This window comes from Faecousia intestinalis (assembly GCF_040096185.1).
In the GTDB taxonomy this organism is placed as follows: Bacteria; Bacillota; Clostridia; order Oscillospirales; family Oscillospiraceae; genus JAZOXB01.
In genome coordinates this window covers 57,672-104,276 of sequence record NZ_JBBMFF010000270.1, presented here as the reverse complement: position 1 = coordinate 104,276, position 46,605 = coordinate 57,672, and the positions used below count along the sequence as shown (strand labels likewise).

Below are 46,605 nucleotides of genomic sequence, written 5' to 3'. Positions count from 1 at the left end.
TCTATAAGATGACATGCAGCGTTTGGGAAGATACCAAATATGACCGGGAAACGAAGCAAAGCGTCCCGGTTGCCTGGTATGTGACATGGGATGTGTATGTGAATTCCCCGAAGGAGGGATATGGGGAAAAGATCGCCGGGCAGAACCAGAAACGCTATACCGACAAAGCCGCCGCTATGAAATACCTGGATGGGCGCAAGAAAGCCTACTCCCACCTGTTTACAGAAATCTCTCCGCAGATTCCAAAAGAATATGAGCACCACTTTACCGTTCACGGTACCCTCCTTCCCGGTTATACCGTGGAGGGCCAGGAACCGGTCAAGGCAGAGCACACCGCCGCCGAGGTTTCGGAGGGCGATATTTCTTTGCCCGAAAAGGCGGAAAAGCCTTCCGTGCTGGGGAAACTGGCGGCGGCGAAGCTGGACGCAAAAGAATCCGGGCAGCCGGTCCGACAGGGAGAAAAATATCAGTCAGAAGAAAGGAGCAGCTTATGAATGAGTGGGAAAAGAACCGCCGCATGGCAGAATCTTACCGGCAGTCATACCCTCCCGGTACAAGGCTGGAACTGATTGGGATGGATGATCCGTTTGCACCGATTCCGGCAGGAATGAGGGGAACGGTTAACTATGTGGATGACCAGTCTCAGATTCATGTGAAATGGGACAATGGCAGCGGGCTTGCCCTTATCCCGGACACAGACAGTTTTCGCAGGCTGTCCGCAAAAGAGATTGAGGCGGAGAATGCGGCGAAGGGTTCTGTCGTAAGCAGGCTTACCGCTTCCAAAACGCAGCCAGGGAAAGAACGGGAAGAAGGCAGGCGGCAGGCAAAGCCGAATAAAAAGAAGGAGGATATGCAGTTATGAAAGTTTTAATGGTGGAGCCTGGGAAAGTCCCCTATGCGGCAGAAATTGGCGAAGGTCTGGAGCCATTGCAGGCCGCTGTCGGCGGGGACATTCAGGCTGTTTACCCTTACGATGACCCGGTTGCCTTGATCTGTAACGAGGAAGGCAAATACATGGGGCTTCCCCTGAACCGTGCTCTCCATGATGACGAGGGCAATATCTATGACATTGTTGCAGGGAATTTCTTTCTCTGCGGGCTTGGCGAGGAAGATTTTACAGACCTTCCAGCAGACCTTATGGAGAAATACCGGCAGCAGTTTGAGCACCCGGAGCAGTTTGTCCGCATTGCCGGGAAAATCCTGGCAGTCAAGCAGCCGGTCCCTTCCCCTGAAGAACAGGAGGCACAGCGGGCGCAGATGGCCGCACAGGAGGCACAGCGGGAAGAAATGCGGCTGGACGAGTCCACGGACCTGGCCTTTGACCTGGATGTGTTCCTGCGGCAGTACAGTGACGCTTATGCGGATATGCACCCCGTTTTCCATGAGGAAAAAGAACGCATGGCGGACGAACTCCTTTCCGGGCAGACCGGAAAGATACGCATGAGGATGGCAACTGTCATTCAGGAGGAACACCTGAACGGCGAGGCCGGGCCGCTGCTGGATCGCATTGCCGCCTATGAAAAAGAATACGGGATCAGCGCCTACTCCATTTACCAGCTTGACTTATCGGACAGCACCGATGACCTGCGCTTTATGTCCCTTGATTGGCTGGAAAAGAAAGGGCTCCCGGTAGACAGGGACAATTACCAGATGGTCTATGCGGCGGAGCTTTCGCCCGGCGAAACACTGGAAGATATTTATACCCGCTTTAACATCGACCACCCGGAGGATTTTAAGGGGCATTCCCTTTCTGTCTCTGATGTAGTAGTGCTCCACGAAAAAGGCAGCGACACCGCCTACTATGTGGACAGCATTGGGTTTAAGGAAGTGCCGGATTTTTTGGGCGGCGCCCGGCAGCCGGAGGCAAAGCGGGATGTGTCGCTGCGGGAGCTGCTTGACGACGCTAAGAAACAGGCGGCAAAGGCAGAACCTAAGACGCCGGAGAAAAAGAAAGAACCGGAAAGGAGCTGATGGCTTATGCTGATGGCAGAACAGGAACCCTATGCCTTAATGGTGCAGCCGGACGATATGCTGATCAGCCCTCGTGAAGTTAATGACAACTTCGGGACAATGGTATGCTTCCACCCCCGCTATGCCCTGGGCGACCACCACAACTATATTGACAAGGACGATTTTCTGCGGGAAATGTACTTAAACACCGTTGGCAACAATGAGCGCGGCACGGAACGCTATGAGCGCATGGTAAATATGGTCTGGAGCCGGAAAATGACTGGCGACCACCCCGACCCCCGTGCCGTGGATGATGCCATGCTCCGGGTGATCTCTGAAAAATACGTTGTGATGCCCCTGTACCTTCTGGACCACAGCGGCCTTGCCATGCAGACAGAGAGTTTCCACGATCCCTGGGACAGCGGGCAGGTAGGTTGGGTGTATGTTTCCAAAGAGGATGTGCTGAAAGAGTTCGGCGGGGAGAAAATGACCGGCGCCCTCCGAAAAAAAGCCGAGGATTTGCTTAGGGGCGAGGTTGCTGAGTATGACGCCTATCTCCGGGGTGAGTGTTATGGCTTTGAGCTGTATAAAAACGGCGAGCTGTCGGATAGCTGCTGGGGATTCATCGGAAGTCTGGAAGATGCCTGTAAAGCAATGGCGGATTATCTGCCAGACGAGTGCAAAGGCATGACGGAGCACCTTTCGGAAGTGAAAGAACCGGCTTCCATGATTAAGACGCTCCTTCGGCACGCCCGGATTCAGATCGAACAGGCGGAAAAAGCCCACGAACACGCCCCGCGCCAGCAGGTACTAAGTGAGGCACGGTAATGAACAGACTATATTTTTTCAGGAAGGAGGATGTAGGTGCAGGAAGATATTGAACAAAGAACCATGTCGGTCACGGTCCAGGCGGCAAAGCTGTCCGGGCGGGTGCTGAAAGCGGCCATTGCCGCCGCGCTTCAAAAGATGGAGCATAGCCGCAATACCCCGAAAGTTGGCCGCAACAGCATGAAGCGGCTGACCGCCAGGGACCCCGGCGCCAGTACCATTGAAGTGACCGGACGGATTCGCTCTTTTGAACGGATCGCCAAAAAGCATGAGGTCCGCTATCACATTGAAAAAGACCCCGGCACGGATCCGCCCAAATGGACGGTGTATTTCAAGGCAAACCAGGCGGACGCCCTGACCGCGGCATTTAAGGAATATACAAGAAAAGACCTTGCCCGTAGCACCAGGCCGTCGCTGCTTTCCCAGCTTGCCAAATTCAAAGAGCTGGCACAGGCGCTTGGCCGTGACAAGGTAAAGAATAAGGAGCATGGAGGGCCGGAGCGTTGAAGATAGATACGGTCACCCTGAAAAAGCAGGTGATCCTCCACCTGCCTTACCTTCTGTTCCTTTTGGTATTCGCAAAGCTGGGCCAGACGGTACGGCTGGCTCCCGGAGCGGATGCTTCGCAAAAACTGCTGGGGCTAAGTGAAGGCTTCACTTTGGCCTTTCAGAGCATGTGGCCCGGTGCGGCGCTGGATTGGCTGGTGGGGCTCTGCGGTGCGGTCATTATGAGGCTGGCGGTGTATCTCAAAGGAAAGGACGCAAAAAAGTACCGTAAAAATGTGGAATACGGTTCTGCCCGCTGGGGCAGCAAAACGGATATTGCACCGTTTATGGACCAAAAACCGGAAAACAACATCATTCTGACGCAGAGCGAGGGGCTTATGATGTCCGGCAGGCCGAAGAACCCGGCCAACGCCCGGAATAAAAATGTGCTGGTGGTCGGCGGTTCCGGCTCCGGCAAAACGAGGTTTTTTATCAAGCCCAATCTCATGCAGATGCACAGCTCCTATGTCGTTACCGATCCGAAGGGCACGGTCTTGATTGAGGTTGGAAAGCTGTTAAGCCGGGGCACACCGAAGCTGGATAAGGACGGAAAGCCGGTCCGTGGCAAGAATGGTAAGATCGTGTATGAGCCGTATAAAATCAAGGTATTCAACACCATCAATTTCTCAAAGAGTATGCACTATAACCCTTTTGCGTATATCCACAATGAGAAGGACATTCTCAAACTGGTAACGGTGCTGATCGCCAACACGAAAGGCGAAGGGAAATCGGGAGACGATTTCTGGGTCAAGGCCGAAACACTGCTCTATACGGCGCTGATCGGCTACATCTATTATGAAGCGCCCTCCAATGAGCAGAACTTTTCCACGCTGGTGGAAATGATAAACGCTATGGAGGTCCGGGAGGATGACGAGACTTTCAAGAACGCGGTAGATTTGCTGTTTGACGCACTGGAGCAGAAAGACCCGGATCACTTTGCCCTCCGGCAGTATAAAAAATACAAGCTGGCCGCAGGCAAGACGGCTAAGTCGATCTTAATTAGCTGCGGCGCCAGGCTTGCCCCGTTTGACATTAAGGAAGTCCGGGAGATCACCATGTATGACGAGCTGGAACTTGACCTGGTGGGCGACAGGAAAACGGCGCTGTTCTTTATTATCAGTGATACGGACGCGACCTTTAATTTCCTTGTCAGTATGGCTTATACCCAGCTATTCAACCTGCTCTGTGAGCGGGCGGATGATAAATTTGGTGGCAGGCTCCCGGTCCATGTGCGGTGCCTGATCGACGAGGCGGCCAATATAGGCCAAATCCCGAACCTGGAAAAGCTGATGGCAACGATCCGTTCCAGGGAAATATCCGCCTGCCTGGTATTGCAGGCCCAGAGTCAGCTCAAAGCGCTTTATAAGGACAACATGGACACGATCATCGGCAACTGTGATTCTTCTCTTTTCCTGGGAGGTAAGGAGGAAACCACCTTGAAAAGCTGGAACTCCCTGCTGGGGAAAGAAACCATTGATCTATATAACACCAGCGTCACGAAGGGCACCCAGGAATCCCACGGGCAGAACTTTCAAAAGCTGGGAAAAGATTTGATGTCCGTTGACGAGCTTGCGGTGATGGACGGCGGAAAATGCCTCCTGCAGATCAGGGGCGTGCGTCCCTTCCTGTCCCGGAAGTATGACATTACCAAACACCCGAATTACAAATATCTTTCGGATTTTGACGAAAAGAACGCCTTTGACATAGAGAAATACCTGTCTACAAGACTGCCTGTACGTCCCAGAGAGCTGTACCCCAACTATGAGATCACGCCGGAAGAACTGGCAGCGCAGACAAGCGCGTAAAACCCGCCGTATCATTTCCTTATTGTATGGCGGGTTTTTCTATACCCTTTGGAAAGGAGGCGCCTATTGCGGATTCGTGATTCTCCCTGACAACTGAATATCCCCCGCAGGTCTTGTCCTGCCCCTTATGCTGCCGTCATGTTTTTGTAGGTTTTCTATTTGAACATGGCGGCGGCTTTTTTCGTTTCCGGCCCAATGCGGCCACAACAATAAATTCTATGAACATTAAGGAGGATTAACTTTATGGCTTTTTTTACAAGCGCGATTGACACGCTGAAAATTCTCGTGATCGCCCTGGGCGCGGGTCTCGGCGCATGGGGTGTCATCAACCTTTTGGAAGGTTACGGCAACGACAACCCCGGTGCAAAATCCCAGGGGATCAAGCAGCTTATGGCTAAGTAGATGTAATCAAGAAAAGAAAGGAAAAGCACAATCCAGACGGAACCGGCGATTGTGTCAAGAAATGTTTGTGGAATAGCAAGAACTTTGTTATAATGGGAACAGGAACCCCGGAACCGGGAGGAAGGCAGGAGGATAAATGCACATAAGCTATAAACCCCTCTGGCATACGTTGGTTGAGCGCAATATGAGGAAAGAGGACTTGCGGATTGCCGCAGGTCTTACCACAAATATGATAGCCAATATGGGTAAAGGCAAAAACATCAGCATGGAAACGCTGGTTCGTATCTGCGAAGCCCTGAATTGTGGTATCTTAGATGTAATCGAATTAGAGAAGGACGATGAATAATAGCTATTGCTATCTTTCACAAAACACCATAAGAAAAGTTTTCTTTTAATGCCGGGAGTGAAACTACCTACTTCGCCCCGGCATTTTACCTGTAAAAAAATTTTTTGAAAAAAGTGAACCGCATACAAAGTCATGGCGAATATAGGGTGAACGGGCAATGGAGGTGAAACATTGGACGCAAGAGAAATCGAGAAATGTATTGATGAGTTCGGTACAGATATATATAGATTTTGCCTGAAACTCTGTATGGACAAATCAGAAGCAGAGGACTTGTATCAACAGACTTTTCTAAAAGCGTTAGAAATGGAATGGACACTTGACTGGGGGCAAAATCCCAAAGCACTGTTTTTTTCCTTGACGCACAATCTTTGGAAAAGCGATAGACGAAAGCAGGCCCGCCGAAATATGATTGCTCCATGTAGTAATTTGGATGATGAAGCAGAAGCAGTCTTACATTCCGACGAAAGTATTGAAGAAAGCTACTTGCAGAAAGAATTGATTTCAGAAGTTAATCGGATTATTGAAACCCTACCAGAAAAAATCCGAATACCGCTGACACTGTTTTATCTTTCTAATTGTTCCGTAGAGCAAATATCAACAATCATTAAGAAACCGCCCGGAACGGTAAAAAGCCGATTGTTTAAGGGAAGAAGTCTGATTAAGAAAAGATTGGAGGAAGCGGGATATGAAAAATGACCTTTTCAATACAGAAATTGATGAAATCATCCGGGCTTCTATGAAACTGGCTGACGAACCAGACCCGGAGTTGAACAACAAACTGAAAGCGACATTGTATCAAAAGGAAACGGCAATGCGAAAGCAACCCGCCACACGCGGTTTTTCTCTTTGGTATTTGCCGATGATTTTGAACTTAGTTACATTTATTATGCTGGCAGGTGTAGCACTAATAGTAATCAGCAACACTTATTTATCTTACTTTGCTGCTGGTATCTGTTTCTACATTGGACTGGCAGGCGTTTTGCTTACCATCGTTGGTGTTAAAAGGACAAATATGAAAGAGGATATAACAATCCGTGTTGAGAAAAGAGGTGCATTAGCGTGAATCATACAAAAAAGAACAAACTTCCGCTTTATATCGGCATTCCAGTTATTCTACTGTTAATTTTCCTGCGGTTTGGACTGTATTTTCTGAAAAGCGATGGCTTTAGCGGCCTTTCCATGCTGCTTCCCATTCTGCTTCTTTGCTTTATTCTTTTCGCCCTATGTACTTGTGGCTTCTTTGCAGCATGGGTATATCAGGATTGTAAAAAGCGGGGCGACGACCCGGTATTGTGGGCGATTGTAGTTTTTATCGCAACTCCTTTTATTGGCTTGCTGATTTATTTTCTGCGCCGTTCAGAGATAAAAGCAACGTGTCCTGCCTGCGGGCATCGAATTTCATTGAAAGCAGAATATTGTGAAGAATGCGGAACGCATATTGAAAACAAGGAGAATAATGGCGTTATGGTTAAACAGGAAACCCACCACTTAAAATTTATTGTTGCCGGTATTATCAGTATGGTGCTTATGTTGGTCTGCCTGACAGGGTTTATTGTCAGTGCTGCTACCGGAAATGGTGTAAATACGGATGTTACATCGAACGACCGAGTTTGGAATTTGGGAACAATCAGCATGAATTATGACACTTATCTGAATGGTGTTTGGAAGTTGGATTTTAGAAGTGCCAGTGATGGATTTGTGAAAGAACAAAACATGATGGTAGATGACGCAGAAACTCAAATGCTTCACGCTGATATTTCTTGCGAAACGGTGCCTGATGGAGCATCACTTACTTTGTGGCTGGTGCAGGGTGATGTATCAAAATCCTTTGATGTCACAAATCTTTCCGACCCCTTAGAGTATTCTTTGAGTGAATTTGAAAACGGGAAAATCCATGTAAGATTGCAGATCAATGGTGTGGAAGATACCATTTCAGAAATCTATGTGAAATAATAAGTTTGACCGATAAGCTGAAAAACTGAATAAAGAAAGCCAAAGCTGCCGTTGCAGGAACACCCATTCCCACAACGGCAGTTTTCATTTTCTCTTGCGCCGGAAGTTGAAGGGGCTGTTTTTAATGTTCGGCGCTTTTGACAATATCTTTTTCAATATCTTCTGTTCATCCGGCGGCAGCTTGTAGAAATCAACGCCGAGCATATTGAAAATGACCGCCCACACCTTTCCGAGATAATCCCCGGAGGATTGAATGGCTTTCCGAATATCCATCGCCACTTTCTTTGCGGCAGAGTAATCCGGCGTACTGTCAATGTCATGCTCATGGGCTTTCCGTATGTCATGGAGAATGGCGTCCCATGTTTTGTGCGTCACATGACAGAAGAAATCTTCTTCCTTTACCTCTGCGGCAAGGATAGTCTTTGAATAGAAATCATCTTCCGCCTGCTTGTATTTCTGGATGATGGTCTGCCGCTGTTCTTCCAAAGACTCATAAAGGGTGCGAAAGGTGGAGGTTGCATGGCCGTCTATGTATATCTCCGTGTCGGTCATAAGCTGCTCAAATTTATCATTGGTAGCAATCTCACACAGGAGCCGGTTATTGATACGGCCACTCTTTAGCAGCGCCACCATTTCATCATTCAGGTGCAGTTCCATCAGGGGCGTGTTTATCTGCTCCCGGTTTTCTGTCCGGCAGAACAGGTAATCAAGAGATACCTCATAGAAGTCGGCCAGCGTGATAAGATTGCCGTGGTTGATTTCCTTATTGTCGTTGGCTTCATAGCTGGCGAGGGCTGACTTTGAAATGCCGGTTTGCTGCGCCAGTTCTTCCAGATTTAAGCCCTTATCTTTGCGTAACTCCCAAAGGCGTTCCTGTATGGTAGTCGCTTTCAGCATAGGGCGCTCACTCCTTTCCGGCGGCTGTTTTCCTGCCGCTAACTGGATTATACCATACTTTCCATAATCGTGGAAATTTCCGTTTTTCGCCCCGAAATCCTACTTTGTGGATATACGGCACAGGGAACAAAAATGTTCTATGATACAGGTAGTTCATCGATGGATTATTCCAATCGAATGACCGGCCTGTATGGGATATGCTCCCCGGCGATGTAGCGCAACGACTTGCGGCAGGGAAATGGAGGAACCCTGACCGCAACGAGCGTACCAAAGGGAGCGAAACGCCGTTGTGAGAGCCAGGGGCAGGAACGACATCAGGGAGAACCGGCGAAAATGAACACCGAATTGATACCGAAACACAACAATCCGATAGGGCGTAGTCTACCCTATCCGTAATACTACAGGGGATTTCCGGGCGGTTCTATGGCCGCTTTTTCCCTGAAAATCGCCCCGAAACACGACACTAAAATCTGCTATCCGTCTATTGCGGCTGTTACGGCTGAAATGGGCGGATTTTTGTTTAAGGAGGCACCATGCCGAGAATGCCGAAAAAGAGGAAGCTGGAACTGTCCTTCTTCCTCAATGAACGGGGGCGGGTAACGTACAACGACCTTTGCCGGAAATGTCAGCGTACTTGCAAGCAGAGTTTCCGGGCGGTCATTGTGGACTGCCCCCATTATCTTTCCAAACGCTCAAAACGAAAAGTAAAGGAGGACACCGATTGAATGAAAGTTGAATTTATGACCGCAGACACCACCCTGCCGCCCTGTATGCCGCTGCCGAGAGCCATGCTGCGGCTCCCGATCAGCAGCACCGCCAAGGTCATGTACGCCCGGATGTTGGATATTGTTTTCCTGTCCGGCATAGAGGACACCAACGGGATTTTATTTATCCATTTCCCCATCGTGGAACTGGCGGCGGCACTTGCCCGCAGCACCATGACCGTGAAGCGTTCCCTGAATGAATTGGAGGACGCCGGACTGATACTGCGGGTGCGTCAGGGCTTCGGGGAACCCAACAAGATATATGTACTCATTCCCAAGAAGGAGGACAGCCGCTTATGAATGAAAAGCTGGAAGCACTCAATCAGGAGATAGAGAAAACGGAAAAGAAGCTGCGCTGGGCGCAACAGGAGGAAAAGCGTCTGACCCATCAGGCCAAGGCGCTGACCCGGAAGGAACGGACGCACCGGCTTTGCACCAGAGCCGCCATGCTGGAAAGCTACCTTCCCCACCCAGAAGCCATCACGGATGAACAGGTCAGTCTATTCTTGAAGCTGCTGTTCCACAAAGACAGCACCCGTCAGCTTATGGAAAAAGTGTTTGCCGGAAACGGCACAGAGAAGGAGGGCGCAGAATGAAGATGAATTTTTCTAAAGACGAGTTGGCTATGGTCTATCAGTACGCCGCCGGTACAAAAGAGGACACCCTTGCGGGGCTGAAAGAAATCGTGCCGGTTATCCGTGACCGGCAGACAAGGGATATTGTGGAGAATACCATCCGAAAGCTGGACGCCATCCCGGAGCCGGAGTGCCGCCGCTTTATCGCTGATACGAAGCAGCGGTTTATCCAGAATCGGGACAATTCCATCCGGCGCAGGCTTGCCGAAGCCAAGGCACAGGCGAGGACGAAAAAGCCACATCCCAAGAGAAAAGAGCCAGACCGGGAACGGTCATAATCGCTTTCAGAGCCGCAACCCGTGGACTGCCCCTCTGAAAGAGGGCGCAATTATACACCACTCGGAGGATGGTGCATTGCGTTCTCCGAAGGCTCCTCGCCGGAGGGCTGTGATTTTCCGCAGTCATGGTCTGCTCCAAATCAAACAGGGGACGCTACACTTCCCCTGCGCTGGCTGCCGCCAGCTACCCTTTTGTGGACTTGCCATCTGGGAACACCTTGCCTTGCAAGCTGTTCCCAGCCGACAAGTTTAAACAATCTTAATAACATCACGCTATATTTCGATACGGTGTTGATGTATAATGAGATTATAAAACATTTATGATTTAGAAAAGAGGGCTAAGTATGCACAGAATATATAGTGCACTTATTGACATCGTAGCGGCTGCTATCTTTATTGTTCCACTACTGGCTTTATATGGGAAAATTTCTCTTCGCAGCTTGAAGCAAACGCTTATATATATTGTGTTTGCGTTTTATCTTGTGGCAGTTTTATCTCTTGTTGGTTTTCCAAGTGTGTTATCTTTGAATTTAGATTTTACAATCAATATCATTCCGTTAGTCGATATGATTTCTGATTTTGTAAATGCTTGTTTAAATGTTCTTTTGTTTGTGCCATTAGGCTTTTTATTGCCTATGTTATGGAAAAAATACAAGGCAATAAAAAACACAATGTTATTTGCAATGTGCATGACTATTGCAATAGAGATTTCACAAATCTTTACTTTTAGGACAACCGACATTAACGATATAATTACAAATATGGTAGGTACATTAGGTGGTTATTTCATTGCCAAGCGGATTACAAAAAATTTTACACAGTATCCAGAATTAAATGCAGAAAATAAAGACTTGTATATTATCTGCGGAACAGTAATGTTAATAATGTTTTTACTACAGCCATTCACTGCATCCTTACTATGGGAGCTGATTTTGTGATTTACAAGTTCGAAATGCTCCCTAAATTTCTTAATAACTAAATACCAGCCGCCCCCAGCGGCACACCAGGCAGGAAATCTGAAAAAGGTCTCCTGCTTTTTTTCTGCCCAAAATCGGAAAGGAGGAACACAAAATGCCCTGTCCACACAATCAAATCTCTATTGTACAGCGCAGCAATCGCCAGTCTGCTGTTGCCGCCGCTGCCTACCAAAGCGGCGAAAAGCTGTTCTGCGAATACGACCAAGAAATAAAGCACTACCCGGAAAAGCGTGGTATCGTCCACAACGAAATCATGCTTCCGGCAAACGCCCCGCAGGAGTACGCAGACCGCAACACTCTCTGGAACGCCGCCGAAGCGGTGGAAAAACAATGGAACTCCCAGCTTGCAAGGCGGTGGGTGCTTACCATCCCAAGAGAGATACCGCCTGACCAGTACGCTGTCCTTGTCCGGGAGTTTTGTCAGCAGCAGTTTGTTTCCAAAGGCATGATTGCTGATTTTGCAATCCATGACCCCCATCCGCCGGGACACAATCCCCACGCCCATGTCATGCTCACTATGAGGGCAATGGACGAACATGGAAAATGGCTTCCCAAGAGCCGCAAGGTTTATGACCTTGACGAAAACGGGGAACGGATAAAACTTCCGTCCGGCAGATGGAAAAGCCACAAGGAGGATACGGTGGATTGGAACGACCAGAAGTATTGCGAAATCTGGCGGCATGAATGGGAGGTCATCCAGAACCGCTATCTGGAAGCCAATGACCGTCCGGAGCGTGTGGACTTGCGTTCCTATGCCAGACAGGGGCTTGATATTGTCCCCACTGTCCATGAGGGGGCTGCTGTCCGGCAGATGGAAAAGCGTGGTATCCAGACGAATATCGGAAACCTGAACCGGGAAATCAGAGCCGCCAACAGTCTGATGAAGTCCATCCGGCAGCTTATCCAAAACCTCAAAGGCTGGATTACCGAGCTGGGAGAAAAACGGAAAGAGCTGCTTGCACAAAAAGCGGCGGAGGAAGCGACACTTCTTCCCAATCTGCTGATGAAGTACATGGAGATACGAAAGGAAGAACGGAAGGACTGGACGAGGGCTGGACAGAACCGGGGGACTTCACAGGACTTAAAGGCAGTCAGCGAAGCCCTGTCCTATCTCCGGCAAAAGGGGCTTTCCACTGTGGAGGACTTAGAAGCGTTTCTGGAATCTTCCGGGAAATCAGCCGCAGATTACCGCAATCAGATGAAGCTAAAGGAAGCCCGCAGCAAAGTGATTGACGGGATTCTTGCCAGCCGGACAGACTGCAAGGAATGTAAGCCTGTCTATGAGAAGTACCAGAAGATATTTTTCAAGAAAACAAAGGAGAAATTCAAACAGGAACACCCGGAGGTTACCCGGTATGCGAAAGCCGCCGCCTACCTTGCCAAGCACCCGGACGATAAGGACAGTACCCAAAAGGAGCTGCAAGAGGAGCAGGAAACGCTTCTGGAAGAAATTGCAGCCCTGAAAACACCGCTGACCGAGGTACAGGAGGATTTGAAGAAGCTGCGGGACATTCGCTACTGGGTACGGAAAGCCACCCCCGGCACAGAAGAAAGCAAAGAGCCGCCCAAGAAACAGCCTATCAAAGAAGTCTTGCAGGATAAGGCTGACGAGAAAAAAGCACAAAGAACTGTCCCGGCACAGACGAAGCACAAACAACAGGATATGGAACTTTAACAGGCACTTGCCATTTTCAAGCAGAGAATGTCAGGTGCTTTTCTTATTTTCAAGGAGGGATAGATTTGAATGTATTTGAAGCTGTGAAGCAGTCCGTCACAACAAGACAGGCTGCGGAGCATTATGGAATCCATGTAGGTCGCAACGGGATGGCTTGCTGCCCGTTCCATAACGATAAAACCCCAAGCATGAAGCTGGATCGGCGTTACCACTGCTTCGGCTGCGGTGCGGATGGGGATGTGATTGATTTTGCCGCCGCCCTGTATGGGCTGGGAAAGAAAGAAGCCGCCGTACAGCTGGCACAGGACTTCGGGCTTTCCTATGAGGACTGGAAACCGCCTGGAAAGGCAAAAAAGCCCAAGCCCCGGCAGAAATCCCCGGAGGAACAGTTTCAGGAAGCAAAAAACCGCTGCTTCCGTATTCTTGCCGATTATCTCCACCTGCTCCGAGTGTGGAGAAAGGAATATGCCCCGCACTCCCCGGAGGAAGTCTTTCATCCCCGGTTTGTGGAAGCCTTACAGAAGCAAGACCATGTGGAATATCTGCTGGATGTGCTGCTGTTCGGGGAAACAGAGGAAAAAGCGGCTTTGATTACGGAATACGGAAAGGATGTGATACAGCTTGAACAGCGAATGGCAGAGCTTGCAGCCGCAGACGCAGCAAGAACTAAAAAACACCATGAACGCCATGCAGCCGCCCCAGAGCGTTGAGGAAGTAAAGGCAACTCTGGAAACCACCGAGAAAGGCGGCGTCCGCCAGAGCATACGGAACTGCCTGACCGTATTCCAGCGTGACCCTGTGCTTGCCGGGGCAATCGCCTACAACATCCTGACCGACCGCAAGGACATCATAAAGCCCATCGGTTTTCACAGAGAAAGCACAGCCCTGACCGATACGGACATGAAGTATCTGCTTCTCTATCTGGAGGAAACCTACGGGCTTACCAGTGAGAAAAAGATTGAAACCGCCATCGGGATTGTGGCGAATGAGAATAAGTACCACCCCATCCGGGATTTTCTGAACAGCCTTGCATGGGACGGGACTGAGCGCATCCGCTTCTGTCTGCGGCACTTTCTGGGGGCTGATGTGGACGATTACACCTATGAAGCCTTGAAGCTGTTCATGCTGGGGGCGATTACAAGGGCATTTAAGCCCGGAAGCAAGTTTGAAATCATGCTGTGTCTGGTAGGCGGTCAGGGGGCTGGCAAATCCACCTTCTTCCGGCTGCTGGCAGTCCGGGACGAGTGGTTTTCCGATGATTTGCGGAAGCTGGACGATGACAATGTGTACCGCAAGCTGCAAGGTCACTGGATTATCGAAATGTCGGAAATGATGGCAACCGCAAACGCCAAGAGCATCGAAGAAATCAAGTCATTTTTAAGCCGGCAGAAGGAGGTCTACAAGATACCCTATGAAACCCACCCGGCAGACCGCCCCCGCCAGTGCGTGTTTGGCGGCACTTCCAATGCCCTTGACTTCCTGCCCCTTGACCGTTCCGGCAACCGCCGCTTTATCCCGGTCATGGTGTACCCGGAGCAAGCTGAGGTTCACATTTTGGAGGACGAAGCTGCTTCCAGAGCCTATATTGAGCAGATGTGGGCGGAAGCGATGGAGATTTACCGAAGCGGCAGGTTCAAGCTGGCTTTCAGCCCCGCCATGCAGCGGTATCTCAAAGAACACCAGCGGGATTTTATGCCGGAGGACACCAAAGCCGGGATGATACAGGCGTATCTTGATAAGTACACCGGGAGCATGGTCTGCTCCAAGCAGCTCTACAAGGAAGCCTTGAACCATGCCTTTGACGAGCCGAAGCAATGGGAAATCCGGGAAATCAACGAGATTATGAACCAGTGCATTGACCGCTGGCGGTACTTCCCGAACCCAAGAATGTTTTCCGAATATGGCAGACAAAAGGGCTGGGAGCGAGAAAACCCGGCAACGGACTCCGGCAACCCGTCTGAAAAAACGATGGACGGTTTTGTGGAGGTCACAGAACAGATGGAGCTTCCATTCTGAAAATGACCACCCGTTGCACCCCCTGTTGCTATCCCGTTGCCGAGCCGGTTGCCGGGGAAAACCCCTTATTTCCGGGCTTTTCTCCCTTATAACAACCAAAACAACAGAAAAATAAAAGAAAAGTATAAATAGTAACCACCGCCAGATTGAGATTGTTTGCAAGGTCTTTTGAAGCCCGTTGCCGGACTTCGTTGCCGACACCCTCTGTCTGGCTATTTTCATGTATGGAGGATAACTGCCTATGGCAAAAAACAAAACAGAGATTCATGTGACCACTGTATTTGACGGGGAGCTGGATGCAACCGATGTGTTCGTCAGCCTGATTTCCCAGAAATACGGAAAGACAAATACGAAAGAATATCTTGCTAAAAAGAAAGATATGAGCTATAATGAAGATGAGGTTCAAAAGAGCCAGATACCGTCTGGATTGTGTGGGTAAATGGCTATGATGAACGAAATGGAATACAGAACAATCGGTTCGGCACTTGCCGGGGGCTATCGTGCGGCGGTCTATTGCAGGCTGTCAAAGGACGATGACCTGCAAGGCGAAAGTGCCAGTATCGCAAACCAGCGTGATATGCTGGAAAAATACTGCGAAAAGCAGGGATGGGAGGTTGTGGCAGTCTATCAGGACGATGGTTTCACAGGTCTTAATATGGAGCGTCCTGATTTACAGAGAATGTTGAGAGCCATTGAGCGCAGGCAAATCAACCTTGTCATCACGAAAGACCTCAGCCGACTGGGGCGGAACTATCTGCAAACCGGGCATTTGATTGAGGACTTTTTCCCAAGAAACGGTGTCCGCTATATCGCCATGAATGACGGTATCGACACCCTGCGGGATAACAACGATATTGCCCCGTTCAAGAATATCCTGAACGAGATGTACAGCAAGGATATTTCCAAGAAAGTCCATTCCTCTTATCTTCTGAAAGCGCAGAAAGGACAGTTTACCGGGTGTCTTGCCCCGTTTGGGTATCGGAAAGACCCGGAGGACAAAAACCATCTGCTCATTGACGAGGAAACCGCCCCGATTGTGCGGCTGATTTTCGGGTATGCCCTAAACGGTCATGGTCCGAACTATATCCGCAGACGGCTGGAGGAAGAAAAAATCCCCTGCCCCACATGGTGGAACCGGGAACGGGGGCTTCGCAATACCCGCACCAAATGGGAAAAGAAAGACCCAGAAAAAGGACGGTATATGTGGGACTTCTCCGTTATCAAAGACCTTTTGATGAATCCCGTCTACACCGGGGCGATTGCTTCCCAGAAAAAGGACTACCGTTTCAAAATCGGCACGATTGGGGAAAAGAAGCCGGAGGACTGGATTGTGGTGGAGGGGCAGCATGAACCGCTGATTGACCGCATGAGCTTTGACATTGTGCAGAATAAGCTGAAATCCCGCCAGCGTCCGGGGCAGACCAATGAAATCAGCCTGTTTGCCGGACTGATAAAATGCGGCGAGTGTGGGAAGTCGCTGACGGTACGCTACACAAACGCAAAACATCCTCAGCAGATTTATTCCTGCAAGACCTACAATGCCTTTGGAAAGAACCACTGCACCCAGCATCGGATTGACTATGACACCCTTTACAGCCATGTGCTGCGGAAAATCCGGGAATGTGCCAGAGCTGCCCTGATGGACGGGGAAGCGGTTGCCGACCGCCTGACCAATACCTGTGAAGCCGAGCAGCGGGAACAGCGGGAAGCAATGGAACGCTCCCTTACAAGGGACGAGGAACGGATTGAGGTTCTGGACAAAATGGTAATGCGGCTTTATGAGGATATGATTGCAGGGCGTATCAGTGAGCAGAATTTCAACACCATACTGGAAAAGACACAGACCGAGCAGATGGAGCTTAAAGCAAAAGTGTCCGAGGGCAGAAAGCGGCTGTCCGATGAAGTCCAGCTTGCCAATGACGCAAAACAATGGGTGGAAGCCATTCAGGAATACGCCAACATCACAGAGCTGGACGCAGCCACCCTTAACCGCTTAATCAAAGAAATCGTCGTGCATGAGCGCATTGACGAAGATAAAACAAGACACATTTCTATCGAAATTCATTTTAATCTCAAACCCATCCCGGAGGTGGAACAGGTCACTGCCTGACCTGTCCCGCCGGGACGGTTCTCTTAAAAACACCATATAGATTTTTTGTACGCCGCCGCCCGCCATCGAGCAGAGTTTTACACCTAATTGGGGATAAAACAGCTTATGGCGGGCGGCGGTATCGCCCTGGTGGGTGCCACGCTGATTCCGCTCCTGTCCGGCCTGTTCAGTTAATAGCCGATGGGCAGTCTGTTTGATTGGATAACAGACTGGATCAAAGAGGGCCTGATCGAAGCGATCACCGGGCAGTACACCAGTATTTTTGAATCGGTAAACAGCCAGGTCGCGGATGTGGCCGGGCAGGTCGGACAGACCCCGCAGGGCTGGAATGGCGGCGTGTTCAGTATGATCCAGAATCTTTCTGAAACCGTCGTCATTCCCATTGCGGGCATGATCCTGACCTTTGTGCTGGTATATGAGCTGATTCAGATGATTTTGGAAAAGAACAACATGCACGATTTTGATACGTTCAACATCTTCAAGTGGATCTTCAAGACCTTTGTAGCCACCTACCTGCTTACCAACTGTTTTACGATTGTCATGGCGGTGTTTGATGTCGCCCAAAATGTGGTATCGCGGAGCGCCGGCGTGATAAACGGGAACCTGGATGTCACGGCGGCGCTGGCTGACCTGGAAACGCAGCTTGAAGCAATGGGGATGTGGGAGCTGATCGGCTTATGGCTGGAAACCAACATCATCAACCTGTGTATGTGGGTACTGTCTATTGTGATCTTTGTCATTGTCTATGGCCGCATGATTGAAATATATCTCACGGTCAGCCTGGCACCCATACCGTTTTCCACAATGGCAAACCGTGAATGGGGACAGATGGGGACGAATTACCTTCGTTCCCTGTTCGCTCTGGGATTCCAGGGGTTCTTAATTCTGGTATGCGTCGCGATCTACGCGGTGCTGGTCCAGTCGATCCCCTCGTCCGGCGATATTCACGGTGCGATCTGGGGCACGGCGGGATATACCGTACTGCTGGCCTTCGCCCTCTTTAAGACAGGCTCGTTATCTAAAAGTATATTCAACTCGCATTAGCGGGTAACAACTACATTTTAACAAGGAGGAACTTTCATTATGAGTAAAACCAATACCGAACCCATGCAGCCGGACACTCAGGCGTCCGAAAGCTTGAAGCTGGATGTAACCGTGCGCCCGATTGCCCCGATGGGGAACCTCTTGGCCTTTGCCAACGTGACGATTGGCGACTGTTTCAAGATCGACGGCTTCCGTATCTGCTCCGGCGAGAACGGCCTGTATGTCAACATGCCTTCCACCCAGGATAAGCAGGGAAAATGGAGGGATGTGTGCTGGCCGGTGACGGCGGACTTTCGCAGGCAGCTCAACGACGCCCTGATCGAAGGGTACGGCCAGGCGATTGAAAATTTGCAGGCCACCCTTGAAGCGACCAGGGACGCAGAAAAGCCTTCCCTGACCGGCGCCCTGAAAGAAAATGCCGGAAAGGTCAAGACGCAGCCGGCAAAGCCCGCGCCTGCCAAGAGTGAGCAGGCCCGCTGATGGCGGAGGCTAAGAAATATGGCATTGTGTACGCGGACCCGCCCTGGCGCTATGACATGAAGCGCGGCAAAGGCGTGGCAGAAAACCATTACCCCACCATGAGCATGGATGAAATATGCGCACTGCCGGTTGCAGACCTTGCGGCCAAAGACAGTGCGCTTTTTCTATGGGCCACCTTCCCGCAGCTTAATGAGGCGTTCCGGGTGATTGAGGCATGGGGCTTCCACTATAAGACCCTGGCGTTTCTGTGGCTGAAGCAGAACCGGAAAGCCGATAGCTGGTTTTATGGGATGGGCTTCTGGACCCGCTCCAACGCGGAGGTATGTCTGCTGGCAACACGCGGGCACCCGAAACGCCAGTGTGCGGGAATCCACCAGTTTGTGATCTCCCATATCGAGCAGCACAGCAAGAAACCCGATGAAGTGCGGGACAAGATCATAAAGCTCATGGGAGATCAGCCCAGGGTGGAGCTTTTTGCCAGGCAGCAGACCCCCGGCTGGGATGTATGGGGCAATGAAGTGGATTGCAGTATTACAATGCCGCAAAACGGATAAAAAAGATTCTCGCAGATCGGAGGTGACAACGAAATGCCTTATGTACCCGTACCCAAAGACTTAACCAAAGTCAAGACCAAAGTAGCCGCTGGCCTGACAAAGCGCCAGCTTATTTGTTTCAGTCTGGCCGCGCTGGTGGGGCTGCCGGTATATTTCCTTACCCGCGGCGCCATCGGCAATTCGGCGGCGGTGCTCCTTATGATCGGCCTGATGATGCCCTTTTTCTTCTTTGCCATGTATGAGAAGGACGGGCAGCCGGCGGAAAAGCTGTTAAGGAACCGGCTCCGCTATAAGCTCTGGCCGAAGGACCGCCCTTACCGGACAGAAAACTTCTACAAATCCATATCCAAAAAGGAGGTATCACAGATTGCCAAAAACCAGACAGCAGGAGGCGCAGGAAAAACGTCTGCAAAGAAACGTAAAGCAGGCAAAAAAGACCCGCACCGAAGCAAGAAAGGCAGGAAGTAAAACTGCCTCTCCTGCCGGGCCGAAGAAAAAGCCCGGCTTTTTTTCCGGGCTGAAAGCGGACGCCCCGCAGACGGTCCAGCAGAGTATTCCCTATAAGGAAATGTACCGGGACGGTATCTGCCGTGTGAGCGGCAATTATTACACCAAGACGGTGCAGTTCTTTGATATTAACTACCAGCTCGCGCAGGCGGACGACAAGGCGCAGATTTTTGAGGGCTACTGCGATTTTCTCAATTACTTTGACGCCTCGATCCATGTGCAGCTCACCTTCATCAACCAGCGGGCCAATATGCAGGACTTTGTTCACAGCATAGAGATTCCTGCCCGTGGCGACGAGTACGACGGAATCCGCAGGGAGTACGCGGATATGTTAAAGAACCAGCTCCAAAAGGGCAACAACGGCCTTACCAAGCGGAAATACATCACCTTCGGGATTGAAGCGGAGGACCTTCGCACGGCGAAAATGCGTCTGGAACGGATCGAAACGGACGTGCTGGGGAACTTCAAAGCCCTGGGCGTGCAGGCAAGGCCCTTAAACGGGCTGGAACGTCTGGAGCTTCTGCACAGCCAGCTCCACCCGGACGGCCAGGAGAAACTTCATTTTAACTGGTCGGATTTGCCGAAAACCGGGCTCTCCACAAAGGACTATATCGCCCCTTCCGGTCTCTCCTTCTCCCAGGACGGCAAGACCTTCCGGGTGGGCGACCATTCCGGCGCGGTGTCCTTCTTGCAGATTTTGGCCCCGGAGCTGACGGATCGGCTGCTGGCGGAACTGCTTGACCTGGATGACGCCGTGACAATCAACCTGCATATCCAGTCTATCGACCAGGCCCAGGCGATCAAGAACATCAAACGCAAGATGTCTGATTTGCAGAAGATGACGATTGAGGAACAGAAGAAAGCGGTCCGCTCCGGCTATGACATGGACATCATACCTACCGACCTTGCCACTTATGGGGAAGAAGCGAAAAATCTCCTGCAGGATTTGCAGAGCCGGAATGAAAGGATGTTCCTTGTGACGGTTCTGGTGGAGAATATCGCCCCGAAGCGCAAAAAGCTGTTTACGGATATTTTTTCCGCTTCCGGTGTGGCGCAGAAATACAACTGTGCCCTGAAACGCCTGGACTTCCAGCAGGAGCAGGGCCTTATGTCCTCTCTATGCCTGGGGCAGAACCAGATCGAGATCGAGCGGGGTCTTACCACCAGCAGCACGGCCATTTTCGTGCCGTTTACCACCTGCGAGCTGTTTCAGGAGGGCGAGGCTTTGTATTACGGTCTCAATGCCCTTAGCAACAACCTGATTATGGCGAACCGCAAGAACCTGAAAAACCCCAACGGCCTGTTCCTGGGTACGCCCGGCAGTGGCAAATCTTTCTCTGCCAAGCGTGAGATCGTCAATGTGTTCCTTCTGACGGAGGACGACATTATCATAGCAGACCCGGAAAATGAGTACGGGCCTTTGGTAAAGCAGTTTGGAGCTCAGGGGCAGGTCATTGACATTTCCCCTAACTCCACTAACTACATCAATCCGATGGATATAAACCTGGACTATTCGGATGATGAAAACCCGATCACCCTGAAAAGTGATTTTATCCTGTCTCTGTGTGACCTTATCATCGGCGGCAAGGAGGGGCTTTCCCCTATTGAAAAGACGATCATTGACCGCTGCACAAGGCTTGTGTACCGGGACTATTTGCAGGACCCGCGCCCGGAAAACATGCCAATCCTGGGGGATTTGTACGACCTCCTTCGCAAACAGAGCGAACCGGAGGCGCAGAATATCGCCACGGCGCTGGAAATCTACGTCAATGGTTCCTTGAATGTGTTTAACCACCGTTCCAATATCCAGATGGATCACCACCGGGTACTGTGCTTCCAGTTGAAGTCATTGGGAAAGGCCCTGAAAGAGATCGGCCTTCTTATCATGCAGGACGCGGTCTGGAACCGTGTTACGGCCAACCGCTCCAAGCATAAGACGACCTGGTTCTATATCGACGAATTCCACCTCCTGCTGAAAGGACAGACCGGAAGTTTCAGTGTAGAGATATGGAAACGGTTCAGAAAATGGGGCGGGATTCCCAGCGGTTTAACGCAGAATGTGAAGGACCTGCTGGCTTCCAGGGAGATCGAGAACATCTTTGAGAACTCGGATTTTATCTACATGCTCAACCAGGCCCAGGGAGACCGGCAGATTTTGGCGAAGCAGTTAGGCATTTCGCCCCACCAGCTTTCCTATGTGACCCATTCCGGCCCCGGCGAGGGTCTTTTGTTTTTCGGCAATGTGATTATTCCTTTCGTCGATCACTTCCCGAAGGACACCCTTCTGTATTCGGTCCTTACCACAAGGCCGGATGAAGTGGCAGGCGCATGAGCGCCGGCAGACCAGCAACGATAATTCAGACTGGAGGTGATGGATATGTCCCGTGATAAAGAGTTCAGACGGCCCAAAGACGCGGTGCGGCAGCCGGCGGGAAAAACAGAAACCGACGTCCGGACCGGCGAGATGCGCGGGCAGGATTTTGATCTGCGCCGGGCCCGTGACGCTCCTGTGCAGGAAGATAACCGCCATAGAGGGTGGAACCTGTATCAAGGGGCTTCGGAGGACGGCGCAGTTCCAGCAACGGATTCCAATACGTATGCTGCTGCTTCCCGGCAGCCAGTGGATGAAATGGCGGCTTATGAATCTGCGGACTATGGAACACATGCGGAGGCTTTTTCCCGGCAGTCGTCCGGGGATTCTGACAGCTTCATTCAGGACAGCCGCAGCGTTCCGCAGCAAAACGGGCCGGATTTTTCCGGGCGTGACAGCTTCCGCGAAAGCAGGCAGCAGGATTCCAGGCACAGTGATTCCGGCAGGCTCCAGCGCCGGGATGCAGACTTTTCCCGGCGCGGCGGCCAGGAGTTGCCCGGTTCCGGCAGTTCGGAGGCTTCCGCTGCTTCGGAGGCCGGCAGCACAAATGCCGGGGAAACATCGGGCAGACGCCGGATGCACCAGCATGGCAACAAGTACCAGCAGCGTTTCCAGGAGGCGGCAAAAGCCGAGGAACCCCAGGAGAAACAGCCGGGTTCAGCCGAGGGAGAACCGAAACGGCCTTCCAAGCTGGAATTTACCGCTGACGAGCTGCCACCGGAGGCGGCGGATAAAAAGCTGACCCAGGCGAGGCGCAGGGCCGAGCGTGTGGAAAAGAAGCTGGAGGACGCCGAGGCGCGTCTGCCTTCCCGGAAAAAACTGCGGATGGAGACGGCTTCCGACCCGGAGACCGGCAAAGCAAAAAAACGGCTGAAATTTGAGCAGGAAGTAAAATCCCAGCGGGCGCATGTAAAGGGCTCCCTTCCCATGCGCCCGGTAAAGGCGGCAGCGAATACGGCTGTCGGCTACGCCCATAAGAAAATCTACCAGGCGGAGGAAGAAAATGTCGGCGTGAAAGCCGCCCACCGCACCGAGCTTGTGGGTGAGGCCTGGGCGCGCACCCTGTACCACCGCCATAAAACAGCGCCATACCGCCGGGTGACAAAGTTACAGCAGAAATCAGCGAGGGCTAACGCGAAGCTTGCCTACCGGCAGACCCTTTCGGAACACCCGGAGCTAAAGAAAAATTTCCTTGCCCGGATGTGGCAGAAGCAAAAGCTGAAACGGCAGTATGCCAAAGCCGCAAGGGAGGCACAGAAAACCGGAAAGCGGGCAAAGAACGCAGCCGTTACAACGGAAAAGATCGCTGCTTCGGTGGTAAACACCGTCAAGCGTCACCCGGTTATCTGCAGCATTCTCGTCCTTCTGCTTTTGGTGGTATTTCTCATTTCTTCGCTGTTTTCCTCGTTTTCCAATATCGGGACCGGGGGCCTGGGAAGTATCGCCGCCTCTACCTATCTGGCGGAGGACCAGGACATCAACAACGCGGAGCTTATCTATACCGAGTGGGAAACAGACCTGCAAATGGAAATAGACCGTGTGGAGACAGACCGGCCCGGTTATGACGAGTACCGCTATAACATCGGCGCAATCGAGCATGACCCCTATATCCTGATGGGCTATCTCACTTCTGCCTATCAGAATTTCACCTATGAGCAGATCGAGGGCGTCCTGCGGCAGCTTTTTAATGAGCAGTATTCCCTTACCTTTACGGAGGAAACGGAAATCCGCTACCGGACAGAGACCCATGTTGACCCGGAGACCGGCGAGGAAACCGAGGAAGAAGTACCGTATGAGTGGCACATTCTGAATGTAAAGCTCACGGCCACGCCTCTTGCAAACCTGGTGGTGCAGCGCATGAGCACCGAGCAGAAAGAAATCTGTGAGATTCTATTGCAGACCAAGGGCAACCGGCAGTATGTGAAAAATGTCTTTGGGATAAACTGGCTGCCCTATGTCACCAGCTACTACGGCTACCGGGTACACCCCATCAGCGGGGAAAAGAACTACCATACCGGCGTTGACATCGGCATGGCCCAGGGCACGGAAATCTTAGCCGGCCATGACGGTACGGTTACGCTGGCAGGAAACGCGGGCGGCTACGGCCTGTGTGTCGCCATTGAAGGCGAGGCTTACGAGGGGCATACCCTTACCACGAAATACGGCCACTGTTCACAGCTTCTTGTGTCCGTGGGCCAGGAAGTAAAGGCCGGGGATGTAATCGCGAAGGTCGGCAGCACCGGCAATTCCACCGGGCCGCACCTGCACCTGGAGGTATTGGTGGACGGGCAGTATTTGAATCCGCTGTATTTTGCAGATACCGGTGACACCGGCAGTACCGGGCTGCCAGCCATTGGCGCAGGCGGAGGCGGCAGCTACTTTGATTACGATATTCCGCCGGAGGCCCTTGCGGATGAACAGTTCGCGGCCATGATCGCGGAGGCGGAGAAATACTTAGGCTATCCGTATGTGTGGGGCGGCGCAAGCCCTTCCACTTCCTTTGACTGTTCAGGCTTCGTTTCCTGGGTAGTCAACCATACCGGCTGGAACTTCGGGCGGCTTACCGCGGACGGGCTTTTAGGCGTGTGTACGCCTGTATCGAGTGCGGACGCAAGACCCGGCGACCTGATTTTCTTCCAGGGGACCTATAACACCAGCGGCGCAAGCCATGTGGGAATCTATGTGGGTAACGGAATGATGATCCACTGCGGGGACCCGATCTCTTACGCAAATATCAATACAAGTTACTGGCAGCAGCATTTTTACACCTTTGCGCGGCTGCCTTAACAGAATGGAGGTAACAACTTGAACCCTAAAATTGAAAAACTGGCAAAAGACATTGAAAAGACCAAGGCGAAGATCGCGGAGCAGCAGGCCAGGCTCCAGGATTTGGAGAAACAGAAAACGGAGCTGGAGAACACCGACTTTGTGGCGGTGGCCCGCAGCTACCACCTGACGCCCCAGGAACTGGCCGAATTCTTAAAAACGCGGCAGATGGCGTCCGCACAGGAGTCTTCGCCGCAGGAACAGGAGGAAGTGCATGAGGACTAAACGAATCTCTCTCCTTGTGGCGCTTGTCTTTCTCATAGGCGCCATGACCTTGCCCATGACGGCTTTTGCCGCCGGGGGCAAGGACACCACGCCGCCCACGCTTACGGCGGTGCTGGATGGGGAAACCGTAAAGATCGTAAGCAGCGACGACAATTCCGGCGTGGAGGCGGTCTATATCGACAAGACCCGTGTAAATTCCCTTGTGGACGGGAAAGCCTCTGTCGCGCTGAAGGATTATGCCGGCACAGATAAAAAAGTGAGCGTCTACGCGGTGGATTATGCCGGCAACCGTTCTGATGCCGTGCAATTTGACAACCCCTATTACAAGGAACCGGTGTCCACGGAAAAGCCGGCTGCCCCCACGCAGCCGAGCCAGAGCAGCACCCCGGCAACAAAACCGGTACAGACCCAGGCAGCTTCTTCCGGCAGCACGGGCACCCAAAGCAGCAGTTCCAATACGGGAACGGATTCGGGCGGCACAAGCTCCCAGGACGGCAGCTCCGGCAGTACAGGAAATTCCGGCACACCGGAGCCCACCACTTCCTCCGTCCCGGAGGGCGCTTTCACCCCGGAGGGGACCGGGACCGTGCTGGACAGCGCCACCGGCGAGGATGGGGATAAACAGTTTTACACCATTACCACCGAGGCCGGGAATGTGTTCTACCTTATCATTGACGGCAAGCGTGACGACAACAACGTTTACTTTCTGAATGGCGTCACCGAGGCGGACCTGATGGCCCTTGCGGAAAAGAATGATGGCAGCGTGAGCGTGATCCCCGCTGCGGATGTCTGCACCTGTAAGGAGAAATGCGAGGCCGGAAAAGTCAATACCGGCTGCCCGGTCTGCAAAAATGACTTAAACGGCTGCATCGGAAAGGAAAAGCCGGCAGAGCCGGAGGAACCGGCTGAATCGGAACAGCCAAAGAAAGATACCGGCAGCGTCGGCACGATCATCTTTATCATCGTCGCCCTGCTTGCAGTCGGAGGCGTCGGCTATTATGTGAAGATCGTGCGCCCGAAACAGCAGGCGGCGGACGAGGACGAATTTGACGAGGACGACGGCTACGGGGAGGGCTTTGACCCGGACGAGGCTTACGGCGAACCGGAATATCTCTCCGAGGATGACTTTGAGGATAGCACCCATGAGGACGGCGAGTAATGCGCCGTCCTTACCTATTTTATGAAAGTGAGGTCTTTCTATCGTGAATATGAAAACGAATACACACCGCCGCGGTCTGCACAGGATCGTGGCATTTTTACTCTGCGCGGTATGCGTCTTTAGCCTGCTTCCCGCCCAGGCGTTTGCGGCAGGCGTGGGCCAGAAAGCAAGCTCCTGGCTGGGCGACCAGTATGTAGGGTCTGACGGGCAGCATTATTATTCCCCGGTGCCTACCAATTTCCTTGCTTACAATTCAGACGGAACCACGGATAAACGTTCCGGCTCCGGCGGCAGCGCCTACCGGCACTACATGCTGACAGATTCGGACGGCGTGACCCATTCGGTCTACTGCGTGGAGAGCGGGATTCCCTACAACACTTCCGAAAATACCTATACTTCGGAGAACGGGACCAACAGCGATTACCTGAATATGCTCCCGTCCGCTGCCAGGCGCGGCATTACCCTGACTGCGATCTATGGCTGGAAACCCGGCGCCTCCCTTCCTGTTTCCGGAATCAATGAGGACGATTATAAAATGGCGACGCAGATCATCCTCTGGGAATACCAGCAGCAGCTTCGCAGCGACCCCTACAGCCGGCACAGCAACGGCCACGCTTCGGCGGACCAGTATTACAGCGTGGTTGCCGGGCGTCCTGCGGAAAAGGCATACAACTGGATTCTGGAACAGGTGGCGTCCCACTCCACCGTCCCTTCCTTTACCGCGGCGAATAAGGGGGATGCCCCTGTTCTGGAACTGAAATGGGACACCAGCAGAAAGGTCTATACCCTGACTGTTACCGACACCAACAACCTGAATATCGACCTGCAAATGCTTTCCGGCAGCGGCGTGACCGTGAGCAGGAACGGCAACCAGTACACCTTCACCAGCAAAAACATGATTATGGAGCCGGTGAGCTTTGAGTTCAGAAAAGACATTCCGGTTGCCAACGACATGCTGATCTGGGGCCGCCCTGGTTATCAGACCATGATGACCGGCGCCAGCGACCCGGTTTCCTTCTTTATGAACATCAAAACGGAGACCTACGGCACCGCGAAGATCGTCAAGACCAGTGAGGACGGCATTGTGTCCGGCATTTCCTTCCGCATTTCCGGCACGGATATTTTGGGAAATGAAGTCAATGAGACTGTTACTACCGGGGATAACGGCCAGGTGGAAAAGAAATTCCTGCCCGGCACTTACCTGGTGACGGAAATCCCGGTTGACCGCTATGTGACCCCTTCCGCACAGTACATCACTATTGAGAGCGGCCAGACTGCTTCCGTCCATTTCAGCAATATTTTGAAGAAATTCCGCGTGCATGTGGTAAAGAGCGACGCGGACACCGGGACCGCCCAGGGCGACGCCACCCTTGCCGGGGCGACCTATGGGATTTATAACAATGGCGAGCTGGTAGATACCTATACCACCGGGCCGGACGGCAGCTTTATGACCCGTTACTATGTCTGCGGCGATAGCTGGACGGTACGGGAAATCGAGCCCAGCACCGGTTATCTTCTGAATGATACGGTCTATGAGGTGGGCGCTTCCCCGGCGCTGTACGAGGTGGAGCTGAACACTACGGAGAACCAGGTCACGGAAACCGTGATCTATGGCAATATCCAGCTTGTCAAGCATACGGACGACCCGGACCCGGATGTGTCCGAAGATGAAAATACGGAAGAACCGAATGAGGGTGTGATCGAGCACCCGGAGGCCGGCGCCGTCTTTGAAATCTACTTGAAGGCGGCGGGTAGCTATGATGCGGCGAAGGAAAGCGAGCGCGACCTGCTCACCACGGACAGCGACGGCTTTACTTCCTCCAAAATGCTGCCTTACGGCCATTATACGGTCCACCAGACAGCCGGTGAGGAAGGCAAGGCGTTCATTCCTGATTTTACCGTCTTTATTTCCGCAGACGGCCAGACCTACAGCTATATTCTGAATAACCGCACCATTACCGCAAGGCTCAAGGTGGAGAAATGCGACGCCGAGACCGGGAGCATTATCCCGATGACCGGCACGGGCTTCCAGATCAAGGACCTTTCCACCGGGGAATTTGTCACCCAGGAAATCTTCTACCCAAACCCGGAGACCCTTGATACCTTCTATGTTTCGGACGAAGGCTGGCTCATGCTGCCGGAACCTCTGCATACCGGGGATTATGAGCTTTATGAGGTGGCGGCTCCTTACGGTTATGTCCTTTCCAGTGAGCCCGTACCGTTCACCATTGACGGCAGCGAGGCGGTTGTGACCGTCACACAGTACAACATGCCCCAGAAGGGCCAGCTCACCATCACAAAGACCGGCGAGGTGTTCGCTTCCGTCCAGGAAAACGACGGCCTGTATCAGCCGGTATATGAAGTGGCCGGGCTTCCCGGCGCAGTTTATGATGTGATCGCTGACGAGGATATTTACACCGGCGACGGGACCCTCCGAGTAGCAAAGGACACAGTTGTAGAGACCCTTACCACCGGGGAAGATGGAACCGCCACAAGCGTACTTCTGTACCTGGGCCGCTACCGTCTGGAAGAACGGCAGGCGCCGGCTGGCATGGTCGTAAATGCTGTCCCGGAATATGCGGAGCTGACCTACGCGGGCGAGACCGTGGAGGTCACGCAGACCGCAGTAGGGTTGTATGACGAGCGCCAGAAAGTGGATGTTGCCCTGTTCAAAGCTCTGGAAACAGACGAGCTTTTCGGGCTTGGCATGAATGAGGAATACAAGGACATTTCCTTTGGTCTGTATGCTTCCGCTGACTTGACGGCGGCGGATGGCAGCGTGATCCCGGCAGGCGGGCTTCTGGAAGTGGTCTCCGTTTCCGCAAATGAGGCGGGCGGCTATGACGCTTGCTTTGATTCCGACCTTCCGTTTGGCAGCTATTATGTGCAGGAGCGCACCACCAACAGCGCCTATGTGCTTTCCGATACCAAATACCCGGTAGTTTTTGAATATGCGGGTCAGGAGGCTGCTCTTGTCTCTATCCTGATAAATGAGGGCGAGGCTGTTCCCAATGACCTGCTCCGCGGACGCATTGACGGTGTGAAATATGGCGAGAGCACGGAGGTTGGCGAAGATGTGAAGCTGGCCGGCGCGGTGATGGGCCTGTTTAAGCCTGACACCGAAGAATTTACCGAGGAAAACGCGCTGCTTACCGTAACCACCGGTGAGGATGGCAGCTTTGCCTTTGAGAATATCCCTTACGGTCACTGGATTGTAAAGGAAATTTCCGCTCCCGCGCTCTATACGGTGAGCCCGGAGGAACACCACATTTATATCGGTGCGGACGGCCAGACAATCGAATTCCGCGTGGATAATACCCTGATCCGCGGACGGGTGCAGCTCCATAAGACCGAGGCGGTGGATGAACCTTCCTCTGTGGAGAGCGATAAGGAGAATACTTTCCTGCGCTTCCTCTCCGGCGCGGTGTTTGAACTGTATGAGGACGCCAACGGCAACAAGGAGCTGGATGCCGAAGATACGCTGGTCGGCGCCCTGAAAGAGACAGACGGCGGATTCCACATGGCGGAGGATCTTCTGGCTAAGGGCTATTTCGTAAAAGAAAAGAAAGCGCCGGAGGGCTACCAGCCTGACGAAAAGGCTTATTACTTTGCGATCACCGAGGACGGCCAGACCGTTGTGATCGAAAACGGCGAGGCAGGCCGGGGATTTACCAATGAGGCATACCGCGGCAACCTGAAAATCACCAAAGATTCCAGTGACGGACGCAAGGACGGATTTGCCATTGAGGTCAAGAGCGCAGACGGTTCTTACTGTGAGACCTTCACCACACCGAAATCCGGCGTGATCGAGGTCAAGGGGCTGCGCGTCGGCATTTATACCGTAACCGAGCTTTCCAACCGTGCAAGCAAGGATTATATCATTCCTGACGCGGCCACGGTGGAGATCAAGGCGGACCAGACCGCAACGGTCCAGTTCTTTAATGAGAAACCAGAAAAACCGGAAACTCCTGATAATCCGAAAACACCGTCCAAGCCTTCCACACCGTCTAATCCTGATAAGGCAGTACCGCAGACCGGTGATGACAATTTCATTTTCCTGTACGGCGGCCTTCTGGCGCTGGCTCTGATCGGCGGTGGGATGTTTGCTGCCCTCTATTTCAAGAAGGGGAAATACAGCAGACAGACCCCTAAGACAAAGGCTGCGGGCATTGCGGCCCTCTCCCTCTGCGCGGCACTGGCGTTAGGCAGCGGCTTCCTGATGGTCCGTGACCTCTGCCAGTACAGTGAAAGCGCCGGGGCTTATGATGACCTCGCAGGACTGGTGGAGCTGCCGGAGCGGACCGAAACACCGGAGGATATGGAGACCGGGACCGCACCCATTGAAACGGAACCTGCTGGGTCAGCCCCTTCCGTGGTTCTTCCTATGGTGGATTTTGAATCTTTGCGGGAAAGCGGGCCGGACATCATCGGGTGGCTTACCCTTCCCGATACGGTGATCAACTACCCGGTAACGCAGGCGGATGACAACGAGTATTACCTGCACCACCTGTATGACGGCACCTACAATAAGGTGGGATGCCTGTTCGCGGATTATGAGAACAAGGCGGATTTTTCTGACCGGAACACCATTATTTACGGACATAACATGCGGGACGGCTCCATGTTCGCCGCCCTGAATGAGTATGACGAACAGAGCTACTTTGATACCCATAAGCAGATGTACCTTGTGACCCCGGAGGGCGGTTATCTCTGTGAGGTTTTCGCGGCGTTTGTGGCAAAGCCTTCCGAATCCGGCAGCGATACCTCTCCCTGGCGTCTTAGCTGGAAGGATGACGGCGCTTATACGACCTGGCTTACCGCTATGGCGGAGCGTTCTGTTGTGGAAACGGACGTCACGGTGACAAGCAGCGATAAGGTGCTGACCCTTTCCACCTGCACGCCCGGAGGCGCGAGCCGCTTCATCGTCATGGCAAAGCTGGTGGAAGTAAACAACGAAGCAGACTGAAAACCGGTGCGGGGGCATGTGCTCCCGCACCAGTCATTTACAAGGAGGATTTTTTCTATGGTGAATACCATTGTTTCAATACCCGGCTATGTGCATTTGTACCGCTCCCTTCTTAGGTTTTACGACATGCCGGAAAATGAGATCAGGGAAATGCTGTACCTGCTGAACACGGCCAACCTGGACTGCTACGAGTATTACCACCCCGAGCGGGAACTGGCCCTGAGCGGCCCGGTAGCTTTCTGCCACTGGCTGGAGACGATGGACTGCCGGCCCTACCGCACGGAGGTACAGCTTTACAAGTCGCTACTGTTCCTACAGCGCAGCGTGGACCGTGACCTGATCGTGACTTCCCAGCGGGAGGCATTGCAGACGCTTAAATGTATTATCTCCAATATCGAATACCGCTTTTACAAGGCTTATGAAATGGAGATCGAGGACAAGCGGACCGTGTACGGGGAATGTACCTACCGGCTGGTCCCCAGGGAGGACGAGCCGAGCGTGTGCCTGATGCACGACTGGATTTATCTGCCAAGCGCGTAAACTGTCACGGATTCTATACAGGATTCGGGACAAAACCATTTTCAAAGGAGGGATGCCTTATCACGCAGAAAGAGGTCAATGCCGTTTTTGACGGTCAGGTGGCTCTATGCAGGGAAATCCTGCAAAAGAAAACAAAGGAATACACAGGGGGCGATACGGACCGGCTGGGGGCTTTCAAGGCTGCCGCTGCTTTACAGCACACGACACCGGAGCGTGCCCTTGCCGGGATGCTGGCAAAGCATATCGTTTCCCTGTATGACATGTGCTTTGCCGACGGCATGAGCTTTGACGCCGGCACATGGGACGAGAAGATCACAGACAGTCTTAACTATCTGTTTTTACTGAAAGCGATTGTAAAGGAGGGACAGACCAATCAACAGAATTGAAGTAAAGGTTTTGAACTGCCAGGCGGTGGCGGAGGCCGAGAAAAACATGGTGTTTGCGGCCAGGCTTACCCAGCGCGGGCATAAGATCAATACAATGGAGGATCTGACGGCGCTTTATGAAAAGTCGTTCAGCAATGATACCGTAACGGCGATCAGCAAGCTCCCGCACCCCACGATCCAGAAATTCGCGGTTATCACCGTTGCCATTGTAGGCGCAAGCAGGCGTTTCCTTGCGCAGATCACCAGGCACCAGAACGAGGTAAAGTTTATGAGTGCGTCCTTACAGTACAGCAACTATGCGGGACAGGCGGATTTTGCTGTACCCTATGAGATTTTGACTGCGCCGAAGGCAATTCAGGAAATGTATCTGGAAAGCTGTAAATCCGATATGGATTGTTACGAAGAACTGTGCGCGGCAGGGATCGGGCACGACGCGGCGGGCTATGTCACGCCCCAGGGCCTTAGGAATGTGCTGATTATCAGCGCAACACCTTACCAGTGGAAACATATCATCGGCCAGCGGGTATGCCGGCGCAATACGGACGAGACCCGGATCGTGCTCCTGAAAATCTGGCAGGAGCTTTTTTCATTGAGCCAGGTACTCTTTGCTCCCGATCTTACCGGCCCTTTCTGCCAGAGAGATCAATGTCTGGAGGGGAAAATGAGCTGCAAAAGAAAGATCGCGGGCAGCATGACGCCCGGCGGGATTTTGGCGGCGGATTACCCGCTGCTTATGGAAGGCGGCGCCCATGAAGATTAAGCTGATCGATTTTGGCGTGCCGGAGGATCAGAGACCCTACCGGCCACATGGGAACGATGCCGGCGCGGATGTGTATATGCCCTATGACTGCACCCTACAGCCCGGCGAGATTACGAAAATTCCCCTGGGATTTGGGATCGAGGTGCCGGATGGGTTTGCCGGATATGTGTTCCCCCGCAGCAGCATGGCTGTCAAAGGGCTGGTCTGCGAGCTGCCGCCTGTAGATTCCGGCTACCGTGGGGAAATCCATGCAATTCTTAGCAATGTGAGCAGCCAGACGCGGCACATTCCCAAAGGTTCAAGGATCGGCCAGCTCGTCATTACGCCGGTGGTGATCGCGGATTTTGTGACAGAGCTTGGGGAGCAGCGGGGCACCGGCGCCTTTGGCAGTACAGGGAAATGATAAAGAGTGCAGCAGGAAAATGAGCCGCCAGACAAAAGGCGGCTCATTTTAGGACAAAACAGGGATTATCGCCGGTATAGGGATGGGACATTATCAGGACATTACCGGATACAATATTAAGAAAAGCGGCCAACTGCTGGCCGCTCTACCGTTTGCTATTGAGTTCTTTCATAATGCCGAGAATATATTCCATTGATTTTGAGTCCAGTTTTTTGGCCTCAGTCATAAATTCCTGTAGTGTCTGCGGGCAGGCATTTCCTTCATCAAAGAATTCCTGGGGTGTTACGCCGAGATATTCGCAGATGTAGAAAAAGGACTGCATGGCGGGAAGTGACTTCTTATTCTCAATGTTATTGATGTAATTGTTCGCCTGACCCAGCGACAAAGACATGTCACGGGCAGATACTCCCTTTAGCGCCCTTAGCTTTGCCAGCCGTTCCGGGACAAAATCTTCATACATCATAGTCACCTCCTTCTGCATAATAGATTGTACCTTACAGGAGGTAAATATTCGGTAGATGAAAAAGGGTATTTGCGTTGACTTGCTAAAATAAACCTACTACACTATAGCAAGGCGGTAGTTTTAATCTATTATCGGAGGTGCCAGATGAAAAAGAAAACATGCTGTGTCACGGGACACAGGGATTTACCGCAGAATCAGATCAACTATGTAAAGGCTGCCCTGCTGCGTGAAATTGAAAAATCGGTTGCGGACGGCTTTACCTGCTTCATGAGTGGGGTCGCGGAGGGCGTGGATCAGTATTTTGTGGAAATAGTTATGGAAAAGCAGAAAGATGATCCTTCATTGGAATTGATTGCCGTAATCCCATATCAGAAACGGCTGGACAGTCTCAGGGCAAAGAGGCGGACCTATGAAATGCTGGAGGCTTGCCGTGATGTGGTTGTGATACAGGAGGAATACCAGCCCAGCGTCTATTCCCACCGCAACCGCTATATGGTGGAACACTCTGACCGGGTAATCGCGGTGTATGACGGGCGGGAAAAAGGCGGAACCGTAAGGACGATCCGCTTCGCACATCAAATGAAAAAAGAACTGCGGGAAATACCCGTGGGAGAAATCTATTTCCCGAAAAAGTAAAACAGAATAAGACAACTTGGCACAGCGCTCACTTGGACAGTGGGCGTTTTCTTTTGCCCGAAAGGAGGCATTTTTATGTGGAGTATCATAACACACCTTATCGCATTTACAGCCGGTACGGTAGCCGGCGTTGTGCTGCTCTGTCTGATGCAGGCAGGAAAAATGGCGGATGAAGGTTACGAAAATATGGAACGGAGGAATAATAGATGAATACTGAAATTGCGGAATATATCAAAAACCATATCCGGGAGTATTTACCGCCGGAGTATCAGGAGGCTCATATCACTCTGGAAGAAGTGACAAAAGGAAATGACCGGAGGCTTACCGGCCTTATGATCCGAAACGACGGAGAAATTACTGTCCCGACAATCTATTTGGAACCCTATGCCAAGCAGCTTGCGCAGGGGCGGCCAATGGATGAAATCATACGGGAAATCGTACAGATCAGGACGGAACAAGATACCAGGGTTCCCTTTGAAGTATCGGACTTAATGGATTACAGACAAGTAAAGCCCATGCTTGCTATCCGTCTATGCGATCCTGAACAAAACCGGGAGTATTTGAAAGATAAACCGTTTACCCCGTGCGGAGAGTTGGCTGCGGTCTACCGGATTCAGGTCATGGAGAGCAAAGAGGGTGTTGCCTCTGCTGTTGTTACAGATCGTATGATGGAATTGTGGGGTGTTACTAAAGAGCAGCTTCATCAGGATGCAGTTGCGGCAGAAACAGAAAGAAGCCCGGTCTGTTTTTACAGTATGGAAGATATGATGGACGAAATCATGTTCTCGTCAAAACCTGAAAATCTGTTTGAGTGCACAGAACCGTTGGATGCAGCTACTATGCCAATGTATGTTCTGACAAATGCCAGCAAAGTAAACGGTTCCGGGATTCTTGCGCGGGACGGGGTTCTGGATAAAATCGGTGAGCTGCTTGGAAAGAATTTCTATGTTCTCCCCTCGTCTATACATGAGGTGCTGATCGTACCGGATAATGGCGATATGCAGGCAAAGGAACTGGAAAGCATGGTTAAGGAAGTTAATGCGACCCAGGTGGCTCCGGCTGACCTTCTTTCCGATAAGGTACAGTATTATGACCGGGCGGCAAAAACTCTTGGCCGGAAACAGGAAAAGGGGCTCCTGGAACGGCTGGCAGAAAATAAGGCGCAGGTAAAAGAACAGGCAGAAAAAGCACCAAAGGAAAAAACAGCGGCAAAACAGGAACCGAGTTTATAAGGGCAGCTATGCGGCTGCCTTTTCTATATTCAAAGAAATGGAGGATGACAAGTGAAATTAGTGATTGCAGAAAAGCCCTCTGTCGCTATGGCTTTGGCGGCGGTATTGGGCGCAGATGAGAAAAAGGACGGCTATCTGGAAGGCGGCGGCTACCTGGTGAGCTGGTGCGTCGGCCACCTTCTGGAGCTGGCACAGCCTGAAGCCTACGGGGAACAGTATGCCAGATGGCGCTATGGCGATCTGCCGATCCTGCCGGACGAATGGAAATATGAGGTGCCGAAGGACAAGAAGAAACAGCTTGACCTCCTGTGCCGGCTGATGAAGGACAAACGGGTGGATTCCGTGGTGTGCGCCACTGACGCCGGACGCGAGGGTGAGCTGATCTTCCGTCTGGTCTATGAGTATGCCGGGTGCAGGAAACCGATGGAACGCCTCTGGATTTCCAGTATGGAGGACGCGGCGATCCGGGACGGTTTTGAACACCTGCGCCCCGGTAAGGATTATGACCGTCTCTATGAGGCCGCGGTTTGCCGGGCCGGTGCGGACTGGCTGGTTGGGATCAATGCGACCAGGCTGTTTTCTGTCTTGTACGGCGTCACCCTGAATGTCGGGCGCGTCATGTCCCCAACGCTGGCGCTTTTGGTGCAGCGTGAGGCAGAGATTCAGGCATTTACCAGCAGGCCCTTCTATGTCCCAGAGATCACTTGCGGCGGTCTTACTGCTTCCGGTGATAAGCTGGCGGAAAAACAGGCAGCAGAGACAATCCGCAGGGAATGTGACGGGCAGACGGCTTCTGTCCTTTCAGTGGAAAAGCAGGTAAAGACCGTACAGCCTCCCCGCCTCTATGATCTGACGACCTTGCAGCGGGAATGTAACCGTATCTACGGCTACACCGCCCAGCAGACCCTTGACTACCTGCAATCCCTCTATGAGAAAAAGCTGGCGACCTATCCCCGTACCGACAGCCAGTATTTGACCGAGGATATGCAGGCAACCGCCGCCTCCCTGATCCTGTGGCTGCGGGACAACATGCCTTTCGGGAAAGGATGCCTGGAAGAACCGGATATTGACCGGGTAACGGATGGCAGTAAAGTCACCGACCACCATGCCATTATTCCCACCGTGGAGATCGCCCGGACGGACCTGTCTGCTCTCCCTTCCGGGGAACGGGATGTTTTGGCGCTGATCGCCATGAGGCTCCTTTGCGCCACCGGCCAGACGCACCGCTTTGAGGCGGTCACGGTGGTACTGGATTGTGCAGGCCATTCCTTCACAGCGAAAGGAAAGACCGTCTTGCAGGTAGGTTGGAAGGAAATTGAACGGCTCTACCGCATGGGGCTGAAACAGGCGGAACTGGAAAAGGAGGACCCCGCAGACGCGGCCTTGCCGGAGCTTACCCAGGGCCAGACCTTTGAACCGGTGGCAGCAGGCGTCCGGGAAGGCAAGACCTCCCCGCCAAAGCACTATACGGAGGATTCCCTGTTGGCAGCTATGGAAACGGCAGGCGCGGCAGACGCACCGGAGGATGCAGAGCGCAAGGGTTTAGGCACCCCGGCTACCCGTGCGGCTACACTGGAAAAGCTGGTAACAACCGGCTTTGTGCAGAGAAAGAAAAAACAGCTCATTCCCACGGAAAAGGGAACCAACCTGATTACGGTCCTGCCGGATAATATTAAATCCCCGCTGCTTACCGCGGAATGGGAATCCAGACTAAAACAGGTGGAGCGCGGCGAGATCAGTGCGGAGGCTTTCATGGAAGGGATCGCCGATATGAACAGGGGGCTTGTCAAAGAACATACCGCACCGGAGGAACGGTTTGCCGGCCTGTTCCCTTACGCAAAAGGAACCCGGCGCGAGGCTGTCGGCACCTGTCCCCGCTGCGGCGGCACTGTGTATGAGGGCAAAAAGGGATTTTTCTGTGAAAAGCGAGACTGCTCCTTTGCCCTCTGGAAATATAACAAATTCTTTACAGGTAAGAAGAAAACCCTGACAAAAACCGTTGCGGCGGCCCTTCTGAAAGAGGGCCGCGTTTCTATGTCCGGGCTTTACAGTGAAAAAACGGGCCGGACCTATGACGCGGTTGTGGTGCTGGATGATACGGGCGGCAAGTATGTGAATTTCAAGCTGGAATTTCCGGCGAGGAAAGGTGGGCGCAAATGAGCGCCCCACCGGAAAGAGAACTGACACGATCCGAGCGGGCGGCAATCCGAAGGCTGGTGACGAGTTTGTGCGCCAACTATGACTGCCAGGATAAGCTCTGCCTCCCCCTGGACTGTCCCTGCTACATGCTGAATAAATGGTGGACCGGCGCGTTCTGCCGTTATTTCCGGGCGGCGGTGCTGCCTACGGAGCCAAAGCTGGAATCTGCCCTGACCGGTGAAGATACTTCTCTCAGGCAGAAGATATGCCCGGTCTGCGGAAAGGCTTACCTTCCGGTCACAAGCCAGGCGTATTGTTCGGATTTTTGCCGTAGCTTTGCCAGACGGAAATCCGAGCGGGAACGGAAACGGCGCAGGCGGCAAAACAGAGGGTGATGTGTCCGCAACTTAGCCCAATCAGGCCAGTGTTTTCAAGGGTTTTAAGGCCCTGTTTACGGGGCGCCTATATTAGAATACTCCCGGCCTCTGAAATGGGGCTAAGTTGCGGACAAAGGGCGCATTTTAGTGCTCTATTTTTATGACAGTTTGGAGGGATGCTTATAGAAAAAATACCGATTGTGCCGGAGATCATGCGGATCGATACCAGGACGCAGGCCATTGACATGCAGCAGATCGGCAACCGGCGCTTCCTGTTCAATCCAAAGACCGGCGTGCTGGTCCTGGGCCGCCAGTATCAGGAAACAAGTCTTGTAAATGCCAGCCATGCCGTGGAGCTGGCAGATGCGGGAATCACAAAAGATTTTGACGATTTTGTGCGGGGCTGGATCGGGACCGGCAGGAACTATCCCAAAGGGGTGATCCACTTTGCCCCATGTGTAGATTCCGGAAACATTTCTCTTTTTGACCGGGCTTTTGACACGCTGGAAATGTTCAGGGAAAACGGTGCTCTGGCCGGAACGGTGGTACGGGGCTTCGGGAGCCGGTGGGAACAGCCCTTATCTGCGATCCTTACGGATTTACAGAAAGAGGAACAAAAGCCCTCCCTCCGGCAGCAGCTAAGGAAAACGCCGGAGGGCAAAGCTGTCCGGCACAGGAAAGAAAACCAACAACAACGATAGGAGGCGATTTTTTGAGTATCAACCATATTGAAACAGAGGACCTTCGCCGTATGGAGGGAAAAGGCGGCCTGATTTTGCAGGGCTGCGGCGGCGAGCTGCAGGAATGGCTTGACGGGATCAATGAAATGTTCACCGAGGCCGGTATTCTGAAAAACGGCGCGAAGTTCCAGGATATTTTTGCTTTTGAGTATAATGATTCTCCCTGTCTGCTCTATCCCTTTGAGGGTGTGGACCTGGAGATTGGGAAACTTGCCATGTGGCGTTTGCAGACCCATGAGACTTTCGGTGGCACATGGCTCTCTGATTTTGTCCCCAACCGTCTGGGCGGGTTTATCGGGGAACCGGCGCCGGAGCCGGAAAAGCCGGACTGCGCGCTGATCGGGCAGGACGGCAATATTTTTAACCTGGTGGGGATCGCTGAGCGCACTTTGCGGGAGCATGGGCTTACAGACCAGGCAAAGGAAATGAAGGACCGGGTATTTGCTTCCGGCAGCTATGGCGAGGCGCTTTGTATCATCGGCGAGTATGTGAATATCACAGATACGGAGCCGGAACAAAGGCCCTCCCTCCGGCAGCAGCTTAAAGAAACGAAAACAGCGGAACCGTCTGCCCGGCTAAAACCGGAAAAGCAGCAGGAACGATAACAGGAGGTGCCGATGGAAAAAGAAAAGACTTACGGTGTATGGGCGGTGCGCAGCGCCGCTTCAATCTTTGGGCGGGCGGAAAGCTGGTGCAAGGAGGCCGGCAGGCCCCTTGAATTTGCCTCCCAGGAGACAGCCGAGGCTTACGCGAAGGAGTGTAACAGCCGCACGACTGCCAACGTCCACTATTTTGTAAAGGAAAAGGAACCGGAACCGGGTGCTGTCCGAAAGGACGGAACACAGCCGGACAGAGCTGCCCGCGCCCATGAGGAACAGACGCCCCGAAACGCGGCGATGGAAAAACTGAATGAGATTCCCGGCAGGCAGCTTTCCAAAGATCCGGACCCTTTGGTGGAAATCCGTTCCGCGGTACACAGCAATTATGCCGGCATGGTCGCCATGCTTGCGGCAGACAACCGGGTCTATCTGGGCCGCGAGGAACACTATCACTATCAGGACGGGCTTACCTCCTATTACGATAACGGCGACGGCTCCCTATGCTTTGTCACAGACCGGGCGGATATGTATTATTTCCTCTACGGTGAGGGCTGGGCCCATTCTCAGGCGGAAATGCTGGAGCGTGGGCTTACATCGGATCAGTATGCGGAGTTTGCCCGGCTACAAAACGGCGTTCTCCGGCAGTTTGAAGCACAGCGGGAAATCCTGTTCGCCGGGCAGCCCTTCCAGCCGCCTGAAAGCTATCTGCGGAACGCGGAGCTTTACGAGGAAGGACAGACCGGCAATTATAATATGCTGGACGGCAGGCTGAACAACGAGCCCCCGGTGAAGCCGGACCTGACGGACGGCCAGACCCACGAGGAAATCCGGGAGCTTGCCCCGGAGACCTTGCCGGAAGAAAAGCCCTCTGTCCTGGACCGCCTGAAATCCGAGCGCCCGGAGCATGAGGCAAGGCAGATCACACCGCCTGTCCCGGAAAGGGGGCTTTGAGTATGGGGACCAAATTTGAAGGCGTAGACATACTGGACTTTCTGGGGCAGGTCGTAGAACTGCATACACAGCATTATAAAGAAGATTTTGACGTGGATAAAGAACTGATCCAAAAGGTGGCCTTATCAGGAGAACCGGAGGAGCGGCGCCTTCTCTGGATGTCACGGCCCTGCGGCACCTATTGTTTGAGCGAGCGGGAGGTGTATCTACAGGAAAGCAATGAAAATAAAGTGTGGATGTTCTACCATGAGCAGACGAATGACCCGATTTTAGCTTATGCCCTTACATTGGATGGTTTGCAGGATGGAAAAGTGACCGGCACCATCTACCCTCTGGATTACCCTTCCCATGTGGAGCGGGTGAAATCACTGTCCTGTCCCATTGACCGGGTAACGGTGACATTCGAGGACGGCGTACAGTTTACCTTGCCCTATCAGTCCCGGAGACGGCAGATCAATGAGCTTATGCCGGAGCACGGCACGCCAAAATCCATGCAGTACGCGCCGGAAAGCGAGCGGGAGCTGGCGGTGATCCTGCGCCGGGAACGGCTGAAACGGGATTACCATGCAAAGCCGGGCAATGTTCAGGAATACATGGAAAAATTAAAAAAGGCGTCCATGCGCGGCAGGCTCAAAGAGGCCCAGGCCGCCGTCGCTGCTCCCGGTAGAGGCGCACCCCATAAAGGCGGGCTGGACCGATGAAGGGCGGACGGGATAAGCGGTCTGTCCGTGTGGAGTTTGTTCTGACCGAGGCGGAGGCTGCTTTGATAAAAGAGCGCATGGCAGAGCTGGGGATCACCAACCTTTCCGCTTATCTCCGCAAAATGGCGGTGGACGGTTACATCATTCACCTGGATATGGGCGACATTCAGGAAATGATACGCCTCCTTCGTATCTGCTCCAACAACTTAAACCAGTACACCCGGCGTGCCAATGAAACCGGCAGCGTTTATGCTGCGGATGTGGAAGATCTGCGTACCCGGCTGGATGACCTGTGGAATGGTATGGATAAGCTGCTCCGGGGATTTGCAAACATTTCGTAAACGGAGAAAATAGCCGTTGCTTTCCGGGAACCGGCACGGTAGAATTTTGGCAGAGGGACATGATATTTTCCCGTGGAAGGAGGCTTGACCTATGCGTCTGATATTCAAACTGTTGGCGTTTCCCTTTGTCCTGGTTACGGGGCTTCTTTATCTGGTGTGCAAGTTCCTGGTGATCGCATCCGGCGCGGTGCTGGGGATTTTATCAGGCATTGTATTTCTGGCGTCGCTGGTGCTGTTCTTTACTGCCGGAGTGTGGGCCGGGCTTGCATGGCTGGTGATCGCGTTTCTGATAAGCCCCTACGGTCTGCCAATGGCGGCGGCCTGGCTGGTCGGGATGATCGGCGGCGCAAACCACGCACTCAAAGATTTTGTATTTGGATAAACTTATGGGCGGGGCATTTTCGGTGTCCCGCCCTCTTTTTCACTATTCGGGGCTGTCTCACAAGGCAGCTTTTTCTATTTGGAGGGATCACATGAAAGACACAACACAGCTATATATCTATCCGGCTTCCTATGTGCGTGAGCATGGAGAACTGGAACAATACCGTGCTTCCTATAAGGCAAATATCGCCTGTAAGGAGGCAATCGAACAGGCCATTGCCGATCACTACCGGGATAACCGCCTCGGAACGGAGGCAGTACATCAGGTTTTGGAACAATTCGGTTATGACCGGATGTTTTATGTGCTTGCGGGCACGGTCCGGCAAAAGGATTGGGATGGGCGTATTTCCCGCGATAACAAAGCCTGGGCGAAAACCATTCCGGTCTACGAGAACCCGGACGGCTTCGGCCAAGATCGGAATGTTTACTTTGTGGTGGATCGTAGCCACCCCGGACTTGTCGATCTCTTTCTTACGCAGGCCCGGCTCGATTATACAAAGGAACATGGGAAGAAAGTCTCGATCCGCGAAGGCATAAAACAGAGTACAGAGCGGACGGCAGCCGTACATGCACCAACAAAACGGAAAGAGCCGGAACGTTAATACATTTTCAAATTCGCACAAAACAGATACTTTCCCTATTGCTTCGTGCAGTTCAAAAAACGATTATTTCTAAATCCGTTCAAAACCATTGTATTTTCTCTTGCTTTGCGTTATAATGAAAACAAAAAAGGAGGCTGTGCAATGGAACGATACAAAGAGCTTGCCGCTTTGCGCTGTTTTACACATGATGATATGGTGCAGCTCGCCGGATCAGAAAGTTCCGCTGTATGGCAGATAAAGAGTTATCTGCAAAAAGGATATATCGAGCGTGTGCGCCGCAATCTATATGCGGTCATCAGCATGGAAACCGGACAGGCGATCCCGAACCGCTACCAGATAGCTTCCCGCGTGACAGACGATGCCTGTGTGTCCCACCACAGCGCCTTTGAATACTACGGATATGCGAACCAGGTTTTTTATGATGTGTACTTCACCACCCAAAAGCGCGTCCGCCCGTTCTCTTATGACGGCGTAAATTACTGTCCGATGGCCTGCCGGGGAAATACGGACATCATAAAAACAGACACCGGCATCCGCGTGACTTCTTTAGAGCGGACCGTGATAGACAGTATAGCGGATTTTGAAAAAATCGGAGGCCTGGAAGAATTGTTGCGCTGCCTTCTCCTGATTCCTTCGCTTGATTACAGCAAACTGCTTGACGCGCTGGAACTGTATGGCCGGGCGCAGCTATATCAAAAGGCCGGATTTATTCTTGAAGCATGGAAAGAGGAACTGTCTTTACCGGAACCGTTTTTTGTGGAATGTGAAAAACGGTCTTCTGCCAGTAAAACCTATCTCTTTGAAAAGCAGGGCGATTTTGTCCTTCATAACAGATGGAAACTGTTTGCTCCAAAAGATTTGAAAACGATCATAAATAAGGGGGTAACTGATTATGATGCGCTTTGACCGTATTACGCTTGGCAGGCAGGCCAAAGAACTCGGCTTTGTCCGTGACACCTTTGAGAAAGTCTGCCGCCTCGCGGATGTTCTTTCTTTTATGGAAAGCGATGGGTTGCTTGCGGACAGCCTTGCCCTGAAAGGCGGCACGGCGATCAATCTGACGATTTTTGATCTGCCCCGCCTGTCGGTTGATATAGACCTGGATTTCTCAAAGGATGTATCAAGGGAAGCTATGCTAGCGGAGCGGGAGCAGATCAATGAACACATACAAAAATACATGGCGGCTTCCGGCTATACGCTGAGTTTGAAATCAAAGCAATACCACGCGCTGGATTCCTTCGTGTACGAGTATGTGAATGCCGGAGGAATGAAAGACAACCTGAAAATTGAGATCAACTATATGCTCCGCTGCCATGTGCTGCCTGTTTCCCGCAGACCGGTTTATTTGCCATGGAACGATCAGGAGCTTACAGTATTAAACGTTGATCCTCTGGAAATCTTCTCCGCAAAGACGGTCGCCCTCTTAAACCGGGCGGCCCCGCGGGATTTATATGATATGTTCAATATGCAAAAGTATGGATTGTTTGACGAGACGCAGGAACCGCTTTTCAGAAAGTGTATCATGTTCTACGCGGCGATTGCTTCGGAAACCGTGCCGGAATACTTTGACCTCAATGGTATCGGCAGCATATCCGCACGGAAAATCAGGACGGACCTTACACCGGTGCTGCGCCGTGGAGAACGCTTTGACCTGGCCTGTGCGCAGAAACAGGTAAAGGATTATTTAGCCGCGATTCTAAAACCGGAAGATACGGAGCTGTCCTTCTGGCAGGCTTTTGCAGAGGGAAACTATCAGCCGGGCCTTTTGTTTGACGATGCTGATATTCTCTCGCGTGTTGAACATCACCCGATGGCACTATGGAAATGCGGCGGGCGGATGCCAAAGTAAAAAGATACACCGGCACTATAACGAATACATACCAAGGGCTGTCCTTCCGGGCAGCTCTTTCATTTTGGCAAGGGGGTGATCCTGATAGCAACCACAAGACTAATGCCGCTGCATGTGGGAAAAGGGCGGGATGTGTCTACGGCCATTGCGGACATCATTGACTATGTGGAGAATCCGCGGAAAACGGATTTTGGAAAATTCATTTATGGCTATGAGTGTGATACCCGAATCGCGGATGCGGAGTTCCTTCTTTCCAAGCGGCAGTATTTGAACCTGACCGGGCGGGACCGGGGCGCGGATGATGTGATCGCCTACCACCTCCGGCAAGCCTTCAAGCCCGGCGAAGTCACGCCGGAAGAAGCGAACCAGATCGGGCGGGAGCTCGCACTGAAACTGACAAAGGGCAATCATGCCTTTGTGGTGTGTACCCATGTGGATAAGCACCATGTTCATAATCACATCATCATCAATTCCACCGCCCTTGACTGCACCCGGAAATTCCGCAACTTCTGGGGCTCTACCTGGGCGATCCGGCGCATGAATGACAAGCTGTGTCTGGAGCACGGTCTGTCTATCGTGGAAAATCCAAAACCCAGCAGGGACCACTATGGCACATGGCTGGGAAATACGAAACAGCCCTCCTTCCAGGAGCAGCTACGCCGGGCAATCGACGCGGCCCTGGAAGAAAGGCCGAAAGACTTTGAGGACTTCCTGAAGAAGCTGGAGGCTGCCGGAATCGAAGTCAACCGGGAACGCAAGAACCTCCGGCTCCGGGGGCCGGGGCAGAAAAACTATACCCGGTGCAATACGCTGAAAGGCGACTATACCGAGCAGGCGATACAGGAACGGATCGAGGGCACCCGCACGGCAAAACCCCGCCGTACTTTTTCGCAAAAGCCCGTTCCAAAGGCTGGGCTGCTGGTGGATATTGAGGCAGCGGTCCGGGCCGGCAAGGGACCGGGCTATGAACGCTGGGCGAAGGTATTTAACTTAAAACAGCTCTCCCAGGCGGTGATCTACCTGAAAGAGCATGGAGATATGAGCTATGAAGATTTGCTGGAAAAAGCTGCTGCGGCTACCATCAGCTTTAATGCACTGTCGGCAAAGATCAAGGAACTGGAATCGCAGATGACCGCCAATGGAGAATTGCAGAAACAGATCGTGAACTATGCCAAGACGCGGGCGGTCTATGTGGAATACCGCAAGGCTGGTTATAGTAAAAAGTTCCGGGCGGAGCATGAGGCGGATATTCTATTACACCAGGCGGCGAAGAAATATTTTGACAGCATAGGAATCACAAAACTGCCCTCCGTCAAATCGCTCCGAGAGGAATACGCCGGTCTGCTGGAACAGAAACGGAAAGCCTATGCCGCCTATAAGCAGGCCCGGTCTGATATGAAGGAGCTTCACAATATCAAGGCCAATGTGGACTATCTGCTGGACATTCCTGCGTCTCAGGAGCAGCAGAAAGACAAGCAAAAATCCCGACAATAGTTTTATGTTGCTCCCAGTTTTCAGCGTTCCGAAGGAACGCGCAGCCGTCACCGCAGGTGACGATCTCAGGGGTTTGGGGATATGTCACCAACAAGCATTTTAGAGGGTTTCACGGCAACGGGAAATCCTCTAAAATACGCAATCTTACGGAAGATTGCATTGCTTGCCGGTAGTATCGTGAATTACTGATAACCAGTTTTGTTCTCTAATCTTTGCATATTCCACAGAGATAAATTGACTTTTCAAGGCAAGTGGTGTAGACTGTGATTAGCTAAAACTAACCAAAAGGAGGGCGCACAATGACAAATCAATACATGACAAAGCTGTACCATGATCTGCTCTCCAACTCTCCGCAGACAGTGACAATAGATATTCCGGCTGATATGGGAACAGGTCAGATTTCACAGGTTGTTACAAAGCAAGGAGCTGTTGTATCAGACTGGAAAATGAATTATTTTTCAGATATGAATGTGCAGGGTGTAAGCTGCGAAGATTATATTCAACTTTTATTTTGCTTTAATGATGGCGTATCGTGGAATATTGCAGATGCACGTCAATGTGTCAGCATACAGAAAGGCGAATCCTGTATTTATCGAGGACATGGTAAGATGGAATATCTGTGTTATTCCGGAAAGACAAACTTTCTTTTCAAAAATATAAAAATTCCCATGCCCTATTTTCATAAAATTTTGAGTGA

The 46,605-nt window shown here is 52.2% G+C and carries 49 protein-coding genes and 4 pseudogenes (1 of these 53 cut by a window edge); 50 read left to right on the top strand and 3 right to left on the bottom strand.

Translation table 11 applies throughout. The features are described from left to right. The 11 genes and pseudogenes from WMO66_RS14075 to WMO66_RS14020 form a co-directional block, all read left to right on the top strand. Window positions 1-494 (top strand): annotated as a pseudogene (locus WMO66_RS14075) (hypothetical protein); the annotation flags it as partial. Then, window positions 491-862 (top strand): DUF4314 domain-containing protein, encoded by a 372-nt coding sequence (locus WMO66_RS14070; protein ID WP_009252032.1) that lies wholly within the window; start codon window positions 491-493, stop codon window positions 860-862. The pseudogene WMO66_RS14075 and the gene WMO66_RS14070, both read left to right, overlap by 4 nt. Continuing rightward, window positions 859-1,971: a DUF3846 domain-containing protein gene (locus WMO66_RS14560; protein WP_009252031.1), complete on the top strand. Its 1,113-nt coding sequence runs from the start codon at window positions 859-861 to the stop codon at window positions 1,969-1,971. The genes WMO66_RS14070 and WMO66_RS14560 overlap by 4 nt, the downstream gene beginning before the upstream one ends. Window positions 1,972-1,977: 6 nt before the next feature. Then, the gene (locus WMO66_RS14055) at window positions 1,978-2,778 is read left to right on the top strand and encodes a hypothetical protein (RefSeq protein WP_009252030.1); all 801 of its coding nucleotides are present in this window, start codon (window positions 1,978-1,980) and stop codon (window positions 2,776-2,778) included. A gap of 36 nt (window positions 2,779-2,814) precedes the next feature. After that, window positions 2,815-3,285, top strand: coding sequence for a PcfB family protein (locus WMO66_RS14050; protein WP_009252029.1), 471 nt, complete (start codon window positions 2,815-2,817; stop codon window positions 3,283-3,285). A gap of 2 nt (window positions 3,286-3,287) precedes the next feature. Next, window positions 3,288-5,129 carry a VirD4-like conjugal transfer protein, CD1115 family gene (locus WMO66_RS14045; RefSeq protein ID WP_217752829.1) on the top strand — a complete coding sequence of 614 codons (1,842 nt, stop codon included), beginning with the start codon at window positions 3,288-3,290 and terminating at the stop codon, window positions 5,127-5,129. A 243-nt stretch (window positions 5,130-5,372) separates the two neighbouring features. Next, window positions 5,373-5,525 (top strand): annotated as a pseudogene (locus WMO66_RS14040) (Maff2 family mobile element protein); the annotation flags it as partial. 142 nt (window positions 5,526-5,667) lie between these two features. Next, a pseudogene (locus WMO66_RS14035) lies at window positions 5,668-5,871 on the top strand (helix-turn-helix domain-containing protein); the annotation flags it as partial. 177 nt (window positions 5,872-6,048) lie between these two features. After that, on the top strand, window positions 6,049-6,573 hold the full coding sequence (locus WMO66_RS14030; RefSeq protein WP_035394353.1) for an RNA polymerase sigma factor: 525 nt from the start codon (window positions 6,049-6,051) through the stop codon (window positions 6,571-6,573). After that, on the top strand, window positions 6,563-6,940 hold the full coding sequence (locus WMO66_RS14025) for a hypothetical protein (protein WP_005933737.1): 378 nt from the start codon (window positions 6,563-6,565) through the stop codon (window positions 6,938-6,940). Before WMO66_RS14030 ends, WMO66_RS14025 begins: the two co-directional genes overlap by 11 nt. After that, on the top strand, window positions 6,937-7,830 hold the full coding sequence (locus WMO66_RS14020) for a zinc ribbon domain-containing protein (RefSeq protein WP_349136982.1): 894 nt from the start codon (window positions 6,937-6,939) through the stop codon (window positions 7,828-7,830). The genes WMO66_RS14025 and WMO66_RS14020 overlap by 4 nt, the downstream gene beginning before the upstream one ends. A gap of 84 nt (window positions 7,831-7,914) precedes the next feature. Here WMO66_RS14020 and WMO66_RS14015 read toward each other — a convergent pair whose 3' ends face one another. After that, complete coding sequence (locus WMO66_RS14015) at window positions 7,915-8,727, bottom strand: helix-turn-helix domain-containing protein (RefSeq protein ID WP_207685206.1); 813 nt, start codon at window positions 8,725-8,727, stop codon at window positions 7,915-7,917. Between the two features lie 533 nt (window positions 8,728-9,260). Between WMO66_RS14015 and WMO66_RS14010 the strand changes: the two genes are divergently transcribed. From WMO66_RS14010 to WMO66_RS13975, 8 genes are all read left to right on the top strand, one after another. Continuing rightward, complete coding sequence (locus WMO66_RS14010) at window positions 9,261-9,452, top strand: hypothetical protein (RefSeq protein WP_172455309.1); 192 nt, start codon at window positions 9,261-9,263, stop codon at window positions 9,450-9,452. Continuing rightward, window positions 9,453-9,791, top strand: a complete 339-nt coding sequence (locus WMO66_RS14005) for a replication initiator protein A (protein ID WP_349136981.1) — start codon at window positions 9,453-9,455, stop codon at window positions 9,789-9,791. After that, complete coding sequence (locus WMO66_RS14000) at window positions 9,788-10,087, top strand: DUF3847 domain-containing protein (RefSeq protein WP_087418070.1); 300 nt, start codon at window positions 9,788-9,790, stop codon at window positions 10,085-10,087. The genes WMO66_RS14005 and WMO66_RS14000 overlap by 4 nt, the downstream gene beginning before the upstream one ends. Beyond that, a complete protein-coding gene (locus tag WMO66_RS13995) occupies window positions 10,084-10,404 on the top strand; it encodes a transposon-transfer assisting family protein (protein WP_087418069.1) in 321 nt (106 codons plus the stop codon). The genes WMO66_RS14000 and WMO66_RS13995 overlap by 4 nt, the downstream gene beginning before the upstream one ends. A 344-nt stretch (window positions 10,405-10,748) precedes the next feature. After that, entirely contained in the window at window positions 10,749-11,342 is a 594-nt protein-coding gene (locus WMO66_RS13990) for a VanZ family protein (protein ID WP_015555147.1), read from the top strand. A 133-nt stretch (window positions 11,343-11,475) separates the two neighbouring features. Then, window positions 11,476-13,056, top strand: coding sequence for a MobQ family relaxase (gene mobQ, locus WMO66_RS13985; RefSeq protein ID WP_349136980.1), 1,581 nt, complete (start codon window positions 11,476-11,478; stop codon window positions 13,054-13,056). 65 nt (window positions 13,057-13,121) lie between these two features. Then, window positions 13,122-13,766, top strand: a complete 645-nt coding sequence (locus WMO66_RS13980) for a CHC2 zinc finger domain-containing protein (RefSeq protein ID WP_349136979.1) — start codon at window positions 13,122-13,124, stop codon at window positions 13,764-13,766. Next, window positions 13,735-15,072 (top strand): virulence-associated E family protein, encoded by a 1,338-nt coding sequence (locus WMO66_RS13975; RefSeq protein WP_349136984.1) that lies wholly within the window; start codon window positions 13,735-13,737, stop codon window positions 15,070-15,072. The genes WMO66_RS13980 and WMO66_RS13975 overlap by 32 nt, the downstream gene beginning before the upstream one ends. A gap of 28 nt (window positions 15,073-15,100) precedes the next feature. On the opposite strand, the gene WMO66_RS13970 is transcribed toward WMO66_RS13975, so the two are convergent. Beyond that, the gene (locus WMO66_RS13970; RefSeq protein WP_117524374.1) at window positions 15,101-15,340 is read right to left on the bottom strand and encodes a tweety protein; all 240 of its coding nucleotides are present in this window, start codon (window positions 15,338-15,340) and stop codon (window positions 15,101-15,103) included. On the opposite strand from WMO66_RS13970, the gene WMO66_RS13965 reads away from it, so the two are divergent. The 16 genes and pseudogenes from WMO66_RS13965 to WMO66_RS13890 all read left to right on the top strand — a co-directional run bounded on the left by WMO66_RS13965 (window position 15,314) and on the right by WMO66_RS13890 (window position 33,403). Continuing rightward, window positions 15,314-15,511, top strand: a complete 198-nt coding sequence (locus tag WMO66_RS13965; protein WP_055270759.1) for a hypothetical protein — start codon at window positions 15,314-15,316, stop codon at window positions 15,509-15,511. The genes WMO66_RS13970 and WMO66_RS13965 overlap by 27 nt on opposite strands. After that, on the top strand, window positions 15,512-17,182 hold the full coding sequence (locus WMO66_RS13960; protein WP_349136978.1) for a recombinase family protein: 1,671 nt from the start codon (window positions 15,512-15,514) through the stop codon (window positions 17,180-17,182). Between the two features lie 90 nt (window positions 17,183-17,272). Next, a pseudogene (locus WMO66_RS13955) lies at window positions 17,273-17,356 on the top strand (Maff2 family mobile element protein); the annotation flags it as partial. A gap of 6 nt (window positions 17,357-17,362) precedes the next feature. Next, complete coding sequence (locus WMO66_RS13950; RefSeq protein ID WP_009249965.1) at window positions 17,363-18,226, top strand: VirB6/TrbL-like conjugal transfer protein, CD1112 family; 864 nt, start codon at window positions 17,363-17,365, stop codon at window positions 18,224-18,226. A 39-nt stretch (window positions 18,227-18,265) separates the two neighbouring features. Further along, window positions 18,266-18,706: a SpoVG family protein gene (locus WMO66_RS13945; protein WP_009249966.1), complete on the top strand. Its 441-nt coding sequence runs from the start codon at window positions 18,266-18,268 to the stop codon at window positions 18,704-18,706. Further along, window positions 18,706-19,260, top strand: a complete 555-nt coding sequence (locus tag WMO66_RS13940) for an MT-A70 family methyltransferase (protein ID WP_009249967.1) — start codon at window positions 18,706-18,708, stop codon at window positions 19,258-19,260. Before WMO66_RS13945 ends, WMO66_RS13940 begins: the two co-directional genes overlap by 1 nt. A 33-nt stretch (window positions 19,261-19,293) precedes the next feature. Next, window positions 19,294-19,728: a PrgI family protein gene (locus tag WMO66_RS13935; RefSeq protein WP_044983744.1), complete on the top strand. Its 435-nt coding sequence runs from the start codon at window positions 19,294-19,296 to the stop codon at window positions 19,726-19,728. Continuing rightward, a complete protein-coding gene (locus WMO66_RS13930) occupies window positions 19,628-22,099 on the top strand; it encodes a VirB4-like conjugal transfer ATPase, CD1110 family (RefSeq protein WP_009249968.1) in 2,472 nt (823 codons plus the stop codon). Before WMO66_RS13935 ends, WMO66_RS13930 begins: the two co-directional genes overlap by 101 nt. 615 nt (window positions 22,100-22,714) lie before the next feature. Continuing rightward, window positions 22,715-24,925 (top strand): CD1108 family mobile element protein, encoded by a 2,211-nt coding sequence (locus WMO66_RS13925; RefSeq protein ID WP_349136977.1) that lies wholly within the window; start codon window positions 22,715-22,717, stop codon window positions 24,923-24,925. 18 nt (window positions 24,926-24,943) lie between these two features. Then, on the top strand, window positions 24,944-25,189 hold the full coding sequence (locus WMO66_RS13920; protein ID WP_009249970.1) for a DUF4315 family protein: 246 nt from the start codon (window positions 24,944-24,946) through the stop codon (window positions 25,187-25,189). Beyond that, window positions 25,179-26,348: a DUF4366 domain-containing protein gene (locus tag WMO66_RS13915; protein WP_009249971.1), complete on the top strand. Its 1,170-nt coding sequence runs from the start codon at window positions 25,179-25,181 to the stop codon at window positions 26,346-26,348. The genes WMO66_RS13920 and WMO66_RS13915 overlap by 11 nt, the downstream gene beginning before the upstream one ends. A 49-nt stretch (window positions 26,349-26,397) precedes the next feature. After that, window positions 26,398-31,314, top strand: coding sequence for a class B sortase (gene srtB / locus WMO66_RS13910; protein WP_044983842.1), 4,917 nt, complete (start codon window positions 26,398-26,400; stop codon window positions 31,312-31,314). Window positions 31,315-31,371: 57 nt separating this feature from the next. After that, entirely contained in the window at window positions 31,372-31,854 is a 483-nt protein-coding gene (locus WMO66_RS13905; protein WP_009249973.1) for a hypothetical protein, read from the top strand. Further along, window positions 31,815-32,240, top strand: coding sequence for a hypothetical protein (locus tag WMO66_RS13900; RefSeq protein ID WP_009249974.1), 426 nt, complete (start codon window positions 31,815-31,817; stop codon window positions 32,238-32,240). Before WMO66_RS13905 ends, WMO66_RS13900 begins: the two co-directional genes overlap by 40 nt. 25 nt (window positions 32,241-32,265) lie before the next feature. After that, window positions 32,266-33,000 (top strand): FAD-dependent thymidylate synthase, encoded by a 735-nt coding sequence (locus WMO66_RS13895; RefSeq protein WP_435387809.1) that lies wholly within the window; start codon window positions 32,266-32,268, stop codon window positions 32,998-33,000. Further along, window positions 32,990-33,403 carry a dUTP diphosphatase gene (locus WMO66_RS13890; RefSeq protein ID WP_009249976.1) on the top strand — a complete coding sequence of 138 codons (414 nt, stop codon included), beginning with the start codon at window positions 32,990-32,992 and terminating at the stop codon, window positions 33,401-33,403. Before WMO66_RS13895 ends, WMO66_RS13890 begins: the two co-directional genes overlap by 11 nt. 145 nt (window positions 33,404-33,548) lie before the next feature. Here WMO66_RS13890 and WMO66_RS13885 read toward each other — a convergent pair whose 3' ends face one another. Beyond that, a complete protein-coding gene (locus WMO66_RS13885) occupies window positions 33,549-33,863 on the bottom strand; it encodes a helix-turn-helix domain-containing protein (protein WP_009249977.1) in 315 nt (104 codons plus the stop codon). Window positions 33,864-33,953: 90 nt separating this feature from the next. Between WMO66_RS13885 and WMO66_RS13880 the strand changes: the two genes are divergently transcribed. The 15 genes from WMO66_RS13880 to WMO66_RS14555 all read left to right on the top strand — a co-directional run. Further along, window positions 33,954-34,502 carry an SLOG family protein gene (locus WMO66_RS13880; protein ID WP_330621745.1) on the top strand — a complete coding sequence of 183 codons (549 nt, stop codon included), beginning with the start codon at window positions 33,954-33,956 and terminating at the stop codon, window positions 34,500-34,502. 206 nt (window positions 34,503-34,708) lie between these two features. After that, window positions 34,709-35,734 (top strand): DUF5688 family protein, encoded by a 1,026-nt coding sequence (locus WMO66_RS13870; RefSeq protein WP_009249980.1) that lies wholly within the window; start codon window positions 34,709-34,711, stop codon window positions 35,732-35,734. Between the two features lie 51 nt (window positions 35,735-35,785). Beyond that, the gene (locus WMO66_RS13865; protein ID WP_349136976.1) at window positions 35,786-37,894 is read left to right on the top strand and encodes a DNA topoisomerase 3; all 2,109 of its coding nucleotides are present in this window, start codon (window positions 35,786-35,788) and stop codon (window positions 37,892-37,894) included. Continuing rightward, window positions 37,891-38,268: a cysteine-rich VLP protein gene (locus tag WMO66_RS13860; protein WP_009249982.1), complete on the top strand. Its 378-nt coding sequence runs from the start codon at window positions 37,891-37,893 to the stop codon at window positions 38,266-38,268. Before WMO66_RS13865 ends, WMO66_RS13860 begins: the two co-directional genes overlap by 4 nt. A gap of 227 nt (window positions 38,269-38,495) precedes the next feature. Further along, on the top strand, window positions 38,496-38,951 hold the full coding sequence (locus tag WMO66_RS13855; protein WP_257362925.1) for a hypothetical protein: 456 nt from the start codon (window positions 38,496-38,498) through the stop codon (window positions 38,949-38,951). Between the two features lie 11 nt (window positions 38,952-38,962). Beyond that, window positions 38,963-39,595: a hypothetical protein gene (locus WMO66_RS13850; protein ID WP_009249984.1), complete on the top strand. Its 633-nt coding sequence runs from the start codon at window positions 38,963-38,965 to the stop codon at window positions 39,593-39,595. 12 nt (window positions 39,596-39,607) lie between these two features. After that, the gene (locus WMO66_RS13845; protein ID WP_009249985.1) at window positions 39,608-40,540 is read left to right on the top strand and encodes a DUF4316 domain-containing protein; all 933 of its coding nucleotides are present in this window, start codon (window positions 39,608-39,610) and stop codon (window positions 40,538-40,540) included. 2 nt (window positions 40,541-40,542) lie between these two features. Next, window positions 40,543-41,241: a hypothetical protein gene (locus tag WMO66_RS13840; protein ID WP_009249986.1), complete on the top strand. Its 699-nt coding sequence runs from the start codon at window positions 40,543-40,545 to the stop codon at window positions 41,239-41,241. Then, on the top strand, window positions 41,238-41,582 hold the full coding sequence (locus tag WMO66_RS13835) for a plasmid mobilization protein (protein WP_009249987.1): 345 nt from the start codon (window positions 41,238-41,240) through the stop codon (window positions 41,580-41,582). The genes WMO66_RS13840 and WMO66_RS13835 overlap by 4 nt, the downstream gene beginning before the upstream one ends. Before the next feature lie 91 nt (window positions 41,583-41,673). Then, window positions 41,674-41,964 carry a CD1845 family protein gene (locus tag WMO66_RS13830; protein ID WP_009249988.1) on the top strand — a complete coding sequence of 97 codons (291 nt, stop codon included), beginning with the start codon at window positions 41,674-41,676 and terminating at the stop codon, window positions 41,962-41,964. A gap of 91 nt (window positions 41,965-42,055) precedes the next feature. Then, window positions 42,056-42,565, top strand: a complete 510-nt coding sequence (locus WMO66_RS13825) for a DUF3849 domain-containing protein (protein WP_009249989.1) — start codon at window positions 42,056-42,058, stop codon at window positions 42,563-42,565. Between the two features lie 141 nt (window positions 42,566-42,706). Next, the gene (locus tag WMO66_RS13820; protein ID WP_009249990.1) at window positions 42,707-43,471 is read left to right on the top strand and encodes a type IV toxin-antitoxin system AbiEi family antitoxin domain-containing protein; all 765 of its coding nucleotides are present in this window, start codon (window positions 42,707-42,709) and stop codon (window positions 43,469-43,471) included. Beyond that, entirely contained in the window at window positions 43,458-44,414 is a 957-nt protein-coding gene (locus tag WMO66_RS13815; RefSeq protein WP_009249991.1) for a nucleotidyl transferase AbiEii/AbiGii toxin family protein, read from the top strand. Before WMO66_RS13820 ends, WMO66_RS13815 begins: the two co-directional genes overlap by 14 nt. Window positions 44,415-44,498: 84 nt before the next feature. Continuing rightward, window positions 44,499-45,908, top strand: coding sequence for a relaxase/mobilization nuclease domain-containing protein (locus tag WMO66_RS13810; protein ID WP_044983844.1), 1,410 nt, complete (start codon window positions 44,499-44,501; stop codon window positions 45,906-45,908). A 299-nt stretch (window positions 45,909-46,207) separates the two neighbouring features. Then, window positions 46,208-46,605, top strand: partial view of a hypothetical protein gene (locus tag WMO66_RS14555; RefSeq protein WP_435387808.1) — the 5' portion only. It continues 37 nt past the right edge of the window; 398 of the gene's 435 nt are visible here — the first part of the coding sequence; it begins with the start codon at window positions 46,208-46,210; the stop codon falls past the right edge of the window.

Bases quoted from the DNA above. Each gene is read 5' to 3' on its own strand.
- WMO66_RS13995 (WP_087418069.1), top strand. From the start codon at position 10,084: ATGAAGATGAATTTTTCTAAAGACGAGTTGGCTATGGTCTATCAGTAC.
- WMO66_RS13965 (WP_055270759.1), top strand. From the start codon at position 15,314: ATGGCAAAAAACAAAACAGAGATTCATGTGACCACTGTATTTGACGGG.
- WMO66_RS14560 (WP_009252031.1), top strand. From the start codon at position 859: ATGAAAGTTTTAATGGTGGAGCCTGGGAAAGTCCCCTATGCGGCAGAA.
- WMO66_RS13915 (WP_009249971.1), top strand. From the start codon at position 25,179: ATGAGGACTAAACGAATCTCTCTCCTTGTGGCGCTTGTCTTTCTCATA.
- WMO66_RS14055 (WP_009252030.1), top strand. From the start codon at position 1,978: ATGCTGATGGCAGAACAGGAACCCTATGCCTTAATGGTGCAGCCGGAC.
- WMO66_RS13830 (WP_009249988.1), top strand. From the start codon at position 41,674: ATGCGTCTGATATTCAAACTGTTGGCGTTTCCCTTTGTCCTGGTTACG.
- mobQ (WP_349136980.1), top strand. From the start codon at position 11,476: ATGCCCTGTCCACACAATCAAATCTCTATTGTACAGCGCAGCAATCGC.
- WMO66_RS13815 (WP_009249991.1), top strand. From the start codon at position 43,458: ATGATGCGCTTTGACCGTATTACGCTTGGCAGGCAGGCCAAAGAACTC.
- WMO66_RS13905 (WP_009249973.1), top strand. From the start codon at position 31,372: ATGGTGAATACCATTGTTTCAATACCCGGCTATGTGCATTTGTACCGC.
- WMO66_RS13840 (WP_009249986.1), top strand. From the start codon at position 40,543: ATGGGGACCAAATTTGAAGGCGTAGACATACTGGACTTTCTGGGGCAG.
- WMO66_RS13835 (WP_009249987.1), top strand. From the start codon at position 41,238: ATGAAGGGCGGACGGGATAAGCGGTCTGTCCGTGTGGAGTTTGTTCTG.
- WMO66_RS13890 (WP_009249976.1), top strand. From the start codon at position 32,990: ATGAAGATTAAGCTGATCGATTTTGGCGTGCCGGAGGATCAGAGACCC.
- WMO66_RS13825 (WP_009249989.1), top strand. From the start codon at position 42,056: ATGAAAGACACAACACAGCTATATATCTATCCGGCTTCCTATGTGCGT.
- WMO66_RS13960 (WP_349136978.1), top strand. From the start codon at position 15,512: ATGGCTATGATGAACGAAATGGAATACAGAACAATCGGTTCGGCACTT.
- WMO66_RS13845 (WP_009249985.1), top strand. From the start codon at position 39,608: ATGGAAAAAGAAAAGACTTACGGTGTATGGGCGGTGCGCAGCGCCGCT.
- WMO66_RS13925 (WP_349136977.1), top strand. From the start codon at position 22,715: ATGCACCAGCATGGCAACAAGTACCAGCAGCGTTTCCAGGAGGCGGCA.
- WMO66_RS13935 (WP_044983744.1), top strand. From the start codon at position 19,294: ATGCCTTATGTACCCGTACCCAAAGACTTAACCAAAGTCAAGACCAAA.
- WMO66_RS13990 (WP_015555147.1), top strand. From the start codon at position 10,749: ATGCACAGAATATATAGTGCACTTATTGACATCGTAGCGGCTGCTATC.
- WMO66_RS13970 (WP_117524374.1), bottom strand. From the start codon at position 15,340: ATGAATCTCTGTTTTGTTTTTTGCCATAGGCAGTTATCCTCCATACAT.
- WMO66_RS13860 (WP_009249982.1), top strand. From the start codon at position 37,891: ATGAGCGCCCCACCGGAAAGAGAACTGACACGATCCGAGCGGGCGGCA.
- WMO66_RS13855 (WP_257362925.1), top strand. From the start codon at position 38,496: ATGCAGCAGATCGGCAACCGGCGCTTCCTGTTCAATCCAAAGACCGGC.
- WMO66_RS13950 (WP_009249965.1), top strand. From the start codon at position 17,363: ATGGGCAGTCTGTTTGATTGGATAACAGACTGGATCAAAGAGGGCCTG.
- WMO66_RS13975 (WP_349136984.1), top strand. From the start codon at position 13,735: ATGAACGCCATGCAGCCGCCCCAGAGCGTTGAGGAAGTAAAGGCAACT.
- WMO66_RS14000 (WP_087418070.1), top strand. From the start codon at position 9,788: ATGAATGAAAAGCTGGAAGCACTCAATCAGGAGATAGAGAAAACGGAA.
- WMO66_RS13940 (WP_009249967.1), top strand. From the start codon at position 18,706: ATGGCGGAGGCTAAGAAATATGGCATTGTGTACGCGGACCCGCCCTGG.
- WMO66_RS14015 (WP_207685206.1), bottom strand. From the start codon at position 8,727: ATGCTGAAAGCGACTACCATACAGGAACGCCTTTGGGAGTTACGCAAA.
- WMO66_RS13945 (WP_009249966.1), top strand. From the start codon at position 18,266: ATGAGTAAAACCAATACCGAACCCATGCAGCCGGACACTCAGGCGTCC.
- WMO66_RS14005 (WP_349136981.1), top strand. From the start codon at position 9,453: ATGAAAGTTGAATTTATGACCGCAGACACCACCCTGCCGCCCTGTATG.
- srtB (WP_044983842.1), top strand. From the start codon at position 26,398: ATGAAAACGAATACACACCGCCGCGGTCTGCACAGGATCGTGGCATTT.
- WMO66_RS13885 (WP_009249977.1), bottom strand. From the start codon at position 33,863: ATGTATGAAGATTTTGTCCCGGAACGGCTGGCAAAGCTAAGGGCGCTA.
- WMO66_RS13870 (WP_009249980.1), top strand. From the start codon at position 34,709: ATGAATACTGAAATTGCGGAATATATCAAAAACCATATCCGGGAGTAT.
- WMO66_RS14010 (WP_172455309.1), top strand. From the start codon at position 9,261: ATGCCGAGAATGCCGAAAAAGAGGAAGCTGGAACTGTCCTTCTTCCTC.
- WMO66_RS14070 (WP_009252032.1), top strand. From the start codon at position 491: ATGAATGAGTGGGAAAAGAACCGCCGCATGGCAGAATCTTACCGGCAG.
- WMO66_RS14025 (WP_005933737.1), top strand. From the start codon at position 6,563: ATGAAAAATGACCTTTTCAATACAGAAATTGATGAAATCATCCGGGCT.
- WMO66_RS13820 (WP_009249990.1), top strand. From the start codon at position 42,707: ATGGAACGATACAAAGAGCTTGCCGCTTTGCGCTGTTTTACACATGAT.